This is a genomic window from Synergistaceae bacterium DZ-S4 (genome assembly GCA_025943965.1).
GTDB lineage: Bacteria > Synergistota > Synergistia > Synergistales > Synergistaceae > Caenicola > Caenicola nitritireducens.
Genome location: JAPCWD010000005.1, coordinates 57,672 through 115,342 on the forward strand (window position 1 = coordinate 57,672; position 57,671 = coordinate 115,342).

General features: G+C 52.7%; 54 protein-coding genes and 1 pseudogene (2 of these 55 cut by a window edge). 23 read left to right on the top strand and 32 right to left on the bottom strand.

Annotation, left to right across the window (positions count from 1 at the left end; translation table 11 throughout):
* From ftsA to tpiA, 16 genes and pseudogenes are all read left to right on the top strand, one after another.
* Positions 1 to 682 carry the 3' portion of a cell division protein FtsA gene (gene ftsA, locus OLM33_04475; protein MCW1712930.1) on the top strand. The gene continues 674 nt to the left of window position 1, outside the view, so the window shows 682 of its 1,356 coding nt (coding positions 675-1,356); the start codon falls outside the window, past its left edge; it ends in the stop codon at positions 680 to 682.
* 43 nt (positions 683 to 725) lie between these two features.
* Positions 726 to 1,682, top strand: a pseudogene (gene ftsZ, locus OLM33_04480) (cell division protein FtsZ).
* Between the two features lie 515 nt (positions 1,683 to 2,197).
* Entirely contained in the window at positions 2,198 to 3,664 is a 1,467-nt protein-coding gene (locus OLM33_04485) for a B12-binding domain-containing radical SAM protein (GenBank protein ID MCW1712931.1), read from the top strand.
* Positions 3,665 to 3,683: 19 nt separating this feature from the next.
* Positions 3,684 to 4,328, top strand: coding sequence for an SPOR domain-containing protein (locus OLM33_04490; GenBank protein ID MCW1712932.1), 645 nt, complete (start codon positions 3,684 to 3,686; stop codon positions 4,326 to 4,328).
* A gap of 38 nt (positions 4,329 to 4,366) precedes the next feature.
* Positions 4,367 to 5,602, top strand: a complete 1,236-nt coding sequence (locus OLM33_04495) for a molybdopterin molybdotransferase MoeA (protein ID MCW1712933.1) — start codon at positions 4,367 to 4,369, stop codon at positions 5,600 to 5,602.
* A complete protein-coding gene (locus OLM33_04500) occupies positions 5,596 to 7,512 on the top strand; it encodes a molybdopterin biosynthesis protein (GenBank protein MCW1712934.1) in 1,917 nt (638 codons plus the stop codon). The genes OLM33_04495 and OLM33_04500 overlap by 7 nt, the downstream gene beginning before the upstream one ends.
* Positions 7,500 to 8,474 (top strand): GTP 3',8-cyclase MoaA, encoded by a 975-nt coding sequence (gene moaA, locus OLM33_04505; protein ID MCW1712935.1) that lies wholly within the window; start codon positions 7,500 to 7,502, stop codon positions 8,472 to 8,474. The genes OLM33_04500 and moaA overlap by 13 nt, the downstream gene beginning before the upstream one ends.
* A gap of 3 nt (positions 8,475 to 8,477) precedes the next feature.
* Positions 8,478 to 8,969 (top strand): cyclic pyranopterin monophosphate synthase MoaC, encoded by a 492-nt coding sequence (moaC, locus tag OLM33_04510; protein MCW1712936.1) that lies wholly within the window; start codon positions 8,478 to 8,480, stop codon positions 8,967 to 8,969.
* Positions 8,966 to 9,787 carry a MogA/MoaB family molybdenum cofactor biosynthesis protein gene (locus OLM33_04515; GenBank protein MCW1712937.1) on the top strand — a complete coding sequence of 274 codons (822 nt, stop codon included), beginning with the start codon at positions 8,966 to 8,968 and terminating at the stop codon, positions 9,785 to 9,787. Before moaC ends, OLM33_04515 begins: the two co-directional genes overlap by 4 nt.
* 79 nt (positions 9,788 to 9,866) lie before the next feature.
* Positions 9,867 to 10,760 (top strand): RNase adapter RapZ, encoded by an 894-nt coding sequence (gene rapZ / locus OLM33_04520; GenBank protein ID MCW1712938.1) that lies wholly within the window; start codon positions 9,867 to 9,869, stop codon positions 10,758 to 10,760.
* Positions 10,757 to 11,881, top strand: a complete 1,125-nt coding sequence (locus OLM33_04525) for a YvcK family protein (protein ID MCW1712939.1) — start codon at positions 10,757 to 10,759, stop codon at positions 11,879 to 11,881. The genes rapZ and OLM33_04525 overlap by 4 nt, the downstream gene beginning before the upstream one ends.
* Positions 11,882 to 11,883: 2 nt before the next feature.
* Complete coding sequence (whiA, locus tag OLM33_04530) at positions 11,884 to 12,792, top strand: DNA-binding protein WhiA (protein MCW1712940.1); 909 nt, start codon at positions 11,884 to 11,886, stop codon at positions 12,790 to 12,792.
* Positions 12,767 to 14,740, top strand: coding sequence for a glycogen debranching enzyme N-terminal domain-containing protein (locus OLM33_04535; GenBank protein ID MCW1712941.1), 1,974 nt, complete (start codon positions 12,767 to 12,769; stop codon positions 14,738 to 14,740). The genes whiA and OLM33_04535 overlap by 26 nt, the downstream gene beginning before the upstream one ends.
* Before the next feature lie 121 nt (positions 14,741 to 14,861).
* The gene (gene gap, locus OLM33_04540) at positions 14,862 to 15,881 is read left to right on the top strand and encodes a type I glyceraldehyde-3-phosphate dehydrogenase (protein ID MCW1712942.1); all 1,020 of its coding nucleotides are present in this window, start codon (positions 14,862 to 14,864) and stop codon (positions 15,879 to 15,881) included.
* Between the two features lie 4 nt (positions 15,882 to 15,885).
* Entirely contained in the window at positions 15,886 to 17,076 is a 1,191-nt protein-coding gene (locus OLM33_04545; GenBank protein MCW1712943.1) for a phosphoglycerate kinase, read from the top strand.
* A gap of 73 nt (positions 17,077 to 17,149) precedes the next feature.
* Positions 17,150 to 17,938 (top strand): triose-phosphate isomerase, encoded by a 789-nt coding sequence (tpiA, locus tag OLM33_04550; GenBank protein MCW1712944.1) that lies wholly within the window; start codon positions 17,150 to 17,152, stop codon positions 17,936 to 17,938.
* A gap of 308 nt (positions 17,939 to 18,246) precedes the next feature.
* Here the strand turns inward: tpiA and OLM33_04555 are convergent, their stop codons facing one another.
* From OLM33_04555 to xseB, 13 genes are all read right to left on the bottom strand, one after another.
* Complete coding sequence (locus OLM33_04555; GenBank protein MCW1712945.1) at positions 18,247 to 18,612, bottom strand: HIT family protein; 366 nt, start codon at positions 18,610 to 18,612, stop codon at positions 18,247 to 18,249.
* Positions 18,613 to 18,627: 15 nt separating this feature from the next.
* Positions 18,628 to 19,002: a ribosome silencing factor gene (gene rsfS / locus OLM33_04560; protein MCW1712946.1), complete on the bottom strand. Its 375-nt coding sequence runs from the start codon at positions 19,000 to 19,002 to the stop codon at positions 18,628 to 18,630.
* 54 nt (positions 19,003 to 19,056) lie between these two features.
* Complete coding sequence (locus OLM33_04565) at positions 19,057 to 20,472, bottom strand: LCP family protein (protein MCW1712947.1); 1,416 nt, start codon at positions 20,470 to 20,472, stop codon at positions 19,057 to 19,059.
* A 26-nt stretch (positions 20,473 to 20,498) separates the two neighbouring features.
* Complete coding sequence (nadD, locus tag OLM33_04570; GenBank protein MCW1712948.1) at positions 20,499 to 21,116, bottom strand: nicotinate-nucleotide adenylyltransferase; 618 nt, start codon at positions 21,114 to 21,116, stop codon at positions 20,499 to 20,501.
* Positions 21,117 to 21,137: 21 nt separating this feature from the next.
* Positions 21,138 to 22,505 carry a GTPase ObgE gene (obgE, locus tag OLM33_04575; GenBank protein MCW1712949.1) on the bottom strand — a complete coding sequence of 456 codons (1,368 nt, stop codon included), beginning with the start codon at positions 22,503 to 22,505 and terminating at the stop codon, positions 21,138 to 21,140.
* Positions 22,506 to 22,588: 83 nt separating this feature from the next.
* Positions 22,589 to 22,846, bottom strand: coding sequence for a 50S ribosomal protein L27 (gene rpmA / locus OLM33_04580; GenBank protein MCW1712950.1), 258 nt, complete (start codon positions 22,844 to 22,846; stop codon positions 22,589 to 22,591).
* 30 nt (positions 22,847 to 22,876) lie between these two features.
* Positions 22,877 to 23,188 (bottom strand): 50S ribosomal protein L21, encoded by a 312-nt coding sequence (gene rplU, locus OLM33_04585; protein MCW1712951.1) that lies wholly within the window; start codon positions 23,186 to 23,188, stop codon positions 22,877 to 22,879.
* 156 nt (positions 23,189 to 23,344) lie between these two features.
* Positions 23,345 to 25,015 (bottom strand): AAA family ATPase, encoded by a 1,671-nt coding sequence (locus tag OLM33_04590; protein ID MCW1712952.1) that lies wholly within the window; start codon positions 25,013 to 25,015, stop codon positions 23,345 to 23,347.
* 2 nt (positions 25,016 to 25,017) lie between these two features.
* Positions 25,018 to 25,899 carry an NAD(+)/NADH kinase gene (locus OLM33_04595; GenBank protein ID MCW1712953.1) on the bottom strand — a complete coding sequence of 294 codons (882 nt, stop codon included), beginning with the start codon at positions 25,897 to 25,899 and terminating at the stop codon, positions 25,018 to 25,020.
* A 16-nt stretch (positions 25,900 to 25,915) separates the two neighbouring features.
* On the bottom strand, positions 25,916 to 26,731 hold the full coding sequence (locus OLM33_04600; GenBank protein MCW1712954.1) for a TlyA family RNA methyltransferase: 816 nt from the start codon (positions 26,729 to 26,731) through the stop codon (positions 25,916 to 25,918).
* Complete coding sequence (gene dxs / locus OLM33_04605) at positions 26,731 to 28,602, bottom strand: 1-deoxy-D-xylulose-5-phosphate synthase (GenBank protein ID MCW1712955.1); 1,872 nt, start codon at positions 28,600 to 28,602, stop codon at positions 26,731 to 26,733. The genes OLM33_04600 and dxs overlap by 1 nt, the downstream gene beginning before the upstream one ends.
* A 107-nt stretch (positions 28,603 to 28,709) precedes the next feature.
* Positions 28,710 to 29,621, bottom strand: coding sequence for a polyprenyl synthetase family protein (locus OLM33_04610; GenBank protein MCW1712956.1), 912 nt, complete (start codon positions 29,619 to 29,621; stop codon positions 28,710 to 28,712).
* Between the two features lie 2 nt (positions 29,622 to 29,623).
* On the bottom strand, positions 29,624 to 29,839 hold the full coding sequence (xseB, locus tag OLM33_04615) for an exodeoxyribonuclease VII small subunit (protein MCW1712957.1): 216 nt from the start codon (positions 29,837 to 29,839) through the stop codon (positions 29,624 to 29,626).
* Between the two features lie 94 nt (positions 29,840 to 29,933).
* On the opposite strand from xseB, the gene rpmB reads away from it, so the two are divergent.
* Positions 29,934 to 30,128, top strand: coding sequence for a 50S ribosomal protein L28 (gene rpmB / locus OLM33_04620; protein MCW1712958.1), 195 nt, complete (start codon positions 29,934 to 29,936; stop codon positions 30,126 to 30,128).
* A gap of 37 nt (positions 30,129 to 30,165) precedes the next feature.
* Here the strand turns inward: rpmB and OLM33_04625 are convergent, their stop codons facing one another.
* The 4 genes from OLM33_04625 to mltG are packed head-to-tail and all read right to left on the bottom strand — an operon-like array spanning position 30,166 to position 35,012.
* Positions 30,166 to 32,391 (bottom strand): DNA translocase FtsK, encoded by a 2,226-nt coding sequence (locus OLM33_04625; GenBank protein ID MCW1712959.1) that lies wholly within the window; start codon positions 32,389 to 32,391, stop codon positions 30,166 to 30,168.
* A gap of 1 nt (position 32,392) precedes the next feature.
* The gene (locus OLM33_04630; protein MCW1712960.1) at positions 32,393 to 33,763 is read right to left on the bottom strand and encodes a TldD/PmbA family protein; all 1,371 of its coding nucleotides are present in this window, start codon (positions 33,761 to 33,763) and stop codon (positions 32,393 to 32,395) included.
* On the bottom strand, positions 33,760 to 34,008 hold the full coding sequence (locus OLM33_04635) for a DUF4911 domain-containing protein (protein ID MCW1712961.1): 249 nt from the start codon (positions 34,006 to 34,008) through the stop codon (positions 33,760 to 33,762). The genes OLM33_04630 and OLM33_04635 overlap by 4 nt, the downstream gene beginning before the upstream one ends.
* Positions 34,005 to 35,012 (bottom strand): endolytic transglycosylase MltG, encoded by a 1,008-nt coding sequence (gene mltG / locus OLM33_04640; GenBank protein MCW1712962.1) that lies wholly within the window; start codon positions 35,010 to 35,012, stop codon positions 34,005 to 34,007. Before mltG ends, OLM33_04635 begins: the two co-directional genes overlap by 4 nt.
* 498 nt (positions 35,013 to 35,510) lie before the next feature.
* On the opposite strand from mltG, the gene OLM33_04645 reads away from it, so the two are divergent.
* From OLM33_04645 to OLM33_04655, 3 genes are all read left to right on the top strand, one after another.
* Positions 35,511 to 36,659, top strand: coding sequence for an alanine--glyoxylate aminotransferase family protein (locus OLM33_04645; protein ID MCW1712963.1), 1,149 nt, complete (start codon positions 35,511 to 35,513; stop codon positions 36,657 to 36,659).
* Between the two features lie 2 nt (positions 36,660 to 36,661).
* The gene (serA, locus tag OLM33_04650; GenBank protein ID MCW1712964.1) at positions 36,662 to 38,314 is read left to right on the top strand and encodes a phosphoglycerate dehydrogenase; all 1,653 of its coding nucleotides are present in this window, start codon (positions 36,662 to 36,664) and stop codon (positions 38,312 to 38,314) included.
* 226 nt (positions 38,315 to 38,540) lie between these two features.
* Positions 38,541 to 38,969 carry an EamA family transporter gene (locus tag OLM33_04655; protein MCW1712965.1) on the top strand — a complete coding sequence of 143 codons (429 nt, stop codon included), beginning with the start codon at positions 38,541 to 38,543 and terminating at the stop codon, positions 38,967 to 38,969.
* Between the two features lie 82 nt (positions 38,970 to 39,051).
* Here the strand turns inward: OLM33_04655 and OLM33_04660 are convergent, their stop codons facing one another.
* Together OLM33_04660 and OLM33_04665 are read right to left on the bottom strand one after the other, a co-directional pair.
* The gene (locus tag OLM33_04660) at positions 39,052 to 39,681 is read right to left on the bottom strand and encodes a cyclodeaminase/cyclohydrolase family protein (protein MCW1712966.1); all 630 of its coding nucleotides are present in this window, start codon (positions 39,679 to 39,681) and stop codon (positions 39,052 to 39,054) included.
* 14 nt (positions 39,682 to 39,695) lie between these two features.
* Complete coding sequence (locus OLM33_04665) at positions 39,696 to 41,711, bottom strand: urocanate hydratase (GenBank protein ID MCW1712967.1); 2,016 nt, start codon at positions 41,709 to 41,711, stop codon at positions 39,696 to 39,698.
* Positions 41,712 to 41,941: 230 nt separating this feature from the next.
* Here OLM33_04665 and hutH point away from each other — a divergent pair, with 230 nt between their 5' ends.
* From hutH to hutI, 3 genes are read left to right on the top strand one after another with little or no spacing between them, the layout of a single operon-like run.
* Positions 41,942 to 43,474: a histidine ammonia-lyase gene (gene hutH, locus OLM33_04670; protein ID MCW1712968.1), complete on the top strand. Its 1,533-nt coding sequence runs from the start codon at positions 41,942 to 41,944 to the stop codon at positions 43,472 to 43,474.
* Between the two features lie 35 nt (positions 43,475 to 43,509).
* A complete protein-coding gene (gene ftcD / locus OLM33_04675; protein ID MCW1712969.1) occupies positions 43,510 to 44,433 on the top strand; it encodes a glutamate formimidoyltransferase in 924 nt (307 codons plus the stop codon).
* Positions 44,430 to 45,674 carry an imidazolonepropionase gene (hutI, locus tag OLM33_04680; protein ID MCW1712970.1) on the top strand — a complete coding sequence of 415 codons (1,245 nt, stop codon included), beginning with the start codon at positions 44,430 to 44,432 and terminating at the stop codon, positions 45,672 to 45,674. Before ftcD ends, hutI begins: the two co-directional genes overlap by 4 nt.
* 82 nt (positions 45,675 to 45,756) lie before the next feature.
* Here hutI and queA read toward each other — a convergent pair whose 3' ends face one another.
* The 13 genes from queA to OLM33_04745 all read right to left on the bottom strand — a co-directional run.
* Entirely contained in the window at positions 45,757 to 46,812 is a 1,056-nt protein-coding gene (queA, locus tag OLM33_04685; GenBank protein ID MCW1712971.1) for a tRNA preQ1(34) S-adenosylmethionine ribosyltransferase-isomerase QueA, read from the bottom strand.
* Positions 46,813 to 46,823: 11 nt separating this feature from the next.
* Positions 46,824 to 48,257 carry a SpoIID/LytB domain-containing protein gene (locus tag OLM33_04690; GenBank protein ID MCW1712972.1) on the bottom strand — a complete coding sequence of 478 codons (1,434 nt, stop codon included), beginning with the start codon at positions 48,255 to 48,257 and terminating at the stop codon, positions 46,824 to 46,826.
* Positions 48,258 to 48,286: 29 nt separating this feature from the next.
* Positions 48,287 to 48,511, bottom strand: a complete 225-nt coding sequence (locus tag OLM33_04695; GenBank protein ID MCW1712973.1) for a DUF2905 domain-containing protein — start codon at positions 48,509 to 48,511, stop codon at positions 48,287 to 48,289.
* Entirely contained in the window at positions 48,499 to 49,563 is a 1,065-nt protein-coding gene (gene ruvB / locus OLM33_04700; protein ID MCW1712974.1) for a Holliday junction branch migration DNA helicase RuvB, read from the bottom strand. Before ruvB ends, OLM33_04695 begins: the two co-directional genes overlap by 13 nt.
* Before the next feature lie 24 nt (positions 49,564 to 49,587).
* Complete coding sequence (locus OLM33_04705; GenBank protein MCW1712975.1) at positions 49,588 to 50,193, bottom strand: helix-hairpin-helix domain-containing protein; 606 nt, start codon at positions 50,191 to 50,193, stop codon at positions 49,588 to 49,590.
* Positions 50,194 to 50,196: 3 nt separating this feature from the next.
* Positions 50,197 to 50,694: a crossover junction endodeoxyribonuclease RuvC gene (gene ruvC / locus OLM33_04710; GenBank protein MCW1712976.1), complete on the bottom strand. Its 498-nt coding sequence runs from the start codon at positions 50,692 to 50,694 to the stop codon at positions 50,197 to 50,199.
* A 19-nt stretch (positions 50,695 to 50,713) separates the two neighbouring features.
* Complete coding sequence (locus OLM33_04715) at positions 50,714 to 51,466, bottom strand: YebC/PmpR family DNA-binding transcriptional regulator (GenBank protein MCW1712977.1); 753 nt, start codon at positions 51,464 to 51,466, stop codon at positions 50,714 to 50,716.
* Between the two features lie 56 nt (positions 51,467 to 51,522).
* Positions 51,523 to 52,272 carry an NAD(+) synthase gene (nadE, locus tag OLM33_04720; protein ID MCW1712978.1) on the bottom strand — a complete coding sequence of 250 codons (750 nt, stop codon included), beginning with the start codon at positions 52,270 to 52,272 and terminating at the stop codon, positions 51,523 to 51,525.
* A gap of 156 nt (positions 52,273 to 52,428) precedes the next feature.
* Complete coding sequence (gene argF, locus OLM33_04725; GenBank protein ID MCW1712979.1) at positions 52,429 to 53,382, bottom strand: ornithine carbamoyltransferase; 954 nt, start codon at positions 53,380 to 53,382, stop codon at positions 52,429 to 52,431.
* 71 nt (positions 53,383 to 53,453) lie between these two features.
* On the bottom strand, positions 53,454 to 54,692 hold the full coding sequence (locus tag OLM33_04730; protein MCW1712980.1) for an arginine deiminase: 1,239 nt from the start codon (positions 54,690 to 54,692) through the stop codon (positions 53,454 to 53,456).
* Positions 54,693 to 54,911: 219 nt separating this feature from the next.
* Positions 54,912 to 55,958 carry a (E)-4-hydroxy-3-methylbut-2-enyl-diphosphate synthase gene (gene ispG, locus OLM33_04735; GenBank protein ID MCW1712981.1) on the bottom strand — a complete coding sequence of 349 codons (1,047 nt, stop codon included), beginning with the start codon at positions 55,956 to 55,958 and terminating at the stop codon, positions 54,912 to 54,914.
* Between the two features lie 17 nt (positions 55,959 to 55,975).
* The gene (locus tag OLM33_04740) at positions 55,976 to 57,022 is read right to left on the bottom strand and encodes an RIP metalloprotease (GenBank protein MCW1712982.1); all 1,047 of its coding nucleotides are present in this window, start codon (positions 57,020 to 57,022) and stop codon (positions 55,976 to 55,978) included.
* Positions 57,019 to 57,671, bottom strand: the 3' portion of a protein-coding gene (locus OLM33_04745) for a 1-deoxy-D-xylulose-5-phosphate reductoisomerase (GenBank protein ID MCW1712983.1). It continues 517 nt past the right edge of the window; only the last 653 of its 1,170 coding nucleotides appear in the window; its start codon lies beyond the right edge, outside the window — the gene reads right to left on this strand; its stop codon occupies positions 57,019 to 57,021. Before OLM33_04745 ends, OLM33_04740 begins: the two co-directional genes overlap by 4 nt.

A 57,671-nucleotide genomic window follows, 5' to 3' on the forward strand; every position in this document is an offset into this window, starting at 1 on the left:
GACCACCGGAGTGGCTGTATTCTCTGACGGAAGGCCGAAGCACCTTGGCCTGATCTCGGTCGGCGGAGACCACATAACAAACGACATAGGAAGCGTTCTGAAGCTGCCCCTCAATAAATCCGAAGAGCTGAAGAGGGAGATCTCCGTATTCACAGCACCCGAAGACCCTTCTGAGACTGTCGATTTCGTATACAACGGCAGGAACTACAGCATATCCAAAAATGACCTCCACGAAATAGTAAGGTGCCGGATCGAGGAGCTCTGCGACATGCTGGTCCGTCCCCAGATCAAGGCAGCGGGCATCCCGATGCTTCCGGCAGGGATCATTCTTACCGGGGGCGTATCAAAGACCGAGGGGATCGATGCATTTGTACTTGACATAATGGACCTTCCCTCCAGAGTATCGTCGCCCATAGACGCGAACAGGATGCCCCCCGGGAGGAACACGCAGGAATATGCGGCCGCAGCGGGCATCATCCGTTATATCGCGGAACGTGAGAGGGACCCCTTCCGTTACCTTGACAATCCGCTTATCAGAGGCGTATCCGCCGACGACGGAGGCAGACCTTCCATAGTGCCTGAAACGAGAGTCAGGATCAGGCTGGATGAGAATAACAAGGTTTCCGGCCCCGGCTTCAATCCGCTTGAAGGGATCAAAAATGCCTTCAAGGACCTTTTTTAGACATCGACCCTGAGTGACCGAAGGGGGATTTACTGTGGCCGATATGACTGAAATATTCCAGCTGGACAAATCAAACTACCCGACAAGAGAAGTAATAAAGGTAGTCGGCGTGGGAGGTGCGGGCAACAACGCGCTCAACCACATAATAAGGGGCGGACTGAACGGAGTGGAGTTCATCGCCGCAAATACCGACATGGCGCATCTTGAGCTCTCCGAGGCGCAGAACAGGATCATTCTGGGCAAGGAACTGACGAAGGGGCTGGGCGCAGGTTCCGACCCGGAGATCGGCTTCAAGTCCGCTCAGGAATCGAGAGAAGAGATAAGAGCCGCCGTTGAAGGTGCCGACATGGTCTTCATAGCAGCGGGAATGGGAGGGGGCACCGGTACCGGGGCCGCTCCCGTGATAGCTTCCGTTGCAAAAGAGGCTGATGCGCTGGTCGTTGCTGTTGTAACACTTCCTTTCTCATTTGAGGGCAAGCGCCGCGTAAGCCAGGCCAACCTTGGCATAACGCAGCTGAAGGACAAGGTCGACGCGCTGATAATGATACCGAACGACAGGCTGCTGAGCGTAACCGAGAAGAAGACCACCATAAACGATGCTTTCAGGATAGCTGACGGCGTCCTCCATCAGGCTGTACAGGGCGTCACTGACCTCATCCTTCGCCCGGGCCTCGTCAACGTCGACTTTGCGGATGTGAAGACGATAATGTCAAACGCCGGCTCGGCGATCATGGGAATAGGGGAAGGCTACGGCGAAAAGCGCGCAGCCACCGCTGCATACAACGCTATAAACAGTCCTCTGATGGACACGGACATGAGCGGAGCAAAGGGCATCCTCTTCAACATCACCGGAGGGGCGAATGTGGGGATACATGAGATAAACGAGGCGACAAAGATCATAACCGAAGCTGCGGATGAAAATGCGTTCATCATCTGGGGACATGTGTTCGATCCCGAAATGGATGACTCTATACAGATCACCGTTATTGCGACAGGATTTGACGGCCAGGGCAAAAAAGAAGTTCATGCCGACCCGGGCTTTTCAAAGAAAGTAGACATATCTGCAGTGAAGCACCTGAAAGCTTTCAGCTCCGGCAGGACCGCGGCACAGCCTCATATCCAGCAGACTGCGGCCAACGCTGACAAGGGATCGGCACAGAGAGTCTTTTCCGCTTCGGCTTCCCAGGAGACAGCAGTGGAAAAGTTTGCGGCATCCAGCGACGAGAGCTTTATGAAAGAATCGAAGAGATCGGTCCCCGAAGAGAATAAACAGCGTCAGAACCTTATCTCTCCGCAGGAACAGGATACCCCGACCGTAATGAGGATCGCAAGGGCTGCTCCCTCACAGACCGGACAGATCCAGGACGAGGACATGTTCAAAGGGAGCGGCGCTCCCGTAGACCAGTTCGACGTACCCGCTTACTTAAGGCGGAGGCGCGGATCCTGAAAAGGAAAAGGGAAGCAGGCTCTTGCACAGGGAAGATCACCGCATGGCAGAGCTGGAAAGAATATCGCATGGATGAAGAGTGCGTAACGGAGCTGCCCAGGGGAGGAGATCTTCCTTGGGCGCTCTTCTATCCGGCAGATTACGCCGTGGCGTCATCCAACCTCGGTTACCACTACGTATACCGTGCCCTTAAGGAACTTGGTGTTGCGGCAGAACGGTTCTGCGGTTCACCGGTGCCTTTCAGGTCAATAGAAGGGGATACTCTTCTTGAGCGTTTCCCTGTCATCACTGCAAGCGTTGCCTACGAAGGAAATGCTGAGGCCTTTTTCAGATGGCTGGATACCGCAAACATCCCCCTCCATTTTGAAGACAGGCTTTCGGGCAGTTTCCCAATAATTGGAGCCGGCGGCGCAATGACATATATTAACCCTCTTCTTCTGTCGGCAGTATGCGACTTCATCGTTTTGGGAGACGCCCTCGATGCACTGCCGTTTGCGGCAGAGTCACTGCGGAGGTATCTGGAGGACGGAAACAAGGCAAAACTATTCTCCATGCTGGCGGAGCATCCTTCGATTTTTGTGCCGCCGGTCCATATCCGGCAGGGCAGCGTTTCTGCAAAGAGACGCACGGCAAACGATCAGCCGCTTGACGGAAGTTATCCGATGAACAGCACCTGGCTTACACCGAGAAGTTCCTTCGGAAAGACCCTTCTCGTTGAACTTCAGAGAGGCTGTGCCCGGAACTGCAGTTACTGCACTCTGCCGGGCTGTTTCGGGAAGATGAGGTTCAGGGATCCCGGAGTGATCATGGAGCGGCTTGAACAGATCTTCACTGACCACGAAGTTGGGCAGGTAGGCCTTGTGACGCCCGAAGCGGGAGACTACCCCCAAATAGAGGACCTTCTTGATTTCCTCGCGGCTAAAGGCAAGGGCGTGTCCTTTGCCTCGCTGAGGATAGACAGGCTGACAGAAAAGATGCTCTCGGCACTCAAAATGGGAGGAAGGCACAGTATAACTGTCGCTCCGGAGACCGGGAGCGATGAGTTGCGTTTTACCTGCGGCAAAAGGTTCACCAATGAGTTGATAGCGGAAAAAATGGAGCTTGCGGCATCGCTTGGGATAGATCAGGCCAAGCTGTATTTTATGACAGGACTGCCGGGGGAGACCGACGAAGACATCAGGGCAATAGCTGCACTGTCCGGAAGAATAATCGAGAGGACCGGAATGAACCTGATCCTTTCGGTCAACCCCTTCATTCCAAAACCCGGAACTGCATGGAGCAAAGCAGAATTTGGGGGTATACCTGAACTGAAGAAAAAGTATGATATTTTGATCAGGGAGCTTTCAAAAATAAAGAAGAAAAGACCGCAGCTGAGGATGACAAGCCCGAAGGAGGCAGAGAACGAGTTCTCCCTTGCTTGGTACGGATATAAAGAAAGCACCGCACTGGCAAAAAACAGAGGAGTTTCGAAAAAAGTTCCTTTTGACAGCACCGCCAGATCTAAAACGCTGTTAGAATTAGAACGTCTATGGTAGTTTGACAGGAGGTGACTGCATGGTTACGAGAAGAACGCGCAACTATAAGGAAAAGAAACCCATGACGACCTTTGGACAGTTCATTTTGCCGCTGACTGTAATAATGGCGGTCGCACTGCTTTTTTTCAGTGTCAAGCTCTTCTTCTTCAACTCAAACGAGACTGAAGACATCATTTTCACCCAAGAGGAGACGGTAAAGCAGGCACCAACAAATCCTGTACCCGATGAAAAACCGGCAGAGATACCTTCAGGCACTCAAGCGGTAAAAAAGGTAGAGATAAAGCCCGCCCAACCGGTCGACGGGAAGACCGAGGGGATCAGGAAAGAGAGTACTGCGGCCGCAGCGAAAGCGCCAGCCAAACCTTCAGCTGCTGTGAAAGAAACGGCAGTCAAAGCAGAAACGCCTAAGCAAACTACAGCCAAGGCTGTCCCCAGATGGGACATCCAGATAGGTGCGTTTTCATCGAAGGAGAACGCGCTTCAGCTTGTAGAGAAAGCAAAAACACAGGGGCATGCCACTTACCTGGTTGAAGAAAAAAAGGACGGGGCCCCCTTTTACAAGGTACGCGTCAAAAATCCGAAGATGGACAGGGATGAGGCCGTCGCCCTTTCAAAGATACTGGAGAAAGAGGGATACCCGTATTTCCTTGTTGAGATCAAGTAGCATTTTTAAATATAAAGTTACGAAAGGTCGCTGTATTGATGTCCGGTTTTGTAAAAGAGGTCACACCCCGGATGGATGCCCTGCAGTATGTTGCTGAGAGGCTCTCTTTTCCCTGGAGTGTGCGAAGTGCAGATATACCGCTTGATTCTGCCCTCGGAAAGAGGATCGCCCGGGATATAAAGGCAGAAGAACAATATCCCCCCTTCACAAGAAGCCTGAGAGACGGCTTTGCTGTCTACAGTCCCGATGTTGTGGCGGCGACTCCGGGTACTCCCACGTTTTTGAACAGGGCCGGGGATATCCCGATGGGGCTGGTCCCCGAATTATCCATAGTGTCCGGAGAGGCTGCCTCCATCCCTACGGGGGGGGTACTTCCAAAGGGCGCCGATGCTGTTGTTATGCTTGAAAGCACGACCTCCGCAGGGGGATGGATAGAAGTGAGGGATGCGGTCCAGTCGGGAGACAATGTGATCCATGCCGGAGAAGAGTTTCCGGCGGGACAAAAAGTCCTTTCCGGGGGAGACATGGTCGATTTCAGGACTGTGAGCATCCTGTCGACCCTTGGGATAAGGAGCGTCCCCTCAGCAGACCTGAAGATAAGCATCCTGAGTACCGGAGACGAGATAGTTCCGGTCGAGACGCGGCCGCTTCCTCCCGGAAGGATAAGGGATGTGAACGGTTGGTCGGTGAGGTCCCTTCTTTCCAGATATGGTTTCGAAGCTGAATACGGAGGGATCCTCCCGGACGAAGGCGACAATTTTGAGAGTGCTGTGAAAGATGAGATAGGAAAGTGCGATGTTCTGGTGCTGAGCGGAGGTTCCTCCGTTGGGACCAGGGATCACTGTTCAAGGGTTTTGGAAAAACTTCCCTCGCCGGGTCTGATGGTCAGGGGGATAAACATAGTCCCGGGAAAGCCAGCCCTGATCGCGGGATGTCTGGAAGAGAAAAAACTCATCGTCAGCCTTCCCGGTCATCCGCTGTCATGCCTGACAGCAGCATTCGTACTGCTGCTTCCTCTGCTGCTGAGGCTTGTCGGCGCCAATGAGGAAAGGTGCGGCATAAAGATGCAGCTTCCTGTGCTGAGAGACATTACCGCAAGGACCGGTCCGGAGGAGTTCGTTCCCTGCAGGGTGACTGCGGGGGGAAAGATCGATCCGATACTTGCCAAGTCAGGCTATGTCTCTTCACTCGCGTCAGCGGACGGATTTATAAGGATACCCGAAGACAGGGAAACTATCAGGGCCGGTGAGACGGCGGAGGTATGGTTATGGTAGCCCGATACAGCGAGCACATTGAACTGGTGAAAGCTTTGGATCTTCTGAAAGAGGCCTTTTCGGACCGGATCCTCAAAAATATAACTGAAATGAAGATATCCGATGCGCTCGGATGCGTCCTGGCAGAAGACATCACTGCACACAGGAACGTTCCCCATTACGCGGCTTCTGCTGTGGACGGATACGCCCTTGATGCATCTTCCACCATAGGCGCCTCGCAGGCGACCCCGGCAAAGCTGGGATCTTCGTCATACAGGTGGATGAACACCGGAGCTGATATACCGCACTGGGCCAACGCCGTGCTGATGGTCGAGGATTCTTCGCTTGAGGGCGATGACCTGCTCATATTCAAAAGCCTGACACCTTCCGCAAACGTAAGGCCGCTGGGAGAAGATGTCATGGCCGGCCAGATCATAGCGCGCGAGGGGGAGAGAGTCAGCCCGGCCCTGATCTCACTCTTTCTCTGTGCGGGCATAGACAGTGTCCCAGTCTTCAAAAAGCCGAAGACCCTCTACATACCTACAGGAGACGAGGTCATCGATAGGGAAAAATGGCTCGAAGACCCAAGTCCAAGATCAGGAACAGTAGCCGAGAGCAACTCTCTTTTCATCGAGGCCTCCTTCAGGGAATGGGGATATGAAGTGGACGTCTCGGCTGTGGTGCCCGACGATCCCGCGATCCTTAAGGAAAAGGTTTCGGCGGGAGTTGACGGGTACGACGTTGTCCTGGTGGGGGCAGGTTCGGCCAAAGGCCGCCGGGATCACACCAAAGAGGTCTTTGAAGAGCTTGGGGAAATGATATTCAGGTGGATAAGAATGAAACCGGGAAGACCGGCTATGGCAGCCGAGATCAAAGGAAAGCCTGTGATATGCCTGCCGGGATTTCCCATGTCGACCACTGTGGTACTGTGGAGCCTTGTCTACCCACTCCTCAGCTTCCTTTCGGCCAGGGACGGTGACAGGGAGCTGCTGATCAGGGAGGCTGTCGGCTGCAGTGAGACATGGGATACTAAGCTGCTTGTCCAGCACTCATCCCCCGCAGGCATAGAAGAATGGCTCCGGGTAAAGACAGCAAGGGTCGGAGATATCCTCTATTCCTGGGCCCTGACCTCGGGAGCCAGCGTTCTCTGGGCTCTGGCGGAGGCAGACGGCATAGCGCTCCTTCCGGCATCGGCACTTGAGTGTGAGAAGGGCACCGATGTGAAAGTCTGGATGAAGAGGAGGGTCGACCTGGACAGAAGGATACTTTTCCAGGGTTCGGACGACCCCGCTATACAGCTTCTGGTGACGCCTGTCAGGCACAGGGGAGGAGATCTTGTCTCGCGTGCGGTCGGAAGCATGGGGGGACTGGCCGCTTTAAGCAGGGGGGAATGCCATCTGGCAGCTGCCCATTTGCTTGACGACAGGGACGGCACATACAACGACAGCTTTATAGAACGTTTTGCGGGCGGCGCCAGATGGGAGAGGGTGCTTGTCTTCTACAGGACACAGGGGATGATCGTTCAGAAGGGGAACCCAAAGAATATCCATACCTTCGAAGACCTCTGTGCCGGAGACAATGTGTTTTCAAACAGGCAGCCCGGGGCCGGCACAAGGGTCCTCTTCGACCATCTGCTCAAACAGGCGCGTAAGCTGCCATCGGAGATAAAGGGTTACGAACAGCAGTGCACGACGCACATGGAAGCTGCCAACCGGGTCTTTACCGGACTGGCGGATGCAACCTTGGGGATCAAATCGGCGGCCGATGCGCTGGGGCTTGACTTTATCCCGCTTGCCGAAGAACCCTATGAGCTTGTGATACCTGCAAAATATATGGACCACCCCGCCGTCAGGGCGCTTCTGGAAAGCCTCAGCGACAGCGAGTGGAGAGGGACCGTCGAGGCAATGGGGGGCTACAGATGGCCAGACTGACGGACGATTTCGGCAGGGACCTCAACTATGTCCGCATATCGGTGACGGACAGATGCAACTACAGATGCAGGTACTGCATGCCGCCTGAGGGCGTCGAATATCTTGAACACAGCGAGATAATGAGGTACGAGGAGATATCTTTTCTCTGCAGCGTCCTCTGGGAACTTGGCGTAAGGAAGGTCCGCTTTACCGGGGGAGAGCCGCTTGTCCGCAAAGGGCTCGTAAGCTTCCTCAAAGAGCTGAACAGGGAGTTCCCGGACATGAAGACGGCGCTCACGACAAACGGATCGCTGCTTGGGGAGTATGCTGAAGGGCTTGCTGAGGCGAATCTCCATTCCCTTAATATCAGCCTGGATACTCTCGATCCCGTTAAGTTTGCCGAAGTGACAAGGCTTGGAGACATGGACAGGGTCATTTTCGGGATAAGAGCCGCTGTAGGGGCCGGACTGAGGAACATCAAGCTCAATACGGTGCTTATAAGGGGCTTTAACGACGGAGAGATAGGTACCCTGATGGACTTTGCCAAAAAGGAGAGAGTGCTCCTCAGGCTGATAGAATTCATGCCGCTGGAGGACGATGTGTGGAGCGAAGACGCCTTTATCAGCGGAGAAGAGATACTGAGGATGCTTCCCGACGGAGATTCCTGGAAGGCAGAAAAGCATGACTCGGAACTTTCGGGCCCGGCAAAATACTACACGAATGAGAAGACGGGCGATTCTATAGGAATAATTACCGCTGTTTCAAACCATTTCTGCAAGCACTGCAACCGCCTCAGGGTCTCGGCGACCGGAAAGCTCAGGACCTGCCTCTTCGCACCCGATGAGACACCGATGAGGCACCTCATACTGGATGCAGACAGGGAAGGACTAAGGAAGCTCATACTCGGAAGCATAAAAAACAAACCCAGATGCTGGAACGACGTACGGACAGGACACCAGCAGATGTCCGGGATAGGAGGTTAAGGAATGGCGGATTATACCCATTTTGACAGCGACGGAAGGCCCGTGCTTGTGGATGTAAGCAAAAAAAATGTAACTTCCCGCACTGCCTGGGCGGAAGGATGGATAGACCTTCCGGATGCCATATATGAAAAAGTATCTTCGGGAAACGTCAAAAAGGGCGACCCGTTTCTTATCGCCGAGCTTGCCGGTATCATGGGGGCAAAGAGAACCCCGGAACTTATCCCGCTCTGCCACACGATACGGCTCGACAACGTAGTCGTGAAATGCGAGCTTGCCGAAGGCGCCAAGTCAGTCAGGATAACGTGTGAAGCAACTGCTAACGAGGTGACCGGGGTAGAGATGGAGGCACTGACAGGAGTATCTGCGGCTGCTCTCTGCTTCTACGACATGTGCAAGGGGATAGACAAGGGAATGGTCATAAGGGATATCAGGCTCATCCGTAAAACAGGCGGAAAGAGCGGGGAATGGAATGCAGAAGGGGTGTTCAAGGTATGAGGGCACTGAGACTTTACGCACCGTCACTTATTGGGGACCACACGCTTTGTTATATCCATGCCGATTCCGCGGGTGAAAGCTGTGTAAACGAGGTACGGACAAACATAACATATGCGGAGGCCGGAACAGACATCTCATCTGGTCATTACTCAGATAAGATGACGATAGTTCTTCCGGGCGGGGCCCGGCTTGGAGAAGGCGACTTCCTGGCGGCGGGGGACGGAGATGCGCTTCTGAGGTGGGAGGATGCCTCCGGCATTTTCAAAGTTGTAAAGGCGGGCTTCCTGAGTGTTTCGTCACGCGTATGCATCTGGAAGACGATAAGGACTGCGATCCTGACGGTAAGCGACAAAGGAAGCAGAGGAGAGAGAGAGGACACAGCCGGACCTGAACTGGAAAGACTTATAACTGCCCAGGGCGGAGTGGTGTCCAAAAAAATGATCGTCCCCGACGAAAGGAATGTGATCGCCCGGACGTTGAAGGAGTGGTGCGGTGAGGGCTTTGACCTGATCCTCACTACGGGAGGGACCGGCCTTTCGCAGTGCGATGTTACTCCCGAAGCTCTCATGGATATAGCCGAAAAAACAGTCCCCGGCTTCGGCGAGATGATGAGGATGAAGACGCTGAAGTATACCGAAAGAGCTTTCCTTACAAGGAGCCTGGCTGTGATATGCGGAAAAACTCTCGTGATCGCATTTCCCGGAAGCAGAAGGGGAGCGGCGCAGTGCTTCGAGGCTGTAGTTCCGGCGCTCAGGCACGGAGTAGAAACGCTGGCAGGATGGGACGGCGAGTGCGGAGAACACCCGCACATCAAATAAAGCGCCTGCGGATCAGAGCAGGATCCGCGGGTAAAGGACATATCGGAATAATTTGAACGACCGGGAGGGGATCGGATCTATGAAGGGTACTTGCGCCTCAGGCAAGATCAGAAGATGTGTGATCATTACAGGAATGTCCGGCGGCGGCAAGTCCTCCGCACTCAATGTGTTCGAAGATCAGGGCTTTTATGTCATAGACAACCTTCCTCCGACACTTCTTCCGCAGCTCCTTGACGTGCTCACGGGGCACCAGTCGGCTGTAAACAAGGGTGTTGCGGCGGTCGTCGATGTAAGGGGAGAAGAGCTGCTCAACGACCTGGAGAAGGTGCTTTCAAAGCTTCGTGAAAAGGTGGATAAGCTGGAGATACTGTTTGTCGAGGCAACAGACGAGACTCTGGTCAGAAGGTTTGAGACTACCAGGCGAAGGCACCCGCTCTCTGAAAACAAGACCATACTGGGCGGACTTGCCCTTGAGAGGGAACTTCTCAGCCCGATAAGGAAAAACGCAGATATCGTGATAGACACTACCGGACTCAAGTCAAACGAATTCAGGACAAAGCTGCTGGAGGTCATGGGGATGACTTCGGGCAAAACTTCTGTGATACTCAGTTCCTTCGGTTTTAAGTACGGCATCCCCCAGGATTCTGATTACGTGCTTGATGTCCGTTTCCTTCCGAATCCAAATTACATCGACGAACTCCACCCGCTTTCCGGCAAGGATTACGAGATACAGAAATATCTTTCCGGTTTTGAAAATCTGGATCTGTTTCTGGAAAAGGCGGAGGACCTGCTGGATTTTGTCTCATCGGTGTATGGCAGCACAGGCAAGCAGCAGATACACATAGCCATAGGCTGCACAGGCGGCAGGCACAGATCTGTCGCGGTCTCTGAGATGCTGGCTGTCCATCTTAAAAAGAGGGGCAGCAATGTGATCGTAGATCACAGGGATATCGACAAGGGAGAGCCGCAATGAATTTCTATTCGGCACTGCTCATAATAATGGTGATAGCCGCTTCGGCCTTCTCATTTTATGTGCTTTCGGGGAGAAGCAAACATCAGAACAAAACGACCTCAGGCCGCCAGGGGATAATGACGAATGCCGTTGAATACAGGCTTTCCCTCGGACCCAGAATAGTCACGATAGGGGGCGGTACCGGCCTTTCGACCCTGCTTGCCGGCCTCAAGGGCTTCACAAGAAACATAACGGCGGTGGTGGCAGTCACAGACGAAGGCGGAAGTTCGGGCCGCCTCAGGCAGGAGTGGGGGATGCTGCCTCCCGGAGACATAAGGAACTGCATAGTTGCGCTCGCGGAAAACGACAGCTCCCTGAACAGGCTTCTCAACTTCAGATTCGACAGAGGAGAGCTCAAGGGACATAATCTGGGCAACCTCATCCTTCTGGCGACCACGGAAATGATGGGCGATTTCCAGCGCGCGGTCGAAGAACTGAACAAGATGCTCGCCATAAGGGGACAGGTGCTTCCGGTCACGACCGAGAACGTTGTGCTGAAGGGCGAAACGAAGGACGGCAGGGCCGTAAAGGGAGAACTTGAGGTATCCGACAACGGGAGCAAACTTGCAAAACTCTGGATAGAACCCTGCAACGCGCCACCGCTTGAGGGAGTCAAAAAGGCTCTGAATTCAGCCGACCTTATCGTGCTCGGACCGGGAAGCCTCTTTACCAGCGTACTTCCCAACCTTCTGCTGAAGGAAGTTTCCGACATTCTTAAGGAATCTCCCGTTCCCATCGTATATGTGGCAAACCTGGTCACACAGCCCAAAGAGACTGAGGGCATGAACATACTTGCCCACGTCGACTGGGTCGCCGGAGTTCTCGGGACCGTCCCTGACTACCTTCTTGCAAACCAGGCTCCGATACCCGAGGAATTTTTGAACAGGTACAGTAAGATAGGAGCGGAACCGCTCTATCTTTCGAATGAAGAGGAAAAATATCTTGAATCGCTTGGTACCACTGTCATTTACGGTGATTTTATAACGATAAAGAACGGGGCGTATCTGAGGCACAACGCGCAGAGCCTCTCAGAGGCGATAATAAGGCTGGCGCGTGAGAACCGGGAGACGAAGGATCTTTAAGGATGGAACACCTGAGCCACAGGATCTGGGATGAGTGGACTTCCCTTCAGCCCGTCCCCCCTGTTGAAGATGAGATAGCGGGGATCCTTGACGGACTGAACTGCAGGAAAAAGGGAGAGGGATATGAGTTTGCCTCGGGCAGATACTTCGCTGTGAGGAAACTTATGAAGCTGTGGTCTGAATCAGAATATCAGGCATTGGGGTCCATAAAGATAATATACGGAGAGAAGCAGAAGAACAGGATGCGCTTCTCTCTCGATGCCGGCATTGCAGAGATGGTCTTTGAAAGAGTGTCGGCCTCTTCCCGTAAAAAGAGGAACTGGAACTGGGTAAGGGGCATGTGGGGCACCTGCGGAGCCCTGTATATGCCAAAGACGGGCTATTATTTAGTGCTCAGGCCGCCTGCAAGGAACGGCAGCTCAGAAAGGATACGGAGCATACTGAGGTCAGCCGGCTTCAGCCTCGGTGCCAGAAAAAAAAGCCGTACGCTTGAGCTTATGCTGAGGGATCAGCAGCAGATAGTCACATTCCTTTCGAGACTGGGCTTTGTGAAGACTGTCCTGGCACTTGAGGAGACCGCGATCTACAGGTCGATGAGAAGCAGGGCCAACAAGCTTGTAAACTGCGATTCCGCAAATATCAACAAAACGCTTGAAGCGGCCGGGAGACAGATGAAACTGATAAATGAACTGGAAGAGGCTGGTATCACAGAAGAACTACCCGAAGAACTGAGGGAACTTATATTTGCACGAAAACGAAATCCGAGCATATCCTTAAAGGAACTCGGGCAAAATCTACCGAGACCTATCAGCAAAAGTACGGTAGAATATAGGTGGAGGAAATGCGAAAAAATATTGCATAAGCTGTTGAAGGGGGATGGTGCCCATGTATTTGGGAAAGGCAGACGTTAACACCTATGATAAGGGGGCGGGCAGGGAGTTTCTTGTTTCCAACGGCCGCGGGAGCTACGGGTTCTCAACGGTCATAGGAGCAAACACAAGAAGAGAGCACGGACTCCTCGTTGTCCGCCCGGAGGGAGAGACCCGGCACTCAGTGCTGGTCAGCAAGATCGAAGAGACGATCTTCCACGAAAAGAAGAAGTATCAGCTTTCCACAAACCGCTACAAAGACCTCGTCTATCCTGACGGATACAGATATCTTCAGGAATACCAAGGCAACCCATTTCCAAGTATGTTGTTCGTAATACACAGCATCCTCCTCAAAAAGTCGATTTTCATGCCTCAGGGAAAAGCGTGTACGATAGTCAAATACGAACTCCTGGCCGCGCCTGACAAGATCCGCATTGATCTGCGCCCGCTTTTCGCTCACCGGATCAATTCCGAGGTCTGTCCGGAGGCAGCCAAGGGAGAGCTTGAAATAATATCCAGGGATAACAGTTCGATCGGCGTAGAGGGAAAGGGACACAGAAGCTACTTCAGCGTCACGTCCGGCGCCTGGACTCCCAAACCTCTCTGGTACGAGAATCTCATCTACGAACAGGATGACATCACCGAAATGCCGTCGGTCGACCATCTGTGGTCTCCGGGACACGTAAGCAGCGAAATATCCGAGGGAGACGTACTCTACGTCATTCTCTCCGACGAGCCCGTGACGATGCCCATGGAGGAGATACTTTCGATAGAAAAGGAGTGCTCCGAGAGGTTTGAAAATATTCTCGAACATGCCAACCTTCCGGCACTGAGCAGTGCCGAGCAGGATATGATCGCAGCCTCCTACCATCTGATAGATGACAGGGACGACCCGGTTTCGCCTGTCTACACAGGGTATCCCTCTGTTGAGTTCAAAGCCAGGGATACTTTTGTCTCTCTGCCGGGACTGGCGCTTGCCACCGGAAGAGAAAAAATAGCAGAAAGAGCCCTCAGGATCTGGGCTGACATATGCAGGAACAACGACTGGGTGATGCCTGAACGCATCGCACCCGACAGAAAATGCATATTTGAGGCAGCGGACAACGGGCTATGGTTCGTCTACGCGGCTGAGAAGTTTACAAAGCATGTGGGCCTGAAGGACGAACACGCTGAGATAAGGACCGCGGCAAGAAAAATAACAGACCGCTATCTCTCGGGAATAGACCGCCTGGACCTTGTCTGCGGAGATGACATGCTTCTGGCAGTCAACTCAGACGACCCGCTGAGACACTGGATGGATGCAGTTGCCGGCGGAGAGACGGTCGTGCACAGAAGGGGATACCTGGTAGAGGTAAACGCTCTCTGGCACAACGCGCTGAAGGTCTCGGAAAAGTTCGCGGAGGCAGACGGCGACACCGCAGCCGCGAAGAAGTATGCCGAAACGGCGGAGAAGTGCGCAGCTTCCTTCCGTGAGGTTTTCTGGTACGCCGACAAAAAATGTCTCTACGACTGGATCGACCCATCAGCCCCAGAAAAAGACACGGCTATCCGGCCGAACCAGATATTTGCTGTCTCGCTCCCATACTCGCCTCTGACGGACGACATGGCGAGAGGCGTAATAAGGATCTGCTGGGACGAGCTTTATACCACATACGGACTTCGTACCCTGGATCCGAGGCAGGATAAGTTCAAGGGAAGGTCTGAAGGAAGGCTTGACCAGAGAATGAAGGCCCGTTTCCGCGGAATGGCATGGCCGTGGCTCCTTGGTGAATTCATATCGGCATTCCTTAAGTACAACCCGGCCAGGACCGACCTCGGATGGATCTTCATGCGGCCCTTCAACTCACATCTCAGACACAGGTGCCTGGGAGGTATAGCGGAGTGCTTCGATGGGATGATGCCCTACAAGCCTCACGGAGATGTGCTCAGTGCTATGGCTCTGGGAGAACTCTTAAGGGTTTTGCACGAAAATCTGCAATTTGATGAGTAAAACGGACTAGATCCGTTTGACTTTAAAGCTATATGGTAGCAAAATCAATTAAGAGCAAATAATAATCTATGCTCAAATATTCACAAATAGTTTGTGACAAAAATTTAAGGAGGCAATTCTAATGGCAAAGTACAAGGTTGCGATCAACGGTTTTGGACGAATTGGGCGTCTCTCGCTCCGTTCCTTCTTCATGAACGGAAAGGACAATCTCTTTGAGATCGTGGCAGTAAACGACCTCACACCGCCGGCATCCCTTGCATATCTCCTGAAGTATGACTCAGTTTTCCGCCGTTTCCCCGGCGAAGTTTCCATCGACGGAGACTTTCTTGTAGTGAACGGCAAAAAAATAAAGGCAGTGGCTGAACCCGATCCCGCAAAACTGCCGTGGAAAGAGCTCGGTGTGGACCTTGTAATCGAAAGCACAGGCCGCTTTACAGACGCCAATGCGGCAAAGGCTCACATCACGGCAGGAGCTAAAAAGGTCATCATTTCGGCGCCGGCCAAAAACCAGGATGCAACGATAGTAATGGGAGTTAATGAGGGTATATATGACCCAGCAAAGCACAATATCATCTCAAATGCCTCCTGCACCACGAACTGCCTTGCTCCGGTGTGCAAGGTCCTTCAGGAAAAGTTCGGCATTGTCGAGGGACTTATGAACACGATCCACTCCTATACTAACGATCAGGTAACACTCGACTTCCCGAAGTCTACTCTTTCCCGCGGAAGGGCGGCAGCGCTTTCCATCATCCCGACGACTACCGGAGCCGCAAAGGCTATCTCGGAAGTCATGCCGGAGCTGAAGGGTAAACTTAACGGTTTCGCTCTGCGCGTCCCGACCCCGGACGTCTCGGTCGTAGACCTCACTGTGGTTCTTGAAAAGGCCGTGACCGCCGACGATGTGAACGCGGCAATGAAGGAATACGCCGAAGGGCCTCTGAAGGGCATCCTGGGCTATGAACCCGAAGACCTTGTTTCAATGGACTTCGTAGGTGATCCGCGTTCCTCGATCTTCGCGCCGAGGCACACCATGGTGATGGGCGACAAAATGGTAAAGGTGCTCTCATGGTATGACAACGAATGGGCTTACAGCAACAGAGTGATAGACCTGGCAGAGCACATTTTCTCGAAGGGGCTTTAACCATATGAGGCTGAAAACTTTTTTGCCCGGTGACGTCACCGGAAAAAAGGTTTTGGTGAGGGTCGATTTCAATGTACCTCTCGAAGACGGCAAAGTTGCCGATCCTACAAGGATCTGTGCACATCTTCCCACTTTGAGGGCTCTTAAGGCGGCAGGAGCCAAGGTCGCTCTGATATCTCACCTGGGCAGGCCAAAGGGGACGGCGGACATGAAATACTCGCTTAAGCCTGTCGGCGAGGAGCTTGCGAATATTACCGGATGGGATGTCCGTTTTGTCCCGGAGTGCGTTGGTCCTGACGTTGAAAAAGCGACCTCAGGCTGGGGCAACGAGGTCCTTCTTCTTGAGAACGTCAGGTTCCATCCAGAAGAAGAAAAGAACGGCATGGATTTTGCAAAAAAACTGGCAGAGAACTTCGACCTCTTTGTCATGGACGCATTCAGCGCGGCTCACAGGGCCCATTCTTCAACAAGGGCGGTCGCGGAGGTGCTCCCATCATTCGCGGGACTTCTGATCGTGAAGGAGACAGAGATGCTCGGAACTGTCCGTGACGACCCAAAAAAGCCATTCGTGCTTATACTGGGCGGAGCAAAGGTGTCCGATAAGATAGCCGTCGTAGAAAACATGCTGAAAAAAGTTGACACCATACTTATCGGCGGAGGGATGGCCTTTACCTTTTTCAAGGCGAAAGGGCTCGAGATCGGCAAATCACTCTGTGAGGAAGATAAGGTCGAGTTCGCTTCAAAGATGCTTGATGAGGCAGAAAAGCTTGGTGTGAAGATACTCCTTCCGCTGGATGTCATCGCAGCGGACGAGTTCAAAGCCGATTCGCCGTGGACTCTGGTCGCTCCTGAGGAGATCACCGCGGGCAAGATGGGGCTGGACATCGGCCCGGAGACTGCCGCGGCTTTTGCTGATGTCATTCTCTCTTCCAAAACTGTTCTCTGGAACGGACCTATGGGTGTATTTGAGATGCCCGCGTTCTCAAAGGGGACTGAGGCTGTAGCCAAAGCGCTGGTAAAGGCAACGGAAACGGGTTCCTTCACCGTAGTCGGGGGAGGGGACTCCGCGGCGGCGATCGCCCGGTTCGGATTAGAGGATAAGGTCTCACATGTTTCCACAGGAGGAGGAGCAAGCCTCGAGTTCTTCGAAGGAAAGATACTGCCCGGAATAGAACCGTACGAAATCAGGGAATAAAAAGATAAAAGCGGTTTTGGGGATGAATTTCTGCCGAAGCCGCTTTTTTTTGTATATCAAGGAGGATCAGAAGATGCGGAGAAGATTTATTGCGGGAAACTGGAAAATGTTCAACGGACCGGCTGCTACCGGGGAGTTTATGTCTGATTTTGTGCCGAAACTGACCTCGGATGCAGGTATCTCCTCAAATATTGATAAGGGAATGATGGAAGTCGCAGTCTTTGCTCCCTTTGTGTCGCTCTCTGCCGCTGCAGCGGGGAAGGGGAGCTCTCCTCTTATCATCGGCGCTCAAAACATGCATTGGGAAAAAAGCGGAGCATTCACCGGCGAAGTTTCGGCTCCCATGCTCAAAGAAGTTGGCTGTACCCATGTGATCATCGGACACAGCGAGCGCAGGCATGTATTCCATGAGACAAGTGAAGAACTTCACAATAAGTTGGTCATGGCCCTGGAAGAAGGACTGAAACCGGTTTTCTGCGTCGGTGAGCTGCTTGAAGAACGAGAATCGAGAAACACTTTTGACGTGATAAGAAAACAGCTTCTGGCAGGGCTGAAATCGATGGACGGCAAGGATGTTGCAGAAAAGATAATAGTCGCGTATGAACCCGTCTGGGCGATCGGAACAGGCAAGACTGCGGGCAGCGAAGACGCGCAGGAGGTCTGCGGATTTATCAGAAAACTTATTGCTGACACATTCGGCGAAGGCATATCAGACAAGACGATCATACTGTACGGCGGAAGCGTAAAGCCGGAAAACACTGCCTCGATACTTTCAATGAAGGACATCGACGGCGTACTTGTCGGAGGTGCCTCCCTGAAGCCCGACAGCTTCCTGGCGATAGCGAAGGCTGCAGTCCAATAATAGAAATCTATCAACATCGATCATAGATAAGACATAATACATCATAAAAAGAGGGATCAGTATCGTCCGGAGGGGGCAAAGACAACCATTAAAACCCTCCGGCCTTTTTATTGAAAGCGATCAAAAAAATGCCCCTCCAGGATCGACGCAGAGGGGCATAACTTGTATAGGTAGGCACATTCATACCTCTGAAAAAAGCGGTTGAAAAGAGCTCTCGCCTCAGGTAAGTATCTGCGTCCAGAAAAGGGGGCTTCTGATAAAAAAAATAAGGTCACATAAGATATATTATAGGACATTAATTATTTTTATTATTTATACTTCATTTTTTCGGGAATGACGCCGCGGACACCGCCGTTGGGAGCTTCAGTGTCCCCTGGGTATCTGGGTATCAGATGTACATGAGCATGCATGACCGACTGTCCGGAAATCTTTCCGCAGTTCACTCCGATGTTGTAGCCCTCAGGCGAGTATATCTGGTCAAGCATAGGCTTAGCTTCATCGATCAGGTTGAAGATGGCCTCACGTTCTTCCTTTGTGATGTCAAAGAAGCTTTCCGCGTGTCTCTTGGTTATAAAGAGCATGTGTCCTTTGTTTACAGGCATCCTGTCAAATATCGCATAGACCAGTTCGTTGTCCAGTATATAGTCATCTATTTCACAAAAGATGCAGCTCATCCTTTTCCCTCCCCGCTATTCGTCCTGATCGCGGAATTTCAATGCAGGAGCGTCTCCCCAGAGCGAATCGAGCCTGTAATAGTCACGTCCCTCTCTGCTTAGAATGTTTACGACCAGGTGTCCGGCGTCCATCAGGCACCAGCGGCTGCTCTCCTCACCCTCGACCTTGTGAGGGAGCTTCATTTCGTCAAGTTTCTCGCTTGCAGTGTCACGCAGGGTCCTGGCATGAAGATCTGAACGGGCAATGGCGACTATGAATGCCTCAGTGAAACCTGAGACCTCGCTCAGGTTGTGTACGGTAACCTCCAGCGCATGCTTGTCCATCAGCGCGTCCACCAGTGGCTTGTATGGTTCGTAGAACTCCTCTATCGTAGCTTTTGATGATGTCATAAAAGTCTTCGCCCCGCCTTCTCAGAAATTGAAATCTGTGGCAATCTGTAATTGCTATTGTGTGCTTATCTCTATAAGTTTGTCAATGCGGCGGATCAGCTCCTGGCTGTCGTGTCCGATGATCACCGAAGGATAGAATGCCTGATTGTTCGATCTTACCAGACTGCCGGGTATGTCAAGCAGTTTACCTAGAGTCTGGGCAGTTTTTATCATCTCAGGTTTCGCATTTAAGGGGTATACTACGTTGCTGCTCCTGTAGTCAAAGTGCTTCGCATTTGCCGACATGACTACCTCAATGCCGATCTTCTGTAGTTTTGAGGCGACCTCAGTACTCAGCCCCGCTTTGCCTGATCCGTTGAGCACTGCTATCGATTCCGGCATAGACCTAATGAGGCTCAGAAGCTCGTCTTTTGTAATGGCATTTTCCGGTTTCTTCTCTTCCTTCTTTTCATGTCCGATCGTTTCTCCGTTTACCTTCGTCTCATCTGCCGCCGAAGAGTAGGACAAAGACAGGCCCGCAAAATTGCTGGTATTCTTGTTTTCCGTCATATCACCGGAGATCAGCATCTCGATCGGAGCGTTGAGGAATTCGTTCGCGGCCTTGGTGTCCCCCACCCAGTAGCTGAGGTTGTTGACCATCGCAGCCTGACCGTGGAGGGTGGAAAAGAATATCCGCTCCCTGCCGAGTTCGTTCTGGGCAAAACCTGCCAGCTGTATAGCGAGTGCGGGAGACATGTCCGTCTTGAAGAGCTTCATCATCTGCGCGGTCAGTTCCGGGATCTTGACAAGTATCCTGGGATCGTAGGCTTTTTTCAGAACTGCCTTGATGAACTGCTGCTGCCTGTGCACCCTTCCTATGTCGCCCAGTGCGTCCATCCTGAACCGGACATAATGCAGCGCTGTTTTCCCGTCCATTGTCTGAAGGCCGGGCTTGATGTTGATGTCAAGCTTGCCTGCCCTGTCTACATATCTCATTTTTTTCTCAACATCTATCTCGACCCCGCCCAGGATGTCCACAACTGCAGGGAAGCTGACGTAGTCTATTATCACATAGTAAAGGATGGGCTGTCCGAGATACTTTTCGACGGTAGCCTTGAGAAGGTCCGGGCCTCCGTACGCAAATGCGTGGTTGAGTTTTTGAACGCCGTGTCCCGGGATCTGTACCCGGGTGTCCCTTGGAAGGGAGAGTACCCTAATGTTCTTGTCATCTATGTCGATAGTGGCGAATAATACGGTGTCGGAGCGCCTTGAGCCCTCTACGTCATCCTCCCCCATGATGAGGATGTTGAACCTTCCCTGTTCCTTCAGTGCGGCGTACTGCGCACTGCCGCTGTCTATCGAACTCTCAATGGTGCCGAGTATGTCCTCTGATTTTGTGTGAAGTATGGAATAGACCTTGATCCCGGCGCCTGCGGCTATTCCCAGTATTGCTATCGCCACGACTGTTATGATCGACTTATAATGTTTCATCAAAGGCGTTTACCTCCATGCGGGTATCAGATGTCTCTGTACAGGGACTTTTTTCTGATATAGTGTTCCACAGACGGCGGGACAAGAAACCTTATGCTCCTGTCCCTTCTTACCCTCTCTCTCAGTCCCGTACTTGATATTGCCAGAAGCGGTATCTCAAGCGATATAATAGCTGACCTTAAGTCTTCGGGCAGTTCTTCCATTCTGCTGCGGGCATATCCATACCTACTAACGGCTACAAATTTACACATGCTCATGATTTCCTCAGGGTTTTTCCATGAGACGATATCGAGTACGGCGTCCAGTCCCGTTATGAAGTAGAATTCCGTGTCATGATATTCCGGCATTGCTTTCAGCTGTCTCAATGTATCGATGGTATAGCTTTTGCCGGTCTTGTCGATCTCTATTCTCGAGACGGAAAAATAGGGACAATCGACTGTCGCCAGTACCGTCATCATGTATCTGTCTCCCGAAGAAGAGACTTTCTCCCCTGCTTTGTGGGGAGGCTGGCCTGTAGGGACGAAAATAACTTCAGAAAGGCCAAAGGCGGCGTGGGCCTCGTCCGCAGCCCTGAGATGTCCGTAATGTATCGGGTCAAAGGTGCCTCCCATGATACCTATCCTTCTCTGACAGCTGTTAGTCATTATTTTCTGCCTCTTTTTGTCTTAGTCTTCCTCCGGTTCCATATCTTCGACCGGATCTTCTTCATCCGGAATTTCAGGGTCTGAGGGATAATAGTCAGGGTAGAAAATGAACTCCCTGTGCCCTATCGTGATCTGGTCTCCCTCTTGTGCCCCTGCTGCTTCCAGAAGCTCCTCGACCTTGTATTTCCTCATAAGAAGGGTAAATCTTGCGACATTCTCGTCCTGGCTGAGGTCATAGCGTTCGACAGCCTTTTCCAGCCTGTGGTGAAGGACCCTGTATCCTCCTCCGTGGAGGGATATGATCTGGATCCTGTTCCTCGTCCTGACAGTCGCCGGGGTATCTTCCTCTCTGTCAAGCGCGTAGAGCCTTACCTCGCTCCTGGGTCTGGGGTTCTTTTCCGTAAAGTCTATTATATGCCTTACAAGCTCCGGAATGCCCTCTTCAGTCAGTGCGCTCACAGCACAGAAGCTTATGCCCGCAGATCCAAAATGCCGGGACAGCTTATCGAGCAGCTCTTCAGGCTCCTCAAGTTCATCAAGCTTGTTGGCTGCCACAAAGTACGGACGGGTGTCCAGGTCCGGGTCGAATGATCTCATTTCGTTTCGGACTGTCTCGAGCTCTTCAATGAGCAGGTCAAAATCCCGGCATTCCAGGCTAAGCACGTGGATAAGAAGCCTGCTGCGTGCGATGTGTCTCAGAAACTGGATGCCAAGCCCCTTGTTCATGTGGGCGCCTTCGATGAGTCCCGGTATGTCCGCGATCACTATCCTCTCATACCCGGTCGTCAGTACACCCAGGTTCGGAGAGAGTGTTGTGAAGGGATAATTTGCGATCTTTGGCTGGGCGTTGGATATCGCCGCAAGTATGCTCGACTTCCCGACGTTTGGAAGACCTACGAGTCCTACGTCGGCTATAAGTTTAAGTTCAAGCCTCAGCTCAGCTTCTTCTCCGAGGTCCCCGTTTTCACAGAACCTGGGAGCCTTTCTCGCAGAGCTCGAAAAGTAGCGGTTGCCTCTGCCTCCCCTGCCGCCTCTGGCGGCAACGAAACGGTCCCCCGGTTCTACAAGGTCGGCTAGCCCCTCGTTTGTCAGAGCGTCATAAATTATTGTGCCGCATGGTACAAGCACAACTGTATCTTCACCCATGGCTCCGTTTCTTGCGCTGCCTTTGCCATGGCTTCCGTCGCTGCCCTTTATGTGTCTCTGGTATTCGAGGTCGGCAAGCGTCTGAAGATTGGTGGTGGCCTCAAAAATGATGCTGCCTCCCCTTCCTCCGTTGCCTCCGTCCGGTCCCCCGTTAGGCCTGAACCTTTCGCGGAGGAAACTCATGCACCCGTTCCCTCCCCTTCCTGCCTTGACAGAAAGACGCATTGAATCGATAAATTTCATTGTCTGTTACCCCGTCCCTGAAATACTATAAAAGGGGGCCTGCTGTTTAAGGCCCCCGGGATCATGCTGAAACTTGCTATTGCTTAAAGTGCTTCAGGCTCAACAGTTACGAATTTACGGTCTGCCCTGGTTAGAAAACGGACCTTGCCTGCAGCAAGAGCGAAAAGGGTGTGATCGCGGCCGATCCCGACATTGTTTCCGGGGTGGAACTTAGTGCCGCGCTGACGCACTATTATGGTCCCGGCGTTGACTGACTGTCCGTCACTGCGCTTCACTCCCAGATATTTTGGCTGACTGTCCCGGCCGTTAGTGCTGCTTCCCTGACCTTTTTTATGTGCCATAACTCGGTTACCTCCTCTTTAAGTACTGCCCTAGCCTGTGATACCGTCGACCTGTACAAGTGTGTACTGCTGACGGTGTCCGCGGAATTTGCGGTAATTCTTCTTTCTGCGGTACTTGAAGACGATCACCTTGTCATCTTTGCCGTGTTCAAGGACTTTGCCCGTAACTGCGGCTCCCTCAACATAGGGGGTGCCGATAACAGGTCCGTCATCCTTGCCGAGAAGGATAACTTTGTCAAAAGAGACCTCTGCGCCCTCTTCGGCGTGGATCTTCTCAAGACGGAGTTTGTCTCCTGCCGCTACTCTGTACTGCTTGCCGCCCGTTTCGATCACTGCATACATACTTATTTTTCCTCCCTCCGCTGCGTGTCAGGCAGCCCTGAGGCTTTTGTGGCCTGCACCAAGCGCATTCTACAACCTGCGTATTATAGTGAAAAATGTATGTTTAGTCAATAAGAGAGGTCAGTCCGTACGAAACCGTCTGCCGCTTCAGGCTGGTCAACGATGACTGTCACCGTTGCCGCCCGTATTTAGGAGCGACCTCGCATGTTCCAGCGCTTCGCGGGAGTTGTCGTCTCCTGCGAGCATTCTCGCGATCTCCTTTTCGCGCTCCGCGTCCCTGATCTCAGTGACGGTCGTCTCGTCTCCGTCCCTTTTTACCAGAAAGTGCTGATCCGCCATCGAAGCAATAGCGGCCTCATGGGTTATCAGAACGGTCCTGCATCTTCCCGACAGTTCCCTCAGTTTTTGTCCGGCAAGAAGGGCGGTCCTGCCTCCAAGCCCGGCTTCGACCTCATCAAAGACCAGTGTTCCCGGGAGCTGTTCATCGCCGAGCGAGAGCTGGAGGGCTATCAGTATCCTGCTAAGCTCGCCGCCTGAAGCCGTTCTGCCCACGGGCAGGGGGGGCTGGTCAGGCATGCTCATTTTGAATGAAACTGCTTCCGCCCCGTTCGAACGGAGCTTGTCCTGTTCCTCTATGTCGATAGAAAAGAGCGCATGCTCCATCGCGAGGTCATTCAGGTGGGAGTTCACCCTTGAAGCGAGCTCTTCAGCCGCGGCCTTCCTAAGTTTCCGAAGTTCCAGGGCAAGAGATCTTGTCCTCTTTTTATTCTCAGCAGCCTTCATTTCAAGCTCTTCAAGCTCAGCATGGTTCTCTTTGAGCCATGCCATCCCCTCAGATGCTTTGGCAGCGTGATCGAGAAGCTGTTTGCAGCTGAAGAGGTCAAGCGACCGCTTCAGTTTTCTGAGGGATCCGATCTTTTTCTCCAGACGCTCTTTTGCCTCTTCAATGCTGCCTTCCGCAGAGAGTTCCCGCAGTTCGTCCTGAAGCATCACCGCCACTGACTGTGCCGAAATAAGCATCTTTTCGACGCCATCCTTCCAGCGGCCCGTCTTTGCAGGTGAAGACGCATATATTTCCCTGCTGATCGATTCAAGGTTTTCAATGATACCGCCGCAGGCTGTCCCTCCGGCAAGCCTTTCGTGTATTGATGCAAGCGCGGTTCTGGCGTTTTCCTTTGATTCAAGTTCCTTAAGTTCAGTTTCCCATATTCTCTCGCTGTCTTCTTCCAGTTCCAGGGCCTTTATTATCCTGATCGCGTTTTCTGCATTCTGGCAGAACGCTTCAGTTTCTTCCCGCCGTTTCTTCAGGCTTATGATCGTGCGCTCTGCCGCCAGCGTTTCGTCGAAAGCGGACTCAAGCTCCTTTTTGATCAGATCCAGCGGCTTTCCTCCGCAGGAGTCCACAAGGTCAAGCTGGATGGAAGGATCTATAAGACCGAGCTGTGCAAACTGGCTCTGGATGACAAGCTCTCTTTCCATCGATGAAGAGAGCGTGCCCAGCGGGACAGGGTTGTTCTGCATCAGGCATCTGCCCCTCCCGTTCCGGCTGAACTGGCGCCTTACTATGAGAGTCCCGCCCTGAGGCTGGTATTCTTCATCAAGTCCTGGGATCCTGGTGCATGAAATGGTCATAAGAACATCCGCGGATTCCTCGAGTGCGTGGATGTAGTTGGTCTGGGCACGTTTCCCGGCGATGAATTCCATGGCGCGCACGAGGCTGCTCTTGCCTGAGCCGCTCTCGCCGGTGATCACTATGAAGCCGCCGCTGAGAGATAACTCCGCCTCTCTGATGCCGCCTACCCCGCGGACGCGGATATCCTCGATCAAAGTCAGTCTCCTCCGTCTGTGATCCCGTTAAAGCCCCAGCGCAGCTTTTCCCTGAGGAGATCGTAGTAGCTCCTGTCTTTAAGCTGGATTATGTTTATGTGGATGTCGGGATCCAGCATGGCTTCAAGGTGATCGTCGGGAAGCAGTTCATAACATAGCTGTCCGTCCTGAGTGAGTATGAGGTTCCTGTTGTCCCCCTTTGGAGTCACATAGGCCCTGTCTGTGCCGCTCAGGACTACCGGCCTCGCGTAAAGCGTATGTGCGCATATCGGAGCCAGAAGCATGCAGGGAACATGAGGCGGGACTATCGGACCGCCCGCTGAGAGGGCATATGCGGTAGATCCTGTCGGAGTGGAGAGTATAAGCCCGTCAGCAAGGAAGAGGGAGAGTATTTCGTCGCCCACGCGTACTTCAAGGTCTATGACCCTTGCGAGGCTGCCTTTGGATATGACAAGGTCATTCAGGGCGTGAAGCTCGTATACGATCCTTCCTCCCCTCCATACCAGCCCTTTTATCAGGTGTCTCTGCTGGAGAGTGAAATTGTTCTCCAGTATTGAGGTAATATCCTCTTTCGCGCACTCGGGGTCGCCTGTGGCAAGGAAGCCAAGCCTGCCGAGGTTGATCCCGTAAAGTGGTATCGGATAGCCGAAAGTGTACCTCGCAGCACGTAGAAACGTGCCGTCTCCGCCCAGGATGACAGCGAATTCGACATCTTCGCGCCATATGTTGTCGGGTATATCTGGTATGCTGAGGGCGGAAGCCTCGTGCGGAGGAAGCATAAAGTTGATGCCGCTCTCCCTGCCCCATGCGCAGAGTTTTGAGGCCAGGCTTATGGCTTCAGGTTTCTGCGTATTGAAAAGAAGTCCGACGTTGTTTTTTTTCATCTTTTGTCCCCTGCCTTTACTTTGTAGCCACGTGTGCCTCTTCGACCAGTTTCCCGAAGTCAATATCGGCATGTTTCACTATTGTATTGCTCTTCAGTCCCAAAAGAAAGAGAAATTCTATATTGCCCTCAGGTCCCCTTATCGGCGAATATGTCGCATCTGAGAGGAGAAGTCCCGTCTCACTTTCGACGAAAGCGGCCAGATCACTGAGTGTCTCCTCGTGAAGTGCGGGGTCGTGGATCACTCCCCTGCCGACCTTTTCCCTTCCGACTTCGAACTGCGGTTTTACCAGCACTATCATTGCCCCTTCCGCTTTCAGAAGCGCCTCAAGCGGTCTGAGAAGCAGTTTCAGTGATATGAAGGAGGCGTCTGAAACAATAATGTCTGCCTTTTCTCCGCCGATCATATCCTCAGTCAGACGCCGGGCGTTGGTCCTTTCCATCACTACGACCCTGGGGTCGTTTCTGAGTTTCCAGGCAAGCTGCCCGTATCCGACGTCGACCGCGAATACTTTTTCGGCTCCCCTGGACAGAAGCACATCCGTGAATCCTCCGGTGGAAGCGCCGATATCGATACAGGTCTTTCCGGAGGGGTCGATCCCAAATATGTCCAGTCCTCTTGTCAGTTTATGGGCTCCCCTGCTCACCCACTCTTTCTCCGGGGCGTCAAGGCATATGTCGGAATCGCCGGAGACCATCGAGGCGCTTTTGTTTACAGTTATTCCGTCGACCTTTACCCGTCCCTCTTCTATGTAACTCTGGGCCGCTGTCCTTGAAAGGAGCATCTGCCTTTCTACAAGGATTTTGTCCAGCCTTACCAGCCTTTTCTTCATCACTGCCCTTTGAGCGAGTTTATTACCGCTTCAGGGGTGAGGCCGCATTCGGTCCACTGCTCCGAGCGCGTCGCATGGGATATGTACCTGTCCGGGATGCCTATGTTTATGACTCGGCACTCCGGATGGTTCCTGCATGCGTATTCTGAGACCGCCATGCCCGATCCTCCGTTCAGATAGTTTTCCTCGGCTGTTACGACGACAGAGTGTTTTCTCATTATCTCTGAGAGCCCTTCGAGATCCAGTGGCTTTATGAAGCGAAGGTCAGCAACTGTCGGAATGATGCCCTCACCGGTTTCAAGCTTCTCAGCAGTCTTAAGCATCAGTTCGACAGTACTTCCTATCCCCAAAAGACATACATCACTTCCACGGGCAAGGATCTCCAGTTTTCCCCACCCTGCAGGAACTCTCTCTGTCCGGCCTGCGGGCAGGATATCCTGGGGTGCCTTTCCCCTTGGATATCTTGCGATCATCGGGATGCCTCTTTCGATCCAGCCATTTACGAAAAATCTGAGATCCGAAGCGTCCCTTGGCGCAGCGATCGTTATGCCGGGCAGGGTCCTGAACCACGGGACGTCAAGGAGTCCGTGATGAGTCTCCCCGTCCTCGCCTACAAGGCCGGCCCTGTCTGCCCCGATCATTACGGGCAGTTTTGAAAGACATATATCGTGCATCAGCTGGTCCGCAGCCCTTTGAAGAAAGGTCGAATATATGCAGACAGCCGGTCTCATCCCGCCTGCCGCCATTCCTGCGGCGAAGGTCAGCATGTGTTCTTCCGAGATCCCCACGTCGAAGAACCTTTCCGGATACTTTTCTGCGAATCCGTTCAGTTTGGTCCCGTCAGTCATCGCAGCGGTGCAGACAGCGATGCGCGGGTCATGGGAGGCTGCCTCTGTAAGTGCCTCTGACATTATCTCGCTCCAAGAGGGCCGTGATGTCGCAGTGTGGTTCTGTGCCGCGTCCAGATCGGTGTTGGGGCCAATCCCATGGAAGAAGGGCGAGTTGTTCTCCGCTTCGCAGCATCCCTTGCCCTTTTTCGTAAGGACATGGATAAGAACAGGTTCTTTGCAATGCCTTGCGAGCCGGAAGACCTCCTCCATCTCCTCTATGTCATGGCCGTTGAACGGGCCCCAGTAGTTTATTCCCATCTCTTCGAAAATGTTCGTCGGAAGGATCAGGGATTTTAATTTGGACTTGATCTTTTTGAGTGCCTCTTCCAGCGCGTCTCCGCGTTTTAAGGTGTGACACTGATCCTTAATGAAATCCTTGAATTTAATGTACGTGGGGTTTACAGAAAGACGGGCCAGGTGTCCTGCTATCCCCCCGATCCTCGGGCTTATGGACATCTTGTTGTCGTTAAGGACTATGATCACCTTTGTCCCCGTACTTTCAACGCAGTTGAGGGCTTCGAAAGAGACCCCGTTCAGAAGGGCTCCGTCCCCTATCACCGCAACGACTTCGTGGTTCCGGCCGCTTATGTCCCTCGCCTTGGCGTAGCCCATTGCCGCAGATATGGATGTGCTGCTGTGGCCGGTCGTGAAAAAGTCATAGGGGCTCTCGTCCATTCGGGGAAAGCCTGCTATCCCGCCCCTGGTCCTCAGCGTGTGGAATCGTTCAAGTCTGCCTGTCAGTATTTTATAGGCATATGACTGATGTCCTACGTCAAAGATGATCTTGTCCCTTTGGGGGTCGAAGGCCCTCAGCAGGGCCACGGTGAGTTCCACCGCTCCGAGGGAGGATGCCAGGTGTCCGCCGTTCTTCAGTGTCACCTGAAGTATCATTTCCCTTATCTCGCAGCTAAGTTTGTTCAATTCGCCGTATGTAAGGCCTTTAAGGCCTTTGAAATCCTTTACCGATCCAAGCATGCTCATGGATGATCTCTCCAGGTCTCGATTTTAGCGGCCGGGCCCGAAGTCTGGCCCGGTCCTTCCTTATGCACGTCCTATATATTAGCACTCCGCAGCCGCGGATGTATGGTTCAGTGAGTCCTCCTTAGGAGGTATCCGGGAAATTCCGACAGGAAATCGTCGCCGGGAAGGATCCTGAGGATGGCTTCCCTTGCAAGCCCGGTCTCTTCGCGTGCCATTTCTGCAGCCTTCTCCATGCCGTATACGGTGACATGGGTCGCCTTGTCCTGCTCTGCGTCCTTTCCCGGAGTCTTGCCAAGCTCCTCAGCCGTGCTGGAGACATCAAGGATGTCGTCTATTATCTGGAATGCAGATCCTATGTGAGTGCCGTAATCCCAGCAGCAGGCGAGAATAGCCGGATCGTCAGTGCCCAGGGCCGCTCCCGCTGTTACGGAGGCCCTGATGAGAGTGCCGGTCTTGAGTGATGCGATCCTGCGTACGTAGGAAGGGTCAGTCTTCGCCGGAGCCGTGTCCATGTCGAGGACCTGGCCTCCGCATACTCCCGCAGGGCCTATGGCGCTGCTGAAGATCTGCATTGCTTTCAGCAGCCTGCCAGGTACGATCTTATCGCTTTTGCAGAGAGGGTATTCAAGGGAGAGAGCAAGGAGCGCGTCGCCGGCGAGAACAGCAAGCGTCTCACCGAAGACCGCATGGTTCGAAGGTTTTCCCCTTCTAATGTCATCATCGTCCATGCACGGAAGGTCGTCATGTATCAGCGTCGCAGTGTGGAGCATCTCGAAGCCCAGAGCGAGCGGAAGCGCATCATGGGGCTGACACCCAAACCTCTCTGCTGCGGCCAGGCATAGCACCGGACGCAGCCTCTTTCCTCCTGCAAAGAGGGAGTAGTCCATGGCTTCGCTCAGTTTTTCGGGAACTCCGATGTTTCTCAGCGCAGACGATGTTCCAAGATATTCCTCAAATATTCCCCTGTACCTGTCAAACTCACTTTTTACCCTCAGGTCCTGTTCCTTGACTCCCGGCATGATCAGGCATCCTCTTTGTTCCCGGGTTCAAAAGGAATTTCTCCGTCGTCGGTCAGAAGCGCAACTTTTTGTTTTGCCTCTTCAAGATAAGAACGGCACTCCCTCACCAGGCCGATCCCCTTTTCAAATTCGGACAGGGCCTCTTCCAAGGGCAGCGAGTCTCCTTCCAGTCTGCGCAGTATTTTGTCAAGTTCCGTCATTTTTTCGCTGAAATTCATTTAAATTCCCCCAGTACGATCAGTTGCAAGAAATTCATATACTATGATACAATGCACAGGTTGGATGTTCCAAGGTATAAGGGGGGAAACAATTATGTCCAAGTTCTGTGATTGCTGCGGTCGCGGACCGGCGACCGGAAATGCCGTCAGCCACTCTAACCGTCACACCAGACGCCGCTGGCTCATTAACCTTCAGAGTGTACGTGTTGACGTAGGCGGCGGAGAGTCGCGCAAACTCCATATATGCACGAAGTGCCTCCGTTCCGGTAAAGTCCAAAGAGCCGTTTAGTAAACGGCTCTTTTTTTTATTCCAGACTCCTCCTGCGCTAATATCCGTTTTTAGCATTGCTGATCATTTCCCTTGCCTCGTCTTCGTCGACGAGGATCTCCCTCGGTTTTGAACCGTCTGCCGGACCCACTATGCCTATCATCTCCATCATGTCGATCAGGCGTGAAGCCCTTGAAAAACCGACTCTCAGCCTGCGCTGGAGACCGCTTGCGGATGCTATCCCGGTCGACATTACCGTATCGACAGCGTCCTCAAGTAGGTCATCATCGAAAGCGGCGCTGTTATCCATGCCTGAAGGGCCGCTTCCCTGTCTGTCTATCTCAATGAAATCAGGCATTCCGAAAAGGTTTACAAGGTAGTTGAGCCAGACGCAGAGCACCTGTTCATCCACCCACGGAGACTGGATCCTGACGGGTTTTGGATGCCTGGTGGAAAGGAAGAGCAAGTCTCCCTTTCCCAGCAGCTTTTCCGCTCCGGAACAGTCGATTATGGTCCTCGAGTCTACTGAGCTCGGAAGCGTGAATGCCACCCTCGCCGGGATGTTGGCCTTGATGAGTCCAGTGATCACGTTTACCGAAGGCCTCTGAGTTGCAAGGATCAGATGGATGCCGGTAGCCCTTGCCATCTGCGCAAGGCGGCATATGTATTCCTCGACTTCCTTGGGAGCCGTCATCATAAGGTCCGCAAGTTCATCTACAACAATAACTATGTTAGGCAGTCTGTCTTTTGGAATGACTTTTTTGTTGAAGTTTTCGAGGTTCCTCACCCTTGCTTTTGCGAACATCGTATAGCGCGACTCCATTTCACGTATAGCCCAGGCAAGTACGTGTACCGCCTTCTTTGCATCGGTCACAGGGGGCGTAAGGAGATGCGGGAGCCTGTCGTAGACGGCCATTTCTACCCTCTTGGGATCTACCAGTATCATTCTGAGTTCTTCCGGGGTCCTCATCGAACACAGGCCCACTATGCATGAGTTGATAAAGACGCTCTTTCCCGAGCCCGTGGTTCCTGCCACAAGCAGATGGGGCAGCTCCTCGAGTCCTATGATCACAGAATCCCCGTTTACAGCGACCCCAAAAGGCAGCGGGAGAGCCGTGTCGGTGTCCTGGTACGCAGTGTCCCCGATAATAGTTCTGAGAGGGATCCCCCTGCGTCTGGGGTTGGGTATCTCGATCCCGACGTAGGGTTTACCGGGTATCGGGGCCTCGATCCTGAGGCTTGGGACCGCCATCGCGAGCGCTATGTCGTTTGCAAGGACAGCGACTTTATTGACTTTGATGCCCGGGGCAAGCTGTATCCTGAACTGTATCACCGTGGGGCCTACCAGTATCTCCGCGAGCCTTGCCTCTATGTTGAACTGTCTGAGGGCCTTTATGATTTTTTCTCCCAGAGGCATGGACTTTTCTTCATCCATCTCGCCCTCGTGAGATTCCTCGTTCCCGAATATCTCAAGGGGCGGCGGGAATATGCCTTCTTCCGCCCCCTCGAATGATCCCTCGTCATCAAGGTTGAATTCAGGGTCCTGTATCTCCTCTGAAATATATAACGAGCCTTCCGTTCCATACTGGCCAAGTCCTGTGACCGTGACAGGGGGTAGGTCCGTTTCGTCCGCGGCAGGGCCAAAATAGTCCGCCCCATCATATTCAGTTATGTTGGGAGCATCACCGGATAATTCCTTCTCAGGCCTTTCCTTGTCTTTTTTGTGAAAACAGTTGAATATTGAAGAACCGGGCAGTTTTTTGTTAATAAATAAAGGTATATCATACAATAATAATGATATGTATATTGAGAGAGCTCCTGCTATGAATGTGCCGAAGGCTCCAAGCATCGAGAATATCTCTGAGGCAAAAGATGCACCGAAGGCTCCGGGCGAGAGCCAGAGCGGGTATACTGCATTGCCGGAGGTCATTGCATTCAGACCCAGAAGAAGCGATGCCGTCATGAAAACAAGGAGTGTCCCGAGGGACTGTCTCACGAAGTGGGGGATCTTTCTTGAAAGCAGTCTCGAAAGACTGAAATAGAGGGCGAAAAGGATGGGTATTATCGAGGCTCCGCCAATAGATCCAAGTATGGACGAAGAGATGTCCTGTCCGAGCATGCCTGTCCATGGCGTGTAGAATGATGCAGTCAGGTAAATGGACAGCACGGCAAGGACTATGTAAGCGAGCCTTGCCCACGTTCCTCCCGCCGGCTGTCCGGCTTTTGCCTTAGGCTGCCGCGGAGCCGGTCTTTCATCCTTTTTTGCTTTTTTTCTGAAGATCATATCAGGCTTCACTGCCTCCTACAGTCATCCCTTCGATCAGCATCGACGGCTGTCCGTCAGTAACGGGGACGCTCTGTCCTGATTTCCCGCATACCCCCGGATCCATGCAGAGGTCGCTGCCCAAGGCAATGATATTTTCAAGCACCGCAGGTCCGTTGCCTGTAAGGATAGCTCCCTTTACCGGGTGTGACACTCTGCCCTTTTTAATTATATATGCTTCTGAGACATAAAAGACAAAATCACCCGTGGTCGGGTTTACCTCCCCGCCGCCCATCTTCTTTACGAGAAGCCCCCTGTCTGTCATTGCAAGCATCGAATCGAAGTCAGAAGCACCAGGAGCCAGAAGCGTGTTGCTCATTCTGGGTACCGGGATGTTCCTGTATGACTGTCTCCTGCCATTTCCGGTCAGGGGCAGGCCGGAGGTTTTTGCAGTCAGGATGTCCGTAAGGTACGATCTCAGTATCCCGTTTTCGATCAGAACGTTCCTGCGCGCCGGGGTGCCCTCGTCGTCAAACCTGTAGGAACCGTACAGGGAAGGGATCGTCGGGTCATCGATCATCGTGACAGACTCATGTGCGACTTTCTCTCCTATTTTATCCCTGTAGACGGAGTGGTCCTTCTCTACGATATCAGCTTCAAGGCCGTGTCCGCAGGCTTCATGGATCACAGTGCCTCCCGCCTCCCCTGCCAGAAGGACCTTCATCCTACCCGCCGGGCATGGTTTTGCGTCCAGCATAAGAAGCGCTCTTTCCAGCGCAGCGAATGCCACATCTTCAGGGTCTGAACCGGACCAGAAATCCTTGTGGGGAATGGCCATGCTCCGTCTCTCTGAAGCTGTCTGAAGAATGCCGTCCTTCTCAGCAATGACCATTGCGGAGAAGCTGCAGTAGGTTCTTGAATCTTCCGCGCACCTGCCGTCTGAACGTATGATGAGGACGTTTCTTTTTGATATGTTGTACCTGAAGGCCGCCTGCCTGACATATTTGGATCCTTTCCTGATCTTGAGGTCAAGTTCTTTCATGTAGCTTATATCGGGGGGCAGCATCTTTTCTTCCATGGTCAGAACGGGTCCGCGATCGTTTCCCGGCGGATCGGGCAGGGTCCCGAAAGCAGAAGACTCAGCCTCGGAGAGTATCCGGGATATGGCAGAAGGCGATGTCCCGGGGGAATGCGAATAAAAGGTCCTGTCCCCGACTATTATCCTTGCTCCCGATCCGTCGGCGTTCGAAGATGCAAGCTCTTCGATCCTTCCGTCCTCATAGTGCGCCGAGTGTGCTGTTCCCGCCTGTATGAAAATATCTGAGTGCAGGGCACCTTTTTTATCTGTATCCGCAAGTCTCTGGGTCATCGTTTCGATCACTCTGTTGATCATTCTATCTCTCCTGTCGCTTCTCTTGTCCCGGTCATGATGATATCAAGCCCTTCACTTTTCAGGCCTTCGATGCATTCCATCATGTCACCCAGCAATTCCGCCGGGGTGAATACTGTGACCTCTCCCTTTTTGGCATCCTCGGTCTTAAGAAAGCCCAGTCCTTCGCAGGCATCTATGGTCCAGCTGATATAGTATATATCCTTTTGCGGGACCCTCAGCGATATCTCACATATCTGAGGCCTCACTCGGTCCCCTCCCGCTGTTTTCTCAGGTGTTCCTCATATGTCCTGCTGAATATGTGATTTCCTTCAGACGTAGCAAAGAAGAAGAGATAGTCTGTCTTGGCAGGCTCCAGAGCGCTGATCCAGGAATCCTCGGACGGGACGGAGATCGGTCCCGGAGGAAGGCCGTAGTTCCTGTAAGTGTTGTACGGAGAGTCTATCTCAAGGTCCTTATAAGTGAGGCTCTTCTTTTTAATGCCAGCCTCGTCCCAGCAATATATGACCGTCGCGCACGACTGCAGGGGCATCCGTTTGTCAAGCCTGTTGAGGAATATCCCGGCAAGTATCGGGCGTTCCTCACTGATCCTTGCCTCGCCTTCAACGATGGAAGCAAGTACTCCCCTCTGTGACGTGAACTTTTCGTCCGCGCCATCCGGAAGACGCTTCCCCACCCTTTCCATCCAGAGCCCCGATGCCCTTCTTACCGTCTGAGATGCGAGGCTGTTGCCGGGGGCCAGCGAATAGGTCTCAGGCAGCAGAAAGACGATCCTGTCCTTTGGATCGTCAGGAAGCAGCTCATGAAGTTCGGTCGGGAAATTGCCTTTTTCAGAAAGGGCTTTCAGCAGCCCGTCGTTGCCGTCGGGAAGTTTCAGCGCGGCGTTAAGCGAGCTGTACCTTGTCCCCGGTATGATAGTCACCGTGTGCGCCACAGGAGTGGCTGTCCTGAGCTGGTTTGCCACCGATACCTCGCTGCCCGGGGCAATAAGATAAGTTCCCGGACGCAGAGTTTTGTCCATCTCAAGCCTGATCATCCATTTGATGAGCCTGTTGGCGTCTTTGACCGCCCCTGCGTCTTTGATCGCCCTGGCGGCCTCTCCGGCGGACATCCCGCCTGTGATGGTCACTTCGACCTTTTTTGCTGAAGATGCGAACAGATCCGGATATAGGCCCGGCATGACGAAACAAAGCAGACAGAAAAGGATCAGGGCGGCAGCGTGGGGTATCATGTCTCTCTTTCTGTTATTCAAGAAATTCTCTCCTTATTCTCTCCGGCTTTTCCCATGCACTGACGGTCAGGCGCACGTAGGAATTATACCCGCAATGGCGATAAGGTTAAATAGCGAAGTTACCGGGAACGATGGAACAAACATAGCGAGCGGTTGCTCAGCCGCCTTTAGAACTGCTTCACCATGATGATGTTTAACTATGTTTAAAAAAATGCTTGACATTTAGACTGAAGGAGAGTATATATGTTAACCATTCAACGGATACACTTGAAAGGGGCGCGGAAAATGAGGGAAACAAAGGCACTTGTCTATGCTGGCATATCGTCATCTCTCTCCTCCGGCGTTTCTTCCTCATGCGGCGGTTCCGGTTGTCATTGCCGGTCCCGAAACGTGTAACCGATGGATAGAGAGTATCTTCAAAATTTCTAGAACATCAAGGCGTTTCAGGGACCGGAAGGAATTCTTCCGGTCCCTTTTTTTCCGGATTTATAGATCAATATTACTAAGGAGGAGAATGCAATGAATACGAAATATCTGTTGACCCCCGGTCCGGTGGAACTGCCGGCAGAAGTGCTGAGAGCGGGAGCGCGTCCGCTTATAGGACACAGGTGTCCCGCCTTTTCCGAGCTTTTCACGGGCATCGAGAACAAGCTGAGGGAACTTTTGAAAAGTGAAGGCCCGGTAGTGATCCTTCCGTCCTCTGGGACAGGTGCCCTTGAGTGCATGGCTGTGAACTTCCTTGAGAAGGGAGACAAGTTCATTTCCGTATCATGCGGGGTTTTCGGCAGCAGGTTCCGTGAGATCGCGCTGAGAACAGGCGCGGAAGGCATCAACATAGACGTTGAATTCGGCGACTCTGTCACACCGGGGCTGGTTGCGGAAGCCGTCAGAACCGATCCCGGCTGCAAAGTGCTGATGATAACTCAGAATGAGACTTCGACTGCGGTAGTCAACCCCATAAAAGAAATCATAGCAGCCATCCCCGAAAAAGACCGCCCCCTCATACTCGTGGACGGTGTCAGCTCGGTCGGTGCAATGGAATGCTTCCCTCAGGAATGGGGCGTCGACGCAATAGGCACAGCTTCGCAGAAGGGGCTCCTCACGCCTCCCGGGCTCGGGCTGGTATGGCTTTCGAAGAGAGCATGGAAGGCCCTTGAGGGAAAGACCTGCCCCAGCTACAGCTATGACCTAAAGCTCCACAGGAAGGACCTTGAAGCCAAGTCTCCTGCCAACCCCTTCACTCCCCCTGTCTCGCTCTACTACGCACTTGACGAGGCGCTGGACGAGATACTGGAAGCCGGTACCGAAACCTGGTTCAGGTCGAGAAAAAAATATGCAGATACCCTTGCCGCAGGCCTCGAAGTCATGGGCTTCGAACTTCTGGTCAAACGCCCCGAGGCGCGTTCTCCGGGAGTTACTGCCTTTAAATTCCCGGGCGGTGATACAGAAGCGGTACGCAAAAAACTTCGTGCAATGGGTATAGAAACTGCCGGAGGACAGGGGAAGCTCAAAGGAGAGCTTATCAGGGTCGCGCATTACAACAACTGGGGATGGCCGGAACTTTGCATCATCCTCGGATCGCTCTACGGTGCAGCTGAGATGGCGGGCAAAGTAAAAGGTGATTTCCTCGCGGAAGCCTGGAATGTCTGGAATAGGGAGGATCAGTGATCATGGCTGATAAAAACAGAAAGTGGAAGGTACTGGTCGCGGAGACCGTAGGAGAGGCGGGCCTCCAGATGCTAAGGGAGGCACCCGACATAGAATTGATAGAAGAAGTTGGAATGTCCCGCGAAAGTTTGATCAAAAAACTGCCCGAAATGGACGCAGTGCTCACCAGGAGCGGAACGAAAATGGATGAGGAAGCCCTGAACGCGGCAGTCAACCTGAAGGTGGTCGCACGGGCAGGTGTCGGTGTGGACAATGTCAACGTTCCGGTCGCAAGCCGCAAGGGCGTTGTGGTTATCAACGCACCCACAGGTAATACTCTCGCGGCGGCGGAACTTACGATGGCCCTTATGCTGGCCCTTGTAAGGAAGGTGCCTCAGGCCTTTGGTTCGCTTAGGAGCGGAGAATGGGACAGGAAGAGGTTTTCCGGTCACCAGCTCAGCGGCAAGAAGGTCCTTGTCCTCGGCCTCGGAAGGATCGGGGCGGCGGTAGCCCAGCGCTGCCGGGCATTTGGTATGGATGTTTTTGCATACGACCCCTACACGCCCAAAAAGAAGGCCGAATCGCTGGGTATCCCGATGAGGGATGACCTGGCTGACGCACTTTCGATAGCGGATGTGGTGACCCTTCACATGCCCCTTACTTCAGATACGTCCGGCATGATAGACGAAAAAATGTTGAGAGCTTTTAAGAAGGGCGCATATCTGATCAACTGCGCCAGGGGCGGCATCGTCGACGAAAAGGCTGCCGCCGAGGCTGTAAGAGAGGGACGGCTGTCCGGCATAGCATTCGATGTCTACACATCAGAACCTCTTGGTAATGACCATCCGTTCCTGGCAAAGGACATCGAGGACAGGATAGTCATCACCCCGCATCTTGGAGCAAGCACAGAAGAGGCTCAGACAGAGGTCGCGAAGATCGCTGCGGAGAACATGATCGCCGCTTTGCGCGGAGAGCCTTACGAACATGCGGTAAACCTCCCCTTCCTTGAGCAGAAGCTGAACAAGGCGCAGAAAGCGTTTCTGCAGCTTTCCAGAAAAATGGGAGTACTCGGGGCAAAGCTGGCCGAGGTAGAGTGCGGGGCTGTCCATGGCTGCCATATAATGCTGAGGGGAGATCTATTCTGCGAAGAAGAACCTATGCCCAACAGGCTGTGCGCTTACAGTATCGCGGTTCTCAAAGGCCTTTTTGAAGTGAGCCGCGGACCCGAAGTCTCTTACATGCTTGCCCCTCTTCTCGCCAAGGACAGCGGACTTGCCGTTGATGAGGGATTCGGCGAGGCCAGGACGTACAAGAATACCGTGGAGCTTACGCTTGATGCGGAAAAATGCAGCGTATCACTTATAGGCACCATCACGGAAGAGGGCCGCATGAGAGTGGTCAAGGTAAACGACTACTGGCTCGATTTCGTACCCAACGGAAAGCTTATACTCTTCCAGAACCACGACAGGCCCGGCGTGATCGGGAAAATCGGCAACATCCTGGGTGAATCTAAGATCAACATCGCCAACTTCGCCTTGGGGAGGAAGGACAACAGCGGCCTTGCGCTCGGAGCGCTTGAAGTGGACAGCGACATCGACGACAAGACAAAGAAAAAGCTTGAGAAAAGCGGAGATATGATCTGGCTGGCACTGATCGACTTCACAGAGACGGAATAAGAGAGCGCAGGACAGACACTTAAGGCACACCGGCGGCGGGGGCAGACTTGATTTGCAGGCACTTTCCCTGCCGCTTATAATTTAAAAGGACGGTCTTTTTTTTCTCACCTTTGACCGTTTGCTTTAGTGGGAGCATCTGATATATGATAGTCTGGCAAAAGCCGAATGCCTGCCGGCAGTTCGGGCTGCAGGGGAAGCGAGGATCCCCGACTGGAGGACAGAGCACATGTGGAGCTATTACTGGCCGATAGGTTTTATCGTTTTGTCAAATGTTCTCTATCACATCTGTTCAAAATCGATCTCTGAAGGCGCTGACCCCTATTTTTCGCTTCTTGTCACCTATATTGTGGCGGGAAGCGCATGTCTGGGGTTATATCTTTATACGGGGCACTTCAAAAATTTCCCTGCGGATGTCAGGGGCATCAGCTGGAACATCCTGATGCTCGGGGCCTCGATAGTATGCCTAGAGCTGGGTTTTCTGATCATGTACAGGGTCGGATGGAACATCAGCATAGGCTCTCTTGCCGCAAACATCTGCCTTGCGGTCGCGCTGGCCCTTGTGGGAGTTTTCTTCTACAGGGACAGCTTCACCATGAACAAGGTGATCGGGATGATACTCTGCATTGCAGGCCTGATATTCATTAACAGGCAATAACACTTACAACGTCTGCCATTAAAGTAAAAGAGGGGCTGCCGGATCGATCCCGGCGGCCCCTTTCTCTCTTTCCCGGAAGATACTACTGCAGTGCCTTATCCAGTATCTCTGTAGTTTTTTCGGCGTTTGCTTTGAGCTGTTTAAGCGCATCTTTCATCCTTGCCTTGAAGTCCGCGGCAAAAGATTCGTCTGTTACGCCGGGAAGGTTTATCTTCACATTGTAAGCAGCCGCCCTTCCTGCCGCCTCAGAGATGAGCGCAGCGCTTCCGGCATCGCTTATCGTGTTTGTGTTCCCGTCTTTTGCAGCCAGGTAAGCCAGTTCGCACACCTCAACACATGCCTCCAGAGTCAGGAGCGGGACTTCGGTGGCAAGTTTTGAGGCCTCTCCCATCGCTTTCTTGCGGATGCACTTCTCCTCCTCGGTGGCTTTGGGCAACTTCATAGCCGCCATGAAGGAGTTGAACGATTCAGTGTCCTTGTTCATCAGGTCGACGAATTTGAATCTGAGCGATTCGCTTTTGCTGACCACATCTTCCATTATCTGCCAGCTGTCTTTGTATTTCTCCTTGCCAATGGTAAGGTTTGCCACCATTGAGACAAGTGCCGATCCGAGAGAGGCGCAGAGCGCTGCTACGCTTCCTCCTCCCGGTGCCGGTGAATCCGAGGCAAGCTCATCGAGAAACGCGCGTATTTCCATCCTTTCAAATTTCATAGAGATCCCTCCTGCTATCCTTTTACGAGTTTTGTAAGATATTCATCATCGGCGATGAAAGGTACTGTGATGTGGCCGTCGCTTCTTTTCCGGTTGAACTCCCCTATCGTCGAAAGCGCGTTTTCATTCCTTGCCCATGCTCTTCTCGCAACTCCGCTTATGACGTCCCAGCTGAGGGAAGCTTTGATTATGCTGTCTACCCTCTCGCTTCCGTCAAGGACCAGGCCGAAACCTCCGTTAATTGATTTTCCAGTGCCGACTCCCCCTCCGTTGTGGAGGGCAACAAGGCTCATTCCCCTGGCACAGTTCCCTGCGAAGCAGTGGATCGCCATCTCGCCCATTACGTTGCTTCCGTCCTTGATGTTGGAAGTTTCGCGGTAGGGTGAGTCTGTACCCGATACATCGTGATGGTCCCTGCCCAGCATTACCGGGCCTATCTCCCCTGTACGGACCATCTCGTTGAACTTAAGTGCTATGCGGACCCTTCCCTCTTCGTCCTGGTAGAGTATCCTGCACTGGGTGCCCACTACAAGCCTGTTTTTTTCAGCATCCCTTATCCATGCCCAGTTGTCGTGATCCTGAAACCTGCGGGTCGGATCGATGCATTCCATCGCCGCGCGGTCGGTCTTCCTGAGGTCTTCCGGATCGCGGCTGAGGCAGCACCAACGGAACGGTCCGTAGCCGTAGTCGAAGAGGAGAGGTCCCATTATGTCTTCCACGTATGAGGGGAATACGAACCCTTCGTATGTATCGACGCCGTTCTTTGCTATCTCCGTCACTCCTGCATCGAATACCGCCCTCATGAAGGAGTTGCCGTAGTCGAAGAAATAAGTTCCTTTCTCTGTCAGCGCCTTTATAAGCTCGTAGTGTTTTCTGAGCGTTTTGTCCACCAGCCTGCAGAACTCTTCCTTATCCTCTGTGAGGAGTCTGGTCCTCTCTTCGAAGGAGATGCCCTGCGGGCAGTAGCCGCCGTCGTAGACGGCATGGCATGATGTCTGGTCTGAGAGCAGTTCGATGTTTATGCTCTTGTCGAGAGCGTACTGCAGAAGGTCTACGATATTGCCTTCATAGGCTATGGAAAGAGGTTCGCCTGCATCCATGGCCTCCTTTGCCCACCTGAAAGCCTCAGGAAGATCGGCGGTTTTTTTGCTTACCCATCCCTGGCTGTGCCTTGTTTCTATGCGCGATGGGTCTACCTCGGCGATTATTGACGCAGCGCCTGCTATCTCGGCAGCCTTGGGCTGAGCTCCGCTCATGCCGCCAAGTCCTGAGGAAACAAAAAGATGGCCCGCAAGCCCCTTGCCTTCCGGCAGGTGGAACTTGCTTCTTCCTGCGTTAAGCAGTGTATTGTATGTGCCGTGGACGATCCCCTGCGGCCCGATGTACATCCATCCGCCCGCGGTCATCTGTCCGTAGTTTGCAACACCCAGCGCGGCTGCCCGTGTGAAGTCTTTGGGGTTGTCAAACATGCCCACCATCAGGCCGTTCGTAAGGATCACCCGCGGCGCGGAGGGATCTGACCTGAAAAGTCCGAGAGGATGTCCGGACTGTACTACGAGCGTCTGGTCAGCCGTCAGGATCTCAAGATACTTTTTTATCAGTCTGTACTGCATCCAGTTCTGGCATACCTGTCCGGTCTCTCCGTATGTGACCAGTTCGTAAGGGTAAAGTGCCACGTCAAAATCGAGGTTGTTGTCGATCATGACCTGGAAGGCCTTTCCTTCAGTGCATTTGCCCCTGTACTCATCGATGGGCTTGCCGAAGAGCCGCCCCTGCGGCCTGAAACGATAGCCGTATATGCGTCCGTGTTCGCGGTATTCCTGAAGGAACTCAGGCGCTATCTCTTTATGATATTTCTCGGGAATGTAGCGGAGCGCATTCTTAAGTGCCAGTACCGTCTCTTTTTCGTTCAGTACCTGTCCCCTGTTGGGCGCCCTTCTGATCCCCGGTTCGAATGCTGCCCCGGACGGAAGTCCTTCCGGAAATTCGAGAGCTATCTCAAGTGCTTTTCCTGTCTTAGGATCAAACATGTTTGGTCAACTCCGTTTCTTATTTTTTTATAATTCTTATTTGATATTTTCCTTGACTAAGAAAAATATCTGACTATACTAATTGTAACGCAAAGATTTAGGATTGGAAAGTATTAAAGTTGTGAAATATGATAAATATCTAGCAGGAAAATGTTTCATCTTAATAGCATGATTATAGCACCGCAGTTCTCAGATAACAGCATTAAAACAACAAAAGGGGGATTTTTGAGATGAGCTCAAATCCGGTAGTTCTTGATGGGAAATCTCTTACCATTCGCGATATCGTCAACGTTGCAAGGAATGGTTACAGGGTCGGGATAGACCCCAGTGCAGAGAAAGTCATAACAGAATGCGCCGACTCGGTCAAGGAATGGGTCAACGAAGGACGCGTTGTATACGGAGTCACAACTGGCTTCGGAGACCTTGCGTCGGTGGTGATCCCCAGGGATCAGAGCCGCCAGCTTCAGGAAAACCTGCTGATGAGCCATGCCTGCGGATTCGGCGAGGCTCTGCCGGAGGACTATGTCCGTGCGATAATGCTTCTTAGGATCAATACTCTCACGAGGGGATATTCAGGGATAAGCCTCAATACCCTCACCCAGCTTCTCAATTACCTCAACCTCGGCATCCATCCGGTGATCCCGCGTCAGGGATCTGTGGGCGCAAGCGGAGACCTCTGCCCTCTTTCACATCTTGCCATAACGCTGATCGGTCTCGGCGACGTAGTCTACAAGGGCAAAAAGATGCCTACCCATGAGGCGCTGAGCATTACCGGACTCAAGCCTGTCGACCTCATGCCCAAGGAGGGGCTTGCCCTCAACAACGGCACAACGGTCATGACGGGCATAGCCGCACTCTGCCTCTATGACGCGAAAAAACTTCTGAAGAACGCGGACATCGCGGCGGCGCTGTCTGCCGAGGCTCTCCATGCCGTACCCTACGCATTTGACAAGCGTACGCATGACCTCCGTCCGCAGGCCGGACAGAGCATCGTGGCGGAAAACATGAGAAGGCTGATAGAGGGCAGCGAGATAGTCGAGACATACAAGAAGGACCGGGTACAGGACGCATACTCGCTCCGCTGCCTCCCTCAGGTGCACGGGGCAAGCCGGGATGCGGTCTCATACGTTGAAAGCGTGATCAACATAGAGATCAACTCGGTAACGGACAACCCGATCATTTTCCACCAGGACGGCGAAGCGATAAGCGGAGGCAATTTCCACGGTCAGCCCATCGCAATGGCGATGGATTTCTTCGGAATAGCGGTAGCTGAGATAGCAAACATCTCCGAAAGGCGCGTTGCGAGGCTTGTGGACCACAAGCTCTCAGACCTGCCTCCCTTCCTGGTTGCCGAAAGCGGAGTCAACAGCGGTTTTATGATCCCGCAGTACACGGCCGCCGCGATAGTCTCTGAGAACAAGGTGCTTGCCCATCCCTCATGCGTTGACTCCATCCCGACATCAGCCGGGCAGGAAGACCACGTCTCCATGGGCGGCTACAGCTCAAGGAAGGCGCTGACTATGCTCAACAACACAAAAAGGGTCATCTCAATAGAGATGCTCAACGCTGCTCAGGGCATTGACTTCAGAGCTCCGCTCAAGCCCGGACGCGGGACTTCTGCGGCTTACAAAGCGTTCCGCAGGGAGGTCCCCTTCTATGCAAAGGACCAGTACATGCAGCCCCTGATGCTGAAATCCCTTGAACTCGTAAGCAATGGCACTATAATTGATGCAGTTGAGAAAGAGATCGGGGAACTCAAGTAGTCAAATAAGTTAAACATATACAGGGAGGAATAATAATGGCAATGCAGCTGATCGAATGTGTGCCGAACTTCAGCGAAGGAAGGCGCCCGGAAGTTATCGAAAAGATAGTTGACTGTTTTAAGGACAAAAGGGGGGTCTACCTTCTTGACCACAGAGCTGATGAAGACCACAACAGGCTGGTCATAAGCCTTGTCGGAGCCCCTGCGCCGATCCAGGATGCGCTGATCGAAGCCGCAAAGGTCGCCCTCGCGAACATAGACATGAATTCGCATCAGGGCGGACACCCGAGGATAGGAGCTGTCGACGTAGTCCCCTTTACCCCTATAAAGGGGATCACGATGGAAGAGTGCATAGGGCTTGCCCACAGCTTCGGCGAACGTTATTTCAAAGAATGCGGCATCCCGGTCTATTTCTATGAAGACGCCGCAAAGAGGCCCGAAAGGAAGCGCCTTGAGGTCATTCGCAAGGGTCAGTATGAAGTCCTGAAGGAAGAGGCGAAGACTAAAGAGGAAAGGATGCCCGATGTGGGAGGTCCCGGACTCCACCCCACGGCTGGAGCCACTGTTATCGGCGCGCGCAAGTTCCTTGTGGCATTCAACGTAAACCTTGACACGGCCGATGTTGAGATCGCAAAGAAGATCGCAAACACGGTCAGGGCATCTTCGGGCGGCTTCTGCCACGTCAAGGGGATAGGTCTTGCCCTTGAAGAGCGCGGCATCACACAGGTAAGCATGAACCTGGTGGATTACGAGAAGAACTCGCTCTACAGGGTCCTTGAAATGATAAGGATGGAAGCTAAAAGATGGGGAGTTCAGGTCATAGAAACTGAAGTCTACGGCATGATCCCCGTCAACGCGATACTTGAAAGCGCTGCGTACTATATGCAGATCAACGACTTCGACCCCGCACAAGTGCTGGAGCTTCAGCTTCTGGAACTGATGGGAGAGAGGGCGGAATGACCGTAAAACTGTACAGAAACGCCAGGATATTTACCCCCCTGGACTCCGGACACCCCCTGAAGGGCAAAGAACAGGGAAAGATCAGGGAGTACAGTAAGGGAGCCATCCTTGCCGTCAACGGACTGATAGAGAAGATAGGCGACGAAGGCGAGGTCCTGAACGGCATCTCTTCCGCCGCCGTTAACGAGGAGAGGGATATGGGAGGGGCTTGTGTGATCCCGGGATTTGTGGATCCGCACACCCATCTCTGTTTCGCAAAGAGACGCGAAGACGAGTTCAAGATGAGGCTGGATGGACTCCCCTATCTTGAGATACTCAAGCGCGGAGGGGGGATCCTCTCTTCGGTAAAGTCTGTGAGGTCAGTGACAGAAGAAGAACTCTTCTCCGCTACAAAGAAGCTTGCCATGTCGGCCCTTGCCAAGGGAACGACGACGATCGAGATAAAGAGCGGCTACGGACTCGATCTTGAGCTGGAGATGAAGATGCTCTCTGTCATAAGCAGGATATCAAGGGAGACCCCGCTTGACGTAGTTCCGACGTTCATGGGCGCGCATGCCGTGCCCGCCGAATACAAAGAGAGGCCGGACGATTTCGTTGACCTTGTTATCAACGAGATGCTGCCCAAGGTCAAAGAGCAGGGGATCGCTGAGTTCTGCGACATATTCTGCGAGGAAGGCGTCTTCTCGGTCGTCCAGAGCAGAAAGATACTCAAGGCGGCAAAGGCGATCGGCTTCGAGATGAAGATCCATGCGGACGAAGTCCATGACCTTGGCGGAGCGGGTCTTGCCGCGGAGCTCGGAGTCAGGTCGGCGGAGCATCTTCTCGCTGCGAGCGAGGAAAACCTTCGTGCGATGGGAAGGGCAGGATCGATCGCGGTCCTTCTTCCGGCAACAGCTTACAGCCTCAAAAAGCCCTATGCCAAAGGCAGGGAGATGATCGACTGGGAAGTTCCCGTTGCGCTCGCTACGGACTGCAACCCTGGATCGTGCTTCTGCGAGTCGGTCCCCTTCATATTCGGTCTTGGTGTTATGAACATGAACATGACGATCGAAGAAGCGCTTTCGGCATCGACACTCAACGCAGCATATGCGGTCAACAGGCAGCACAAGGTCGGAAGCCTGGAGCCCGGAAAACAGGCCGACTTCCTCGTCCTTGACGGGGAGACGCCTACCACACTTGCCTACCATGTGGGAAGCACCTCTGTATTGGAAGTGCACAAACTGGCTGAGCGGGTAGCTTAAACAAATACCCCGGATATCAGAAAAGAGTCAGGTCTGCTTCAACGGCCTGACTCTTTCTCGATTTTGTGACCAACAGGCACTTTCAGCAGATGAACATCGAATCTCCGAAGGAGAAGAACCTGTATTTCATCTCGACAGCCTCCCTATATGCCTCCATGATCCTGTCGTAGCCCGCAAATGCTGATACAAGCATCAGGAGAGTGCTTTTGGGCAGGTGATAGTTGGTTATCAGGGCATCTACGACCCTGAAACCGAACCCCGGCCTTATGAACAGCCTTGTGTCGATCGTTCCGGGCCTTACTTCACCGTAGTGCATGACAAAGGATTCAAGGGTCCTTACGACGGTGGTCCCGACAGCTATTACCCTGCCTCCCCTGATTTTTGTCTCTCTTATCTTGATCGCCGTGCTCTCCGGGACCTCACAGAATTCACTGTGCATTATATGTTCAGAAATATCGTCTGTTTTAACCGGCCTGAATGTGCCAAGCCCCACCTGCAGCGTAACAAAGGTTTCGTCTACGCCCATTGCCCTGATCTCTCTCAGCAGCTTATCTGTGAAATGAAGCCCCGCTGTGGGAGAGGCGACCGAGTTTTCTTTTTCCGGTCTGGAATATACCGTCTGGTAGCGCTCAGGTTCGGCATGAGTCTCGGTAATGTAGTGAGGCAGTGGGGTCATGCCGAATTTATGTATGATCGAGAAAGGATCGGCAGAAGCTGAGAAATAAATATTCCTTACCCCGTCTTCAAGTCTTTCGCCGACGGTGATCTCCACATCGTCTCCCAACAGTACAGAAGCTCCCTCTTTAAGCTTCCTGCCCGGTCTTACAAGAGCTGTCCACTTATTGGGTCCGGCTGCCGGAGAGAGGAAAAAGATCTCAACTTCCGCATTGCCGTTTTTTTTGATCCCTGTGACGCGTGCGGGAAGGACTCTGGTGTCGTTGAGAACAAGCAGATCGCCTTCCCTGAGGTGATCCTTTATGTCCCTGAATATTTTGTGTTCTCTTGTCCCGGAGTCCTTATGGAGGACCAGCAGCCTTGATGAGTCTCTGGGCTCGACGGGATCCTGCGCGATCAGTTCTTTGGGAAGATAGTAATCAAATGTTGAAGTTTTTGAAAAATCATGTCCTGTGTTATCCAAAATATCCGTCCTCACTGTCCTATTGTTGTGCCCGGAAAATAATAGTCGAGTATCTGGGCGTAAGTCCAGCCCTTCTCTGCCATCGTTTTCGCGCCGATCTGCGAAAGCCCGACACCGTGTCCCGATCCCCTTCCGAATATTTTTACGGTCAGGCCTGTCGCCGGAGCCATCGAAAGCCTTGGGACATAGCGGATCTCAGGCACCTGAAGGGCTTCATGTCCGGCCCCGCCGTCGTCTCCGGAGGTCTCGGCAGGAAGGTCCGGCATCGGCAGACGCCCCTCCGCACGAGCTATCCCCTTCTCTATGTATGAGTCGATGTCGTCGGGCCTGGAGAGTATCTCCATGAGTTCCAGGGTCGTAAAGACCCTTTTCTTTGTCAGCCATATTATCTTTTCTTCCTTGTCATCGGGCATTTCTGAAAGATCTATCTTTTCTGAAGCCTCGGCAGGTTTTGTCCTGTTTAAAGGCTTTGAAGCCGCAGGGGCTGAGGGGAAAGAACCGCGTTGTTCATTTATGTAAGGCGATCTTGAGCCAAATTCGAAAAGTGTGCTCTTTACCGTCCCGGCTCCCATGATATTTCTGAATTTGTATCCTGAGATAACTTTTGTGCCTGAGCTGCCCCTTACCTCCATACTTAATATCCTGCCTGTCTCATCCCTTTTCAGCGGAGTGACGGATATAAGGTCCCCGACATTGATCCCGCCTGCTTCAAGTTTCGAGCGGACGGCCGAGAGCGAAAGAGCAACTTCCCATGTGGTATTGCGTCCGGAATATGCGAAGGGCTCGGTTTTGGGTTTCAGATAGGGGGTGTCTCCGCCCCATACGTTGGCCGGGGATGTGACCATCCCCCCGCTGTCAGAGTGGTAGTAGACGCTTGCCGGAGTTCCCTTCCACCTTAAGATCAGGCCGGAGGTCTCATGTACAGCCCTGTCAGCAATATTGTCGTGTGCTGATATTCCTTTGTAGACCTGGCAGTGCCAACTGTCGCACAGGTCGTCATCGCCGTGCTTGCCGCCCGACACGACGGCGAAGGTACGTGCCAGGATCACCTGTGCCTTGAGTGCTTCGAAGGGCCAACTGGGATCCATTTCTGCCTTGATCACCCCCCGCAGGTAATTTTCAATATCTATGAGATTAGAGACCTTGAACCCATTGGCTGAGTTTTTGAAGATGAAAGTGCCGTTGTAAGGTGTGCCGTTGTACTTCATCGGGCCATCTGAGGATATTTTTAGCGGCATTCTGAAAGTGTGCCCCCCTGCCGAGATCTCGGTGCCGGTCCTTTTCTCAATATTGTGAGTTCCCGAAAGAACGGCCTCTTTTCCGTCGGCACCGCTCAGTCTCATTCCTGTACCGGAAATGCTTCCCTGTAAGATCCCATTGTCAAGGAGGACCGAAACCTCTTTTATGACCGGATAAGCTTCAGAAGGCAAAAAAAGGAGAGACAAAAGACAAATAAAAAATAAGGGCGGTTTTTTCAATGTTTCCACCTTGAAAAAATATTGAATATTATGGTTAGTATCAGGCTTATAAGGAGCATCGTGCCAAATGGCGCGAATACTGTCAGGTTTTTTTTCTGGTATGTGATGTCTCCCGGGAGATTTCCAAAAGGAAGATTGAAACGGCCTGCCAGGAGTAGGACAAAGCCTGCGGCGGCCGTCAGAAGGCCTGCAAAGATAAGCATTTTGCCTATTTGCTGCATTCAGTATCTTCCTCTGACAGAAGCTGCATCTGCTGATACTGGACAAAACGGGGCGATACGGGAAGGCCCAGATAGTCCCATGTGTTCCTTGTGGCCTTCCTTCCGCGCGGTGTCCTCTCAAGAAGCCCTTTCTGTATCAGGTAGGGTTCATAAATGTCCTCTATCGTCTGAGTATCCTCGTTGAGTGCGGCAGCAAGGGTCGAAAGGCCCACAGGTCCGCCGTCGAAGAGTTCGACAAGCGCCATCAGGAATTTCCTGTCGCCCTCGTCAAGCCCCTCCGAGTCCACTCCGAGCATGTCAAGCGCATATTTTGAAAGATCCCTTTCAACAATTTGGGCCTTCTTGACCTCCGCCACGTCCCTGACCCTTTTCAGCAGCCGCAGTGCGACTCTCGGAGTCCCGCGTGAACGGAGCCCGATCTCGACGGCGGCATCATCCGAAACTCTTACTCCCAGCACTTCCGCTCCCCGTTTGACTATAGCCGTGAGTTCGTCAGGGGAATAGAGGTGGAGCTGTTCGACGATGCCGAACCTTGCGCGGAGCGGGGAAGTAAGAAGTCCCAGTCGTGTTGTTGCGCCTATCAGCGTGAACTTTGGAAGCGAAAGCCTTATGCTTCTTGCGAGCGGGCCCTTCCCCACTATTATTGAGAGAGAAAAATCTTCCATTGCAGGATAGAGTATCTCTTCAATGTGTGCTGACATCCTGTGTATCTCATCAATGAAGAGTACGTCGTTTGGCTGTATGTTGGAAAGTATCGCCGCAAGGTCTCCCGCCCTTTCAAGCGCAGGTCCCGTCGTTACGCGCAGGTTTCCCTTCATCTCTTTCGCTATTATCCCGGCAAGAGTTGTCTTTCCGAGGCCTGGAGGTCCGTAAAAGAGGGTGTGGTCAAGCGGTTCGGACCTCTGAAGCGAGGCGGTCATGAAGATCGTCAGCTTGTCTTTGAGAACCCCCTGCCCGATAAATTCATCAAGAGCCTGTGGACGGAGCGTAAATATCTCGTCCTCTTTGTCGTTCCTGATCTTTTCAATGAGTTTGTCGCCGTTGTCAGTCATTTTATGCCCTCACCATATTCTTCTTCAGTTCCTTCGAAGCAGGCTAAGCGATGTTTTCAGCAGTTCCTCTTCTGTCCAGGAAGCATCGGGTCCTGCTTCGGCCCGTGACCTTGATATCGCACGAACGGCCTCCCCCTGTGTGAACCCCAGTCCCGTAAGGGCTTCCAATACGAAGCTGTCTGAAGTGTGGTCTTTCAGGCCCTGTTCACCAAAACCCTTTATCTCGCTGAATTTCTTGGCTATTTTGTTCTTCAGTTCGAAGCAGATCCGTTCCGCTCTCTTGGCGCCAAGTCCTGGAACGGTGAGCATCGCGCTGCTGCCCGAAGCGATCGCCTTCAGTATCTGGTCGGTATCAAGATGGCGCATCAGGGTCACGGCAAGCTTTCCTCCGACTGTTTTGACCTGGAGCAGTTCAAGGAAGAGAAGCCGTTCCCGTTCGTCCGAAAAAGCGAAAAGACTTACTCCCGCATCACTTACCTGCATGTAAGCGTAACAGAAAAGCTCTTCTGACAGTTCCGCCTGTGAGATCAGGGATCTTGTCGGGAAGACCTCAAGTCCGAATCCCGCGATCTCGAGGGTAATGCTTTCTTCCCCGATCGAAAGTACTTTGCCTCGAAGCGTATTGATCATTTTTCAGTATCCCTTCAGTATATTTCTGTCGAAAGATGACATTGAAAGACCCGCTATGGCTATGGCCAGGGCGTCAGCTGCGTCGTCCGGGCTCGGGTTTTTCTCAAGCCCCAGCAGGTTCGCGACCATGCCCTGGACCTGTCCCTTCTCCGCGGCTCCGTATCCGCAGACAGCCAGCTTGACCTCCGACGGCTTGAGTTCGTAGGGTTCAAGACCCATCTGTGCGGCAAAGAGGAGAATAACTCCCCTTGCCTGCCAAACCATCTCCGCCGTTGTTATGTTTCTTCCGAAGAAAAGCTTTTCTACAGCTATTATGTCAGGAGGATACTCCCCCGCCCTATCCTTCAGCTCATCGTAAAGCAGCGAAAGCCTCTTGGTAAGCGACAGCGAAGATGGGGTCCTGACGACCCCGTAGCATTCGCACACAAGTCTGTCGCCAAACTGCGAGACTATCCCGTACCCCATAGTGCCGAGCCCCGGATCTATGCCCAGGGCTCTCACACCATTAGGTTCTCTGTTTTCAGCCGTCGATCTCAGCAAGGATCTCGTCCGGGATGTCGAAGTTGGCGTAGACCGCCTGAACGTCGTCGTGCTCCTCGAAACGCTCTACCAAAGAGAGGAGTTTTGCCGCATCAGCCTTGTTGGTCACCGAGACTGTGTTCTTCGGAACCATCTCGACCTCTATTGATTCAACGTTGTACCCTGCGTTTTTGAGCGCCTCTGCAACATCCGAGAGGACCGAAGGGTCGCATGTGATCTCATATCCCTCATCTTCGGCGGTCACGTCATCAGCTCCGGCCTCGATCGCGGCCATCATTATCTCTTCTTCGTCGATCCCGTCGCCGGTGACGCCAATGATCCCTTTTCTGTCGAAGTTCCATGCGACGCATCCCAGTTCACCGATCGAGCCGCCTGTCTTGGTAAAGAGCGAGCGCATTTCGGGGGCTGTCCTGTTCCGGTTGTCCGTCAGGGCCTGGACCATGACGGCGACTCCGTTTGGTCCGTATCCCTCGTAAAGGATCTCTTCGAATATCACTCCGTCAAGTTCTCCTGTGCCCCTTTTGATCCCTCTTTCGATGTTGTCGACAGGCACATTGCCTGCCCTGGCTCTGTCTATGGCGACCTTAAGCCTGAAGTTTGAGTTAGGGTCACCGCCTCCGGCCTTTGCCGCTGCAATGACATTTTTGACCAGTTTCTGGAAAGCCACGCCTTTCTTTGAATCCTGTGCTGCTTTGCGATGCTTTATGTTTGCCCATTTTGAATGTCCTGACAAAAGACTCACCTCATGATCAACTTTTTAAGCTCCCTTGATCGGAAAGGGGCGATCGTTCATATATCCTTCGGTATCCTGGCCATAGGCGCGAATTTTCTCTTATGTTCCGACCTTGCCATGGCGTTTTCTATTTTTTCTCTTACTTTATCTTCGGCAACTCCAGTTGCCAGATAATTGTCCAGCTGTTCATAAGTGACGCCCATCTCGCACTCGTCAGTCTGCCCCTCCCAGAGCCCTGCGGTCGGAGGCCTTTTGATTATGTCCGGAGGGACCCCCAGGTGCAGCGCGAGGGCCTTTACCTCCCCTTTCAGGAGATCGGACATAGGCAGGAGATCGACCCCGGAGTCACCGTACTTGGTGAAATATCCGTACATTATCTCATCTCTGTTGCCGCCGCCGCATACCAGATACCCGTGCTGCTGCCCGATCGCATATAGCGTGGTCATCCTCAGCCTTGGCTTTATGTTTGCTGCGGGGAGTGTGCAAAGTTCAAGGCCGTTGGCCGTTATGGAAGAGACCAGGCGGTCGTAGGCCTCTGTCAGGTCCGCTTTATATGTTTTAATGCCGAATGCCGCGGCCAGCTCAAGAGCGTATTCCTCATCAACGGGCTGGCTGTGGCAGGGCATAATAACGCCCATCACTCTGTCCTTGCCTATCGAACGGCATAAAAGTCCGGTCAGGACAGCGGAATCTATCCCTCCGCTGATGCCCAGCACAGCACCTTTTGCCCCTGCTGTTTCAATGTGCTCTTTTATCCACCCGGTAAGATAGTCTGCAATTTTGGTCGTGTCTCTGTAGATAGACAAGCGGCAACGCCTCGCTTTGTTATTTGGGATGTTCATTATGACGCGTTATATTCTAACATAAAGTATGCATCAAGGTCTAAATGCAAAATGGGCAGAAATAAGCGGAGACCCGAAAGGATCCGGATCTCCGCCTGATGTTCCGGAAATCAGTAAGGACTACAGGTTGCCTATGCTGGCGACCATTACTGCCTTGATGGTGTGCATGCGGTTCTCAGCTTCATCGAACTGCCTGCCGTGGCGTGATTCGAAGACCTCCTCAGTCACCTCATATCCTTTTACTGCTGGGAGGCAGTGCAGGAATATTACATCATCGTTGCCGGTTGCCCTGATCAGGTCCATATTGACCTGATATGGCTGCAGGATGGCCTTTCTCTCCGCGAGCTTTGCTTCCTCGCCCATTGAGGCCCATACGTCGGTGTAGATGACATCCGCGCCCTTTACTGCTGCCTTGGGGTCGTCGGTGATCTCTATCGTTGCTCCCGACTCGCAGTCCGCTGCCATCTTTTCGCACTCTTCTACAAGCGCCGGATCCGGGAAGAGTGACTCAGGGGCACCGATCACAAAATGCATCCCCATTTTTGCGGCACCGATCATAAGGGAGTTGGCCATATTATTGCGTCCGTCACCGACATAGACAAATTTGATCCCCTTCAGCCTGCCAAAATTTTCACGTACAGTCAGGAAATCTGCAAGGATCTGTGTAGGATGGTAGTCATCTGTAAGTCCGTTCCATACGGGAACGCCTGAATACTTGGCAAGGTCTTCGACTACCTTCTGGCTGAATCCGCGGAATTCTATCCCGTCGAACATGCGGCCGAGTACCCTCGCGGTGTCGGCAACATCTTCCTTGTGTCCGAGCTGAATATCGTTCTTGCCCAGGTATTCGGGGTGTCCTCCCTCATCTATGGCCGCGACGGTGAAGGCACAGCGTGTACGGGTGGAGGGCTTTTCAAATATCAGCGCGACGCTCTTGCCGGCAAGCAGATCGCCTTTGATTCCCGCGCGTTTTTTATTTTTGAGGTCCGCTGACAGATCCAGAAGATACTCTATCTCCTGCGGAGTGTGGTGCTTGAGTGAAAGCAGATGTCTGTTGCGAAGATTGATGGCCATGAAAACTCCTCCTTGAATTTTAGTTAAATATTAGCGGAAAATATAACTCTGTTTGCTCGTAAATAAATCAGCTATTTTACCGGGCCTCTGTTGAGAGGCATCGTCATGCATCTTGGCCCTCCCCTGCCCCTTCCGAGTTCAGGTCCGTTAAGTTCGAGCACTTCGATGCCGTTGTCCCTCAGCAGTCTGTTAGACATAAGGTTTCTGTTGTAAGTGACCACCTTGCCCGGAGCGACTGCCAGCGTGTTGCAGCCGTCGTGCCATTGTTCCCTGTCTGTCTCGGCCTGATCCCTGCCCTTCATTTCGATGACCCTGATCCTGTCGAAGCCAAGTTCTGCCGCGATCGCCTCTTTCCAATGGTGAGCCTGCCTGACCGACATGAGTGTCCCGCTGTCGTCGTAATCCATCTCCCATACCTTGAGCACCTTGATCACGGTCGGGAAGATAGTGAAAGCGTCCTTATCGACCATAGTAAAAACAGTGTCAAGATGCATGCAGTAACGTTCCCTCGGTATCTCGAAGGCAAATATTTTTCTTATCGGGGTGTTCAGCGCCAGTTTTTTTCCTATGCGCTGAACAGTCGTAGGAGCCGTCCTCTGGCTGACGCCAATTGCCATTGCATGATCAGAAAGGACAAGAAGATCCCCTCCCTCGACTTTATGAGGCCATATCTCATCGGGAGCATCGCCAAAAATGACATTGACTCCCTTGAATCTTGGATGGTTGTTGGTTATGTATTTCCAGTAGAGAGGTTCTCTCCTTCTCACTTCGTAGGTCATCTGCCCGATGACTATGCCGCATCCGACGGTGATCGCGGGGTCTCTCTGGAAATAAAGATTGGGGATGGGGTGGATCACGAAATCCCCTCCGTTTTCAACTTTAGAAATAAGACTTAAGGATGATTTGAATAATTTCGAAGCCTCTTCTTTGCTGTAGCCGCTTATGAGGTGAGATGAGAGTTCTGCGGAGGGGAGATCCATAAAGATTTCGGTTAGCCCTTCTGAAAGGTGCCGGTCCAGACATTCAAGCATAAAAACTGATTTGATCAGTGATTCCCTTACTTCCTTGTCTTCGAGGACATCAGCCAGACATTCGCTGAAATACAGTACTTCGCATCCTTCTCGTCGGAGTATGTCGGCAAAGTCGTCGTGTTCCCGCTGGGCCTGCTCAAGCCATATCAGATCATCGAAGAGCAGGTCACTCATATTATTGATGGTAAGCCTGTTGAGTTCATTTCCGGGCCGATGGAGCATTACCTGTTTAAGCGGTCCGGTTTCAGAAAAAACACAGAATGGTTTATCTTGGCACATTATTACACCCCCCAATAAATTTTTATAAATTGAAGCAATGTCGCTTAACTTAAAAAAATATGGCTGTAATCGGGTATTGGGTAAATATATGATGCAAAATAGGAATGGCTGTAAAGAACGTATTCTCCGCTAAAAAATTATATCACAAACAAAAATCAACTTAAAGGGGTGGCAAGTTCAAATTATTGTAATGATGATCAAAGTTCTGCATATAAGCGATCAGAGGCGTCCGATCTCTTCGATAAGGCGTTTCTTAAGGTTTTCGGCAGTATCATTGCAGACCGGCACTCCTTTTCTGAAAAGTACGAATCCATCGGGAGTCCCCGCTATGCCGAGATCGGCTCCCGCAGCCTCTCTGGGGCCGTTGACCTCGCACCCCATGACAGCTATCGTAGTTCCGTCCTTTATGTCTTCGGGCAGAAGTGAGGTGACTTCCTCGACAAGCCGCACGACGTCCATCCTTCTGCGTCCGCAGGTAGGACAGCTGATGATGCTGCAGCCTTTCTGCCTGATCTCGAGCGCGCGGAGTATGCTGTAGCCCACCCTGACCTCATCTATAGAGGGACCTGTCAGACTTACCCTGATGGTGTCACCGATCCCCTGAGCAAGCATCAGGGATATCCCGGCCGCACCTTTTACTATTCCCGAAGTTCCGCTTCCGGCCTCTGTAATGCCGATATGCAGCGGGAAGGGAAATTTCTGTGAAAGGATGGAGTTTGCCCGCACTGTTTCCGTTACCGAGCTTGATTTTGCGGAGATGATAATATTTTCAAAAGAGTTATCGAGAAGTATCCTGACCTGTTCTTCTACTGCGTAAGCGAGGGCAGCAGCCCTGTCGCCTTTGGCGTGTTCCAGCTGTGCCCCGCTGATGGATCCTCCGTTTGCTCCTATCCTGATCACGGCACTCATCTCATGTGCCAGGCGGATAACATCTTCAATTCCCTTTTTGTCGCTCATGTTTCCCGGATTTATCCGGATGGAGGCGCAGCCTGATCCGAGGGCGGCTATGGCGAGCCTGTGGTTGAAATGGATATCAGCCATCAGCGGCACAGGCGATCTTTCATTCAGGGCCTTCATGTTTGGTGCAAGGCCGAGCTCGGGCAGCGATACCCTTATAAGCTCGCATCCTTCACTCGCCAGCGCCGCGCACTCATCAGCACAGCCGTCTGTGTCGGAAAGCGGTGTCTTGATCATGCTCTCGACGCGCACGGGTGAATTGCCGCCTATTGAAAGTCCTTTGATCTCAACACTTTCCCTGCTTCCCATAGGTCTCTGCCGCCTCTCTACCTGAAAAAGAGCCTGATGATGTCTTTTCCGGTGACCAGTATGATGAGGGAGATGAGGATCATGAACCCGCCATAGTGGATCAGCGCCTCCCATTTTTCCGGGACTTTCTTTCCTGTTGCCATCTCTGCAAGTATGAAAATTATCCTCCCCCCGTCGAGGGCAGGGAAAGGCAGAAGGTTCAGCAGCCCCAGGTGCAGGTTTATCACTCCCAGGAATGCGATAAAGGACCATATCCCCTGCTTGAGGGCATCACCGGCCATCACTGCTATGCCTACGGGACCGACAACATCAGACTGAACTTTTCTTGTAAGCACCATCCAGAGGCCTTTGAGTATCTCTACGCCCATGTCCCAGGAATACCCAAGGCTTTTTCGGAGCGCGGTATGTATGGGATATGTTATTCTTCCAGGCTGGACACCAAGAAGACGGCCTCCATGAGCCGGATCGGCGGGGATGTCGACATCAACGCCGATCATTCCGCCGCCCCTCTGGAGCGTTATTTGGAAAAGGTCGTCGGTCACATCCTTGTCCTGTATAGTTTCCCTGATATCAGACCATTTGTTCAGCTCTTTGCCGTTTATAGATTTTATAACGTCCCCTGGCTGTATCCCGGCAGAAAAGGCTGGTGTGCCTTCCATTACTTTCCCTACTAGAGGCCTGTCAAGATCCATTATCCCGTGTCCGGCAAGAAGGGCGGCAGTGAGAAGCCATGCCAGTATAAGGTTTACGGTCGCACCGGAGGCGAGCACCAGGAGTCTCTCCCATGGTTTTTTTGATGAGAGTGAGCGGGCAGGGTCGTAACCTTCAGGCTTTGGATCTTCTTCCGAAGAGTCCTCCCCCTCAAGCTTGACGAATCCGCCTATTGGAAAAGCCCTCAGTGACCACAGTGTTTCGCCCTTTTGCCTGCTCCAGAGCGATGGTCCCATGCCGAAAGAAAATTCATGTATAAGCACGCCCCTCCAACGGGCAGAAATGTAATGCCCACCCTCGTGGGATATGACGCAGATGGAAATAACGATCAGAAAAGAAAGAAGACTTATCAATTTACATTCCTCCAGTTTTTACAGAGCCTCCACGCCGTTTTTTCTCCTTCGCTGACCAAGCTGACAGCCTCATCGAGCGATGCGGGAGAACTTGACTTGGATCCGGAGAGTGTTTCTTCTATGATTTTCGGTATAGCATTAAACGGGATGATCCCCTCAAGGAATGCCCTGACCGCTGCTTCGTCAGCTCCAACAAGGAGAGAGGGATATGCTCCGCCCATTTCCCCTGCTTTGCAGGCTATACCAAAACATGGGAAAATGGAACCGTCAATTTCCCTAAAGGTGAGATCAAACATTTCAGGTTCAATGGCGCTTAGCCCAGAACCGACAAGGTCAAGCCTCTCCGGCCATGCCAAAGCGGCGGCTGCCGGGAGGCGCATGTCGGGCGGGGAAAGGAGCATTTTCATCGTTCCGTCAAAGAAGAGGACCACGCCGTGTACCTGTGATCTGGGATGTATGAGCGCGCTGACCTTTTCTGCAGGAAGGCCGAAAAGCTGCATGGCTTCGATGCACTCGATGCCTTTGTTCATAAGCGTAGCACTGTCGACCGTGATTTTCGGGCCCATTTTCCAGACAGGGTGTGAAAGAGTCTCCTCAGGCGTTACTTTTTCAAGCATCTCTCTGGTGTGGTTCCTGAAAGGGCCTCCGG

Bases quoted from the DNA above. Each gene is read 5' to 3' on its own strand.
- OLM33_04695 (MCW1712973.1), bottom strand. From the start codon at position 48,511: ATGCAGCAAATAGGCAAAATGCTTATCTTTGCAGGCCTTCTGACGGCC.
- OLM33_04565 (MCW1712947.1), bottom strand. From the start codon at position 20,472: ATGAAACATTATAAGTCGATCATAACAGTCGTGGCGATAGCAATACTG.
- OLM33_04490 (MCW1712932.1), top strand. From the start codon at position 3,684: ATGGTTACGAGAAGAACGCGCAACTATAAGGAAAAGAAACCCATGACG.
- OLM33_04600 (MCW1712954.1), bottom strand. From the start codon at position 26,731: ATGAAGAAAAGGCTGGTAAGGCTGGACAAAATCCTTGTAGAAAGGCAG.
- OLM33_04525 (MCW1712939.1), top strand. From the start codon at position 10,757: ATGAATTTCTATTCGGCACTGCTCATAATAATGGTGATAGCCGCTTCG.
- hutH (MCW1712968.1), top strand. From the start codon at position 41,942: ATGAGCTCAAATCCGGTAGTTCTTGATGGGAAATCTCTTACCATTCGC.
- OLM33_04595 (MCW1712953.1), bottom strand. From the start codon at position 25,899: ATGAAAAAAAACAACGTCGGACTTCTTTTCAATACGCAGAAACCTGAA.
- OLM33_04515 (MCW1712937.1), top strand. From the start codon at position 8,966: ATGAGGGCACTGAGACTTTACGCACCGTCACTTATTGGGGACCACACG.
- ruvB (MCW1712974.1), bottom strand. From the start codon at position 49,563: ATGACTGACAACGGCGACAAACTCATTGAAAAGATCAGGAACGACAAA.
- tpiA (MCW1712944.1), top strand. From the start codon at position 17,150: ATGCGGAGAAGATTTATTGCGGGAAACTGGAAAATGTTCAACGGACCG.
- OLM33_04500 (MCW1712934.1), top strand. From the start codon at position 5,596: ATGGTAGCCCGATACAGCGAGCACATTGAACTGGTGAAAGCTTTGGAT.
- OLM33_04655 (MCW1712965.1), top strand. From the start codon at position 38,541: ATGTGGAGCTATTACTGGCCGATAGGTTTTATCGTTTTGTCAAATGTT.
- obgE (MCW1712949.1), bottom strand. From the start codon at position 22,505: ATGAAATTTATCGATTCAATGCGTCTTTCTGTCAAGGCAGGAAGGGGA.
- OLM33_04535 (MCW1712941.1), top strand. From the start codon at position 12,767: ATGTATTTGGGAAAGGCAGACGTTAACACCTATGATAAGGGGGCGGGC.
- OLM33_04495 (MCW1712933.1), top strand. From the start codon at position 4,367: ATGTCCGGTTTTGTAAAAGAGGTCACACCCCGGATGGATGCCCTGCAG.
- OLM33_04545 (MCW1712943.1), top strand. From the start codon at position 15,886: ATGAGGCTGAAAACTTTTTTGCCCGGTGACGTCACCGGAAAAAAGGTT.
- moaC (MCW1712936.1), top strand. From the start codon at position 8,478: ATGGCGGATTATACCCATTTTGACAGCGACGGAAGGCCCGTGCTTGTG.
- gap (MCW1712942.1), top strand. From the start codon at position 14,862: ATGGCAAAGTACAAGGTTGCGATCAACGGTTTTGGACGAATTGGGCGT.
- OLM33_04555 (MCW1712945.1), bottom strand. From the start codon at position 18,612: ATGAGCTGCATCTTTTGTGAAATAGATGACTATATACTGGACAACGAA.
- rplU (MCW1712951.1), bottom strand. From the start codon at position 23,188: ATGTATGCAGTGATCGAAACGGGCGGCAAGCAGTACAGAGTAGCGGCA.
- ispG (MCW1712981.1), bottom strand. From the start codon at position 55,958: ATGGGAAGCAGGGAAAGTGTTGAGATCAAAGGACTTTCAATAGGCGGC.
- OLM33_04485 (MCW1712931.1), top strand. From the start codon at position 2,198: ATGGATGAAGAGTGCGTAACGGAGCTGCCCAGGGGAGGAGATCTTCCT.
- hutI (MCW1712970.1), top strand. From the start codon at position 44,430: ATGACCGTAAAACTGTACAGAAACGCCAGGATATTTACCCCCCTGGAC.
- OLM33_04645 (MCW1712963.1), top strand. From the start codon at position 35,511: ATGAATACGAAATATCTGTTGACCCCCGGTCCGGTGGAACTGCCGGCA.
- rsfS (MCW1712946.1), bottom strand. From the start codon at position 19,002: ATGACATCATCAAAAGCTACGATAGAGGAGTTCTACGAACCATACAAG.
- xseB (MCW1712957.1), bottom strand. From the start codon at position 29,839: ATGAATTTCAGCGAAAAAATGACGGAACTTGACAAAATACTGCGCAGA.
- whiA (MCW1712940.1), top strand. From the start codon at position 11,884: ATGGAACACCTGAGCCACAGGATCTGGGATGAGTGGACTTCCCTTCAG.
- rapZ (MCW1712938.1), top strand. From the start codon at position 9,867: ATGAAGGGTACTTGCGCCTCAGGCAAGATCAGAAGATGTGTGATCATT.
- OLM33_04630 (MCW1712960.1), bottom strand. From the start codon at position 33,763: ATGATCAACAGAGTGATCGAAACGATGACCCAGAGACTTGCGGATACA.
- ftcD (MCW1712969.1), top strand. From the start codon at position 43,510: ATGGCAATGCAGCTGATCGAATGTGTGCCGAACTTCAGCGAAGGAAGG.
- serA (MCW1712964.1), top strand. From the start codon at position 36,662: ATGGCTGATAAAAACAGAAAGTGGAAGGTACTGGTCGCGGAGACCGTA.
- OLM33_04625 (MCW1712959.1), bottom strand. From the start codon at position 32,391: ATGATCTTCAGAAAAAAAGCAAAAAAGGATGAAAGACCGGCTCCGCGG.
- OLM33_04665 (MCW1712967.1), bottom strand. From the start codon at position 41,711: ATGTTTGATCCTAAGACAGGAAAAGCACTTGAGATAGCTCTCGAATTT.
- OLM33_04705 (MCW1712975.1), bottom strand. From the start codon at position 50,193: ATGATCAATACGCTTCGAGGCAAAGTACTTTCGATCGGGGAAGAAAGC.
- nadD (MCW1712948.1), bottom strand. From the start codon at position 21,116: ATGACTAACAGCTGTCAGAGAAGGATAGGTATCATGGGAGGCACCTTT.
- argF (MCW1712979.1), bottom strand. From the start codon at position 53,382: ATGGCCATCAATCTTCGCAACAGACATCTGCTTTCACTCAAGCACCAC.
- rpmA (MCW1712950.1), bottom strand. From the start codon at position 22,846: ATGGCACATAAAAAAGGTCAGGGAAGCAGCACTAACGGCCGGGACAGT.
- OLM33_04660 (MCW1712966.1), bottom strand. From the start codon at position 39,681: ATGAAATTTGAAAGGATGGAAATACGCGCGTTTCTCGATGAGCTTGCC.
- dxs (MCW1712955.1), bottom strand. From the start codon at position 28,602: ATGAGCATGCTTGGATCGGTAAAGGATTTCAAAGGCCTTAAAGGCCTT.
- moaA (MCW1712935.1), top strand. From the start codon at position 7,500: ATGGCCAGACTGACGGACGATTTCGGCAGGGACCTCAACTATGTCCGC.
- OLM33_04730 (MCW1712980.1), bottom strand. From the start codon at position 54,692: ATGTGCCAAGATAAACCATTCTGTGTTTTTTCTGAAACCGGACCGCTT.
- OLM33_04610 (MCW1712956.1), bottom strand. From the start codon at position 29,621: ATGCCGGGAGTCAAGGAACAGGACCTGAGGGTAAAAAGTGAGTTTGAC.
- rpmB (MCW1712958.1), top strand. From the start codon at position 29,934: ATGTCCAAGTTCTGTGATTGCTGCGGTCGCGGACCGGCGACCGGAAAT.